This is a genomic window from Actinoplanes sp. NPDC019969 (genome assembly GCF_055562375.1).
In genome coordinates, this window is record NZ_JBVHFK010000012.1 from 115,343 (window position 1) to 173,013 (window position 57,671).

Annotated in this window: 48 protein-coding genes (2 of these 48 running past the window's edge); 27 read left to right on the top strand and 21 right to left on the bottom strand. The window is 71.4% G+C overall.

The annotated features are described in order from the left end of the window. A protein-coding gene (locus ACZ3II_RS31790; protein WP_465522209.1) for a cellulase family glycosylhydrolase crosses the window boundary here: on the top strand, positions 1–1,332 show its 3' portion. The gene continues 249 nt to the left of window position 1, outside the view; 1,332 of the gene's 1,581 nt are visible here — the last part of the coding sequence; its start codon lies beyond the left edge, outside the window; its stop codon occupies positions 1,330–1,332. Positions 1,333–1,453: 121 nt separating this feature from the next. Then, complete coding sequence (locus tag ACZ3II_RS31795; RefSeq protein ID WP_465522211.1) at positions 1,454–2,032, top strand: MmyB family transcriptional regulator; 579 nt, start codon at positions 1,454–1,456, stop codon at positions 2,030–2,032. Here the strand turns inward: ACZ3II_RS31795 and ACZ3II_RS31800 are convergent. Further along, a complete protein-coding gene (locus ACZ3II_RS31800; protein ID WP_465522213.1) occupies positions 2,002–2,244 on the bottom strand; it encodes a hypothetical protein in 243 nt (80 codons plus the stop codon). The genes ACZ3II_RS31795 and ACZ3II_RS31800 overlap by 31 nt on opposite strands. A gap of 162 nt (positions 2,245–2,406) precedes the next feature. Between ACZ3II_RS31800 and ACZ3II_RS31805 the strand changes: the two genes are divergently transcribed. After that, positions 2,407–3,096: a 4'-phosphopantetheinyl transferase family protein gene (locus tag ACZ3II_RS31805; protein WP_465522215.1), complete on the top strand. Its 690-nt coding sequence runs from the start codon at positions 2,407–2,409 to the stop codon at positions 3,094–3,096. Positions 3,097–3,150: 54 nt separating this feature from the next. Here ACZ3II_RS31805 and ACZ3II_RS31810 read toward each other — a convergent pair whose 3' ends face one another. From ACZ3II_RS31810 to ACZ3II_RS31820, 3 genes are all read right to left on the bottom strand, one after another. Next, positions 3,151–5,922, bottom strand: coding sequence for a helix-turn-helix transcriptional regulator (locus tag ACZ3II_RS31810; protein ID WP_465522217.1), 2,772 nt, complete (start codon positions 5,920–5,922; stop codon positions 3,151–3,153). Between the two features lie 126 nt (positions 5,923–6,048). Further along, positions 6,049–7,743, bottom strand: a complete 1,695-nt coding sequence (locus ACZ3II_RS31815) for a 2-isopropylmalate synthase (RefSeq protein WP_465522219.1) — start codon at positions 7,741–7,743, stop codon at positions 6,049–6,051. Positions 7,744–7,775: 32 nt separating this feature from the next. Beyond that, positions 7,776–8,138 (bottom strand): hydroxyisourate hydrolase, encoded by a 363-nt coding sequence (locus ACZ3II_RS31820; RefSeq protein WP_465522221.1) that lies wholly within the window; start codon positions 8,136–8,138, stop codon positions 7,776–7,778. Between the two features lie 223 nt (positions 8,139–8,361). Between ACZ3II_RS31820 and ACZ3II_RS31825 the strand changes: the two genes are divergently transcribed. Continuing rightward, the gene (locus ACZ3II_RS31825; protein WP_465522223.1) at positions 8,362–8,529 is read left to right on the top strand and encodes a hypothetical protein; all 168 of its coding nucleotides are present in this window, start codon (positions 8,362–8,364) and stop codon (positions 8,527–8,529) included. A 63-nt stretch (positions 8,530–8,592) separates the two neighbouring features. Here the strand turns inward: ACZ3II_RS31825 and ACZ3II_RS31830 are convergent, their stop codons facing one another. Beyond that, a complete protein-coding gene (locus ACZ3II_RS31830; RefSeq protein ID WP_465522225.1) occupies positions 8,593–11,661 on the bottom strand; it encodes an AfsR/SARP family transcriptional regulator in 3,069 nt (1,022 codons plus the stop codon). Between the two features lie 492 nt (positions 11,662–12,153). Here ACZ3II_RS31830 and ACZ3II_RS31835 point away from each other — a divergent pair, with 492 nt between their 5' ends. The 6 genes from ACZ3II_RS31835 (at position 12,154) to ACZ3II_RS31860 (ending at position 18,271) form a co-directional block, all read left to right on the top strand. Further along, positions 12,154–13,062, top strand: a complete 909-nt coding sequence (locus ACZ3II_RS31835; protein ID WP_465522227.1) for an ArsR/SmtB family transcription factor — start codon at positions 12,154–12,156, stop codon at positions 13,060–13,062. 28 nt (positions 13,063–13,090) lie between these two features. Then, positions 13,091–14,284: a sensor histidine kinase gene (locus tag ACZ3II_RS31840; protein WP_465522229.1), complete on the top strand. Its 1,194-nt coding sequence runs from the start codon at positions 13,091–13,093 to the stop codon at positions 14,282–14,284. Next, positions 14,281–14,964 carry a response regulator gene (locus tag ACZ3II_RS31845; protein WP_465522231.1) on the top strand — a complete coding sequence of 228 codons (684 nt, stop codon included), beginning with the start codon at positions 14,281–14,283 and terminating at the stop codon, positions 14,962–14,964. The genes ACZ3II_RS31840 and ACZ3II_RS31845 overlap by 4 nt, the downstream gene beginning before the upstream one ends. A 167-nt stretch (positions 14,965–15,131) precedes the next feature. Beyond that, positions 15,132–17,231, top strand: coding sequence for a galactose oxidase-like domain-containing protein (locus ACZ3II_RS31850; RefSeq protein WP_465522233.1), 2,100 nt, complete (start codon positions 15,132–15,134; stop codon positions 17,229–17,231). Between the two features lie 46 nt (positions 17,232–17,277). After that, the gene (locus ACZ3II_RS31855; RefSeq protein ID WP_465522235.1) at positions 17,278–17,640 is read left to right on the top strand and encodes a hypothetical protein; all 363 of its coding nucleotides are present in this window, start codon (positions 17,278–17,280) and stop codon (positions 17,638–17,640) included. A gap of 121 nt (positions 17,641–17,761) precedes the next feature. Beyond that, positions 17,762–18,271, top strand: coding sequence for a GNAT family N-acetyltransferase (locus ACZ3II_RS31860; RefSeq protein ID WP_465522236.1), 510 nt, complete (start codon positions 17,762–17,764; stop codon positions 18,269–18,271). A 140-nt stretch (positions 18,272–18,411) separates the two neighbouring features. Here ACZ3II_RS31860 and ACZ3II_RS31865 read toward each other — a convergent pair whose 3' ends face one another. The 3 genes from ACZ3II_RS31865 to ACZ3II_RS31875 all read right to left on the bottom strand — a co-directional run bounded on the left by ACZ3II_RS31865 (position 18,412) and on the right by ACZ3II_RS31875 (position 21,570). Further along, positions 18,412–19,611 carry a hypothetical protein gene (locus ACZ3II_RS31865; RefSeq protein ID WP_465522237.1) on the bottom strand — a complete coding sequence of 400 codons (1,200 nt, stop codon included), beginning with the start codon at positions 19,609–19,611 and terminating at the stop codon, positions 18,412–18,414. A gap of 59 nt (positions 19,612–19,670) precedes the next feature. Continuing rightward, the gene (locus tag ACZ3II_RS31870; RefSeq protein ID WP_465522238.1) at positions 19,671–21,071 is read right to left on the bottom strand and encodes a M28 family peptidase; all 1,401 of its coding nucleotides are present in this window, start codon (positions 21,069–21,071) and stop codon (positions 19,671–19,673) included. 106 nt (positions 21,072–21,177) lie between these two features. Beyond that, a complete protein-coding gene (locus ACZ3II_RS31875) occupies positions 21,178–21,570 on the bottom strand; it encodes a PPOX class F420-dependent oxidoreductase (protein ID WP_465522240.1) in 393 nt (130 codons plus the stop codon). 63 nt (positions 21,571–21,633) lie between these two features. Between ACZ3II_RS31875 and ACZ3II_RS31880 the strand changes: the two genes are divergently transcribed. The 5 genes from ACZ3II_RS31880 to ACZ3II_RS31900 all read left to right on the top strand — a co-directional run bounded on the left by ACZ3II_RS31880 (position 21,634) and on the right by ACZ3II_RS31900 (position 25,878). Further along, a complete protein-coding gene (locus ACZ3II_RS31880) occupies positions 21,634–22,074 on the top strand; it encodes a MarR family winged helix-turn-helix transcriptional regulator (RefSeq protein WP_465522242.1) in 441 nt (146 codons plus the stop codon). A gap of 151 nt (positions 22,075–22,225) precedes the next feature. Then, positions 22,226–24,541 (top strand): sensor histidine kinase, encoded by a 2,316-nt coding sequence (locus ACZ3II_RS31885; protein ID WP_465522244.1) that lies wholly within the window; start codon positions 22,226–22,228, stop codon positions 24,539–24,541. After that, positions 24,538–24,963, top strand: coding sequence for a roadblock/LC7 domain-containing protein (locus tag ACZ3II_RS31890; RefSeq protein ID WP_465522246.1), 426 nt, complete (start codon positions 24,538–24,540; stop codon positions 24,961–24,963). The genes ACZ3II_RS31885 and ACZ3II_RS31890 overlap by 4 nt, the downstream gene beginning before the upstream one ends. Next, positions 24,960–25,298, top strand: a complete 339-nt coding sequence (locus ACZ3II_RS31895) for a DUF742 domain-containing protein (protein ID WP_465522248.1) — start codon at positions 24,960–24,962, stop codon at positions 25,296–25,298. Before ACZ3II_RS31890 ends, ACZ3II_RS31895 begins: the two co-directional genes overlap by 4 nt. Then, on the top strand, positions 25,282–25,878 hold the full coding sequence (locus ACZ3II_RS31900) for a GTP-binding protein (protein ID WP_465522250.1): 597 nt from the start codon (positions 25,282–25,284) through the stop codon (positions 25,876–25,878). Before ACZ3II_RS31895 ends, ACZ3II_RS31900 begins: the two co-directional genes overlap by 17 nt. A 169-nt stretch (positions 25,879–26,047) precedes the next feature. Here the strand turns inward: ACZ3II_RS31900 and ACZ3II_RS31905 are convergent, their stop codons facing one another. Beyond that, positions 26,048–26,638: an acyltransferase gene (locus tag ACZ3II_RS31905; protein ID WP_465522252.1), complete on the bottom strand. Its 591-nt coding sequence runs from the start codon at positions 26,636–26,638 to the stop codon at positions 26,048–26,050. 252 nt (positions 26,639–26,890) lie between these two features. On the opposite strand from ACZ3II_RS31905, the gene ACZ3II_RS31910 reads away from it, so the two are divergent. From ACZ3II_RS31910 to ACZ3II_RS31920, 3 genes are read left to right on the top strand one after another with little or no spacing between them, the layout of a single operon-like run. Next, positions 26,891–27,955 (top strand): Gfo/Idh/MocA family protein, encoded by a 1,065-nt coding sequence (locus ACZ3II_RS31910; protein WP_465522254.1) that lies wholly within the window; start codon positions 26,891–26,893, stop codon positions 27,953–27,955. Then, positions 27,952–28,917: an NAD-dependent epimerase/dehydratase family protein gene (locus ACZ3II_RS31915; RefSeq protein WP_465522256.1), complete on the top strand. Its 966-nt coding sequence runs from the start codon at positions 27,952–27,954 to the stop codon at positions 28,915–28,917. Before ACZ3II_RS31910 ends, ACZ3II_RS31915 begins: the two co-directional genes overlap by 4 nt. Beyond that, positions 28,899–30,032, top strand: coding sequence for a DegT/DnrJ/EryC1/StrS family aminotransferase (locus ACZ3II_RS31920; RefSeq protein ID WP_465522258.1), 1,134 nt, complete (start codon positions 28,899–28,901; stop codon positions 30,030–30,032). Before ACZ3II_RS31915 ends, ACZ3II_RS31920 begins: the two co-directional genes overlap by 19 nt. Positions 30,033–30,143: 111 nt before the next feature. Here ACZ3II_RS31920 and ACZ3II_RS31925 read toward each other — a convergent pair whose 3' ends face one another. After that, positions 30,144–31,880: a class II glutamine amidotransferase domain-containing protein gene (locus ACZ3II_RS31925; protein WP_465522260.1), complete on the bottom strand. Its 1,737-nt coding sequence runs from the start codon at positions 31,878–31,880 to the stop codon at positions 30,144–30,146. Positions 31,881–32,045: 165 nt separating this feature from the next. Between ACZ3II_RS31925 and ACZ3II_RS31930 the strand changes: the two genes are divergently transcribed. Next, complete coding sequence (locus ACZ3II_RS31930) at positions 32,046–33,281, top strand: acyltransferase family protein (protein ID WP_465522262.1); 1,236 nt, start codon at positions 32,046–32,048, stop codon at positions 33,279–33,281. Positions 33,282–34,173: 892 nt separating this feature from the next. On the opposite strand, the gene ACZ3II_RS31935 is transcribed toward ACZ3II_RS31930, so the two are convergent. Both ACZ3II_RS31935 and ACZ3II_RS31940 read right to left on the bottom strand, forming a co-directional pair. Next, the gene (locus ACZ3II_RS31935) at positions 34,174–35,388 is read right to left on the bottom strand and encodes an MFS transporter (protein ID WP_465522264.1); all 1,215 of its coding nucleotides are present in this window, start codon (positions 35,386–35,388) and stop codon (positions 34,174–34,176) included. A gap of 8 nt (positions 35,389–35,396) precedes the next feature. Beyond that, positions 35,397–36,506, bottom strand: coding sequence for a DegT/DnrJ/EryC1/StrS family aminotransferase (locus ACZ3II_RS31940; RefSeq protein WP_465522266.1), 1,110 nt, complete (start codon positions 36,504–36,506; stop codon positions 35,397–35,399). Positions 36,507–36,735: 229 nt separating this feature from the next. Here ACZ3II_RS31940 and ACZ3II_RS31945 point away from each other — a divergent pair, with 229 nt between their 5' ends. Genes ACZ3II_RS31945 through ACZ3II_RS31955 form a run of 3 tightly spaced genes read left to right on the top strand, consistent with a single transcriptional unit; the run spans position 36,736 to position 39,792 of the window. After that, a complete protein-coding gene (locus ACZ3II_RS31945) occupies positions 36,736–37,674 on the top strand; it encodes a thiamine pyrophosphate-dependent dehydrogenase E1 component subunit alpha (protein WP_465522268.1) in 939 nt (312 codons plus the stop codon). After that, positions 37,671–38,681 carry an alpha-ketoacid dehydrogenase subunit beta gene (locus ACZ3II_RS31950; RefSeq protein WP_465522270.1) on the top strand — a complete coding sequence of 337 codons (1,011 nt, stop codon included), beginning with the start codon at positions 37,671–37,673 and terminating at the stop codon, positions 38,679–38,681. The genes ACZ3II_RS31945 and ACZ3II_RS31950 overlap by 4 nt, the downstream gene beginning before the upstream one ends. A 10-nt stretch (positions 38,682–38,691) precedes the next feature. Then, positions 38,692–39,792: an acetyltransferase gene (locus tag ACZ3II_RS31955; protein ID WP_465522272.1), complete on the top strand. Its 1,101-nt coding sequence runs from the start codon at positions 38,692–38,694 to the stop codon at positions 39,790–39,792. Between the two features lie 71 nt (positions 39,793–39,863). Here ACZ3II_RS31955 and ACZ3II_RS31960 read toward each other — a convergent pair whose 3' ends face one another. The 7 genes from ACZ3II_RS31960 to ACZ3II_RS31990 all read right to left on the bottom strand — a co-directional run bounded on the left by ACZ3II_RS31960 (position 39,864) and on the right by ACZ3II_RS31990 (position 50,073). Further along, on the bottom strand, positions 39,864–40,895 hold the full coding sequence (locus ACZ3II_RS31960; RefSeq protein WP_465522274.1) for a glycosyltransferase family 2 protein: 1,032 nt from the start codon (positions 40,893–40,895) through the stop codon (positions 39,864–39,866). Positions 40,896–40,956: 61 nt separating this feature from the next. Then, the gene (locus tag ACZ3II_RS31965) at positions 40,957–44,151 is read right to left on the bottom strand and encodes a DUF4082 domain-containing protein (protein ID WP_465522276.1); all 3,195 of its coding nucleotides are present in this window, start codon (positions 44,149–44,151) and stop codon (positions 40,957–40,959) included. Positions 44,152–44,236: 85 nt separating this feature from the next. Further along, positions 44,237–45,463 carry a hypothetical protein gene (locus ACZ3II_RS31970; RefSeq protein WP_465522278.1) on the bottom strand — a complete coding sequence of 409 codons (1,227 nt, stop codon included), beginning with the start codon at positions 45,461–45,463 and terminating at the stop codon, positions 44,237–44,239. After that, positions 45,460–46,260, bottom strand: coding sequence for a glycosyltransferase family 2 protein (locus tag ACZ3II_RS31975; RefSeq protein WP_465522280.1), 801 nt, complete (start codon positions 46,258–46,260; stop codon positions 45,460–45,462). The genes ACZ3II_RS31970 and ACZ3II_RS31975 overlap by 4 nt, the downstream gene beginning before the upstream one ends. A gap of 12 nt (positions 46,261–46,272) precedes the next feature. Next, positions 46,273–47,742, bottom strand: coding sequence for an oligosaccharide flippase family protein (locus ACZ3II_RS31980; protein WP_465522282.1), 1,470 nt, complete (start codon positions 47,740–47,742; stop codon positions 46,273–46,275). After that, positions 47,739–49,115 carry an O-antigen ligase family protein gene (locus tag ACZ3II_RS31985; protein ID WP_465522284.1) on the bottom strand — a complete coding sequence of 459 codons (1,377 nt, stop codon included), beginning with the start codon at positions 49,113–49,115 and terminating at the stop codon, positions 47,739–47,741. The genes ACZ3II_RS31980 and ACZ3II_RS31985 overlap by 4 nt, the downstream gene beginning before the upstream one ends. Continuing rightward, complete coding sequence (locus ACZ3II_RS31990) at positions 49,090–50,073, bottom strand: YveK family protein (protein ID WP_465522286.1); 984 nt, start codon at positions 50,071–50,073, stop codon at positions 49,090–49,092. Before ACZ3II_RS31990 ends, ACZ3II_RS31985 begins: the two co-directional genes overlap by 26 nt. 197 nt (positions 50,074–50,270) lie before the next feature. Between ACZ3II_RS31990 and ACZ3II_RS31995 the strand changes: the two genes are divergently transcribed. From ACZ3II_RS31995 to ACZ3II_RS32010, 4 genes are all read left to right on the top strand, one after another. Further along, positions 50,271–50,939 carry a hypothetical protein gene (locus tag ACZ3II_RS31995; RefSeq protein WP_465522288.1) on the top strand — a complete coding sequence of 223 codons (669 nt, stop codon included), beginning with the start codon at positions 50,271–50,273 and terminating at the stop codon, positions 50,937–50,939. An 82-nt stretch (positions 50,940–51,021) separates the two neighbouring features. Further along, positions 51,022–52,284 carry a glycosyltransferase family 4 protein gene (locus ACZ3II_RS32000; protein ID WP_465522290.1) on the top strand — a complete coding sequence of 421 codons (1,263 nt, stop codon included), beginning with the start codon at positions 51,022–51,024 and terminating at the stop codon, positions 52,282–52,284. Then, complete coding sequence (locus ACZ3II_RS32005) at positions 52,281–53,126, top strand: glycosyltransferase family 2 protein (RefSeq protein WP_465522292.1); 846 nt, start codon at positions 52,281–52,283, stop codon at positions 53,124–53,126. The genes ACZ3II_RS32000 and ACZ3II_RS32005 overlap by 4 nt, the downstream gene beginning before the upstream one ends. Further along, the gene (locus ACZ3II_RS32010; RefSeq protein WP_465522294.1) at positions 53,119–53,781 is read left to right on the top strand and encodes a polysaccharide deacetylase family protein; all 663 of its coding nucleotides are present in this window, start codon (positions 53,119–53,121) and stop codon (positions 53,779–53,781) included. The genes ACZ3II_RS32005 and ACZ3II_RS32010 overlap by 8 nt, the downstream gene beginning before the upstream one ends. Here the strand turns inward: ACZ3II_RS32010 and ACZ3II_RS32015 are convergent. After that, positions 53,778–54,746 carry a carboxypeptidase-like regulatory domain-containing protein gene (locus ACZ3II_RS32015; RefSeq protein WP_465522296.1) on the bottom strand — a complete coding sequence of 323 codons (969 nt, stop codon included), beginning with the start codon at positions 54,744–54,746 and terminating at the stop codon, positions 53,778–53,780. The two genes, ACZ3II_RS32010 and ACZ3II_RS32015, sit on opposite strands and share 4 nt — an antisense overlap. A 117-nt stretch (positions 54,747–54,863) precedes the next feature. Further along, positions 54,864–55,925: an SAM-dependent methyltransferase gene (locus ACZ3II_RS32020; RefSeq protein ID WP_465522298.1), complete on the bottom strand. Its 1,062-nt coding sequence runs from the start codon at positions 55,923–55,925 to the stop codon at positions 54,864–54,866. A 184-nt stretch (positions 55,926–56,109) separates the two neighbouring features. Here ACZ3II_RS32020 and ACZ3II_RS32025 point away from each other — a divergent pair, with 184 nt between their 5' ends. Next, positions 56,110–57,671 carry the 5' portion of a gamma-glutamyltransferase family protein gene (locus ACZ3II_RS32025; protein ID WP_465522300.1) on the top strand. It continues 232 nt past the right edge of the window, so only the first 1,562 of its 1,794 coding nucleotides appear in the window; it begins with the start codon at positions 56,110–56,112; its stop codon lies off the right edge, out of view.

A 57,671-nucleotide genomic window follows, 5' to 3' on the forward strand; every position in this document is an offset into this window, starting at 1 on the left:
GTGACCCAGAGCGGGACCGCGGTCACCGCCAAGAACGCCGGTTACAACGGCTCGATCGCCACCAACGGGAGCGCCTCGTTCGGGTTCAACGGCGCCTTCACCGCCGCGAACCCGGTGCCCGCCGCGTTCACCCTGAACGGCACGGCCTGCACGGGCGGGGTGACGACGCCGAGCAGCAGCGCGAGCCCGAGCACCAGCGTCTCCCCCAGTACCAGTGTCAGCCCGAGCACCAGCACCGGGCCGGTCACCGGCGGCGCCGCGCAGCTCGTCGCCGACATGGGCAAGGGCTGGAACCTGGGCAACCAGCTGGAAGCCAACATCAACGGGACGCCGAGCGAGACGGCCTGGGGCAACCCGGTCGTGACGGCGGCCCTCATCGACCGGGTGAAGGCGGCCGGCTTCACCACGATCCGCATCCCGGTGTCCTACCTGAACAAGATCGGCGCCGCGCCGGACTACACCGTCGACGCCGCCTGGCTGACCCGGATCCAGCAGGTCGTCGACCTGGCCCACAACCGCGGGCTGTACGTGCTGATCAACATGCACGGCGACGGGTACAAGAGCGTCGGCGGCGCGTGGCTGATCTGCGACGCGGCGTCGCAGACCGCGATCAAGGAGAAGTACCAGAAGGTCTGGCAGCAGGTGGCGAGCCGGTTCCAGAGCTACAGCGGCCGCCTGATCTTCGAGTCGATGAACGAGAACTTCGACGGGCAGTACGGCGCACCGACCCAGCCGTGCTATTCCAACATCAACGCCTACAACCAGATCTTCGTGGACACCGTACGCAAGTCCGGTGGCAACAACACGTCGCGGTGGCTGCTGGTGCCGGGCTGGAACACGAACATCGACCACACCGTGGGCTCCGGGTTCGTGCTGCCCACCGACCAGTTCCGGTCGGCCGCCATCCCGGCCGCCGAGAAGCGGATCATGATCTCGGTGCACTACTACGACCCGTGGGACTTCGCCGGCGAGGAGAACGGCACCATCACGCAGTGGGGCCCGGCGGCCACCAACCCGGCGAAGAAGTCGTCGTGGGGCCAGCAGGACTTCATGGACGCGCAGCTGAAGAAGGTGCACGACACGTTCGTGACGAAGGGCTACCCGGTGTTCGTCGGTGAGTACGGCTCGATCGACAAGACCTCGGCCGACGCGACGAACAACAGGTACCGCGCGGACTTCGCCCGCACCCTGGTCGCCACCGCCAAGAAGTACGGCGCGGCGACCGCCTACTGGGACAACGGCCACAACGGCCAGTACGGGTTCGCGCTGTTCGACCGCAACTCCGCGACGGTGACCCAGCAGGGCATCATCGACGCCATCATGGGCGCCTGACCCCACGGCGAAGGGCGTCCCGCAACCGGCGGGGCGCCCTCAGCCTGCCGGCAGGTGCCGGGGGCACGGGTGTCGCTGCGGGAGCTGGAGCTGTCGTCGCCGGCGTCGGTGGCGGCGCTCGGTGACGCGGCGAACACATCAGCCCCGGACTGTTCGCATCTTCGACCGGCTCGCCGACACCCCCGCCGAGATCGTCACGGAGCTCGGCGAGTCGCTGCGGCAGAACGCGCTCGGGGTGGCGCTCAACGGGGACCTGACCGGGTTCACCGGGCCGGCGCGCAGCATCGGCTACCGGTGGTTCGCCGACCCCGCCGCCCGCGCCCGGTACCACCCTGACGACCACGGTCGGCACTCCCGGGTCTTCGCCTCGGGGTTACGGCACGTGGTCGCCGTGCGGGGACCGGGCTCGCGGGCCGCGTACCTCCAGAATCTCCTGCTGGAAAGCAGCGCGGAGTTCCGGGCGGTGTGGGACGAACACGAGGTCGGGGTGACCCATCAGCACCTCAAACGGTTCGTCCATCCGGAGGTCGGGGACCTGGAACTCACCTGCCAGGCGCTCCTCGACCCGGATCAGGGGCACTCCCTGCTGGTCTACACCGCCGTCCCGGGCAGCGAGAGCTACCAGAGACGGGAGCTGCTCGCGGTCGTCGGCGGGCAGAGCCTGGGCGGTCAGTCGCGGGAGGCCCGTTCGGCGCGGTAGGTCTTGAACATGAAGACGGCGAGCGCGCCGACCAGGGCCACGATGCCGGCCATCATCAGGGCGAAGATGCCGTCGCCGTGCTCGTCACGGACCATCAGGGCGCCGTTGACCAGGAAGTAGGCGCCGATCAGCCCGCCGCCGGCGGTGAGGATCCAGCTGTTGTTGCTGGTGGGCTTGCGCGGGGGCGGGGGCGGCGTGGGGGAAGACGTCACCCCTGCAGTATCGGCCATCGGGAGTGGCGGATCAGAACTCAGGCCCCCCGGGTGCCCCTTAACCGCGGCGGCGGACCCGGTAAAGGGGCGCACCCGGTTCCCCGGGGACGGGCCGCTCCCTACGCTCGAATCCATGACCATCGTCGAGAAGGGCGGGGGGACATGATGATCGAGAGCATCCTGCCGGCCGGTGTCACCGCGGTCGACACCTTCGAGGACCCACCCCGGGTGACCCTCTTCCCGGAGGAGGAGTTCCTCGTCAGCCGGGCCGGAGCGAAACGGCGGGCCGAGTTCGTCACCGGGCGCTGGTGCGCCCGGCAGGCGATGCAGCGGATGGGCCGGCGGCCGGCCCCGATCCTGATCGGCCCACGCGGGGAGCCGCAGTGGCCGGACGGGCTGGTCGGCAGCATCACCCACTGCGTCGGTTACCGCGCCGCGGTGGCCGCGCCGGCCACGCACGTCAGCACCGTCGGCATCGACGCCGAACCGCACGAGAACCTGCCGAACGGCGTGTTCGACGCGATCTCGCTACCTGAGGAACGCGACCGGATCACGCTGCTGGAGTACGAGCATCCCGGCATCCGCTGGGACCGGGCGCTGTTCAGCGCCAAGGAGTCGGTCTACAAGGCGTGGTACCCGATCGCCGAACGGTGGCTCGACTTCGAGGACGTCTCGGTGACCTTCCATCCGGCCACTGCCACCTTCACCGCCGAGCTGCGGACCACCGGGCCGCGGCTGCACGGCCGCACCCTCACCGGCTTCACCGGACGCTGGCTGGTGAAGAACGACCTGGTGATCACCGCCGTCACGATCCTGGTGCCGGCCCGGCAGCCCACGCCGCTGGTCCGCTGATCCGTCACGCACGCGAGAACGCCCGGTCGAGTCGACCGGGCGTTCTCGCGTGGTTCAGGCGCTGACCGAGTGGTCCAGCAGGTAGTGCGCCGGCAGGTCGGTGCGCCGGGTCACGTTGAGCTTGCGGAAGATCCGGGTCAGGTGCTGCTCCACGGTGCTGATCGTGATGAACAGCTTCTTGGAGATCTCCCGGTTGGTGTACCCGTCGGCGGCCAGGACCGCGACGCGCCGCTCGGCCTCGCTGAGGGTCGCCGTGCCCGGGGCCGGGTTCAGCGACTGCGCCGGCATCTCCGCGTCGTCGCCGGCTTCCGGCTTGAGCGCCTGCAGCAGCGGCCCGGCCTCGATCTTCTCGGCCAGGGCGCGGGCCCGGCGGCCGATCATCCCGGCCCGCCGCTGCTCGCCCAGCGCCTGGTACGCCTCGGTCAGGTCGACCAGGGCACGGGCCTGCTCGTACTCGTCGCCGGTCTGCAGATCCACCGCCTGCCGCAGGAACATCGGCCGGTGCCGCAACTGGCTGGTCCCGGCGAACACCCGCATCGCCATCGCCCAGGCCCGGGGGTTGTTCTTGCCGCACCGGTCGAGCTGGTCCGCGACGAGCGTGTGGCCCTCGTCGACCCGGCCCAGCCGCAGCAGCGCCTCCGCGGCGTCCACCCGCCACGGGACCAGGCCGGGCACGTCCAGCTGCCACCTGCCGGCCAGCTCCCCGCAGCGCTGGAAGTCGCGCAGCGCCAGCGGCAACTGCCCGATCGCCATGCTGTAGCGGCCGCGGGCCTGCAGGTAGTGCAGGCCGTACCGGGTCTGGAACATCTCCTCCGGCACCGGCTGGTCCAGCTGCTCCCGGACCAGGTCGTAGCGGCCCATCGCGGTGGCCGCGATCATCATCGGCGCGACGGCGGCGCCGACCGCGACACCCCAGCTGGACCCCGGCATGGTGGTCAGGGCGAGCTGCGCGTGGCGTACGGCGCCCGGCAGGTCCCCGAGCCGCAACGCGATCTCCGCGCTGATCGCCGACAGGCGGGCCAGCCGGCTCGGGGCGCGCCGGGTGACGGCCTCCTCGACGAACAGGGCACACCAGGACGCCGCCTGGTCGCACCAGCCGCCGTAGGTGAGCGCCAGCAGCGCGCTCTCCACGGTGTCCAGGCTCATCTCGTCGAGCCGGGAGTTGTGCAGGATCCGGCCGACCGCGGTGGCGATCTTCTCGGACGGGCCGTGGGTGAGGACGGCGGCCAGCGCGGACGCCGCCTCCAGCCGGTGCCCGGAGGCGACCGTCGACACCGCCGGCAGGTGTGCGGGCGGCTGGCGCAGCACATCGAAGAACGGCGGGTACGTGACCCGCAGCAGCGGCCGGGCGATCGCCAGTTCGCTGCGGCTCTCCTGGTCGAGGTCGCCGGTCGCTCCGTTGAGGTGCTCGAACACGTATCGCGCGTCGGTGAACTGCCCGTTCCACAGCATCGCCTTGGTCAGCGCCAGGGCGTCGCCGCCGCGCAGATGCCCGCGCCGCAGGGCGGCGGTCAGCTCGGAGAGGTAGGTGGTGGAGCTGCCCGGGTTGATCCGCCACGAGGCCCGCAGCATGGTCGTCATGATCTTCGCGCGGCGCTGCTCGTCGGCACAGTTCTGCCAGGCCAGCCGCAGGTAGTTCATCGCCGGGTCGACCCGCCCGTCGCGCAGCGCCTGCCAGGCCGCGTCCTCCAGCACCGCGACGGCCCAGGGCTCGTCGGCCCGGCCCGCGCCGAGCAGCTGGTCGCCGACCACCCGGCTGGACGCCCCACCGTCGTGGGCCAGCACCGCCGCCCGGCCATGCAGGTCACGGCGCTCGGTGTCGGCGATCTCGGCCAGCACCGCCTCGCGGGCCACCGTGTGCCGGAACTCGCCGTTGCGCAGGATCCCGGCGGCGGTGAGGGCCCGGACCGCCTGGCTGACCTGTGCCGGGTCGGCGCCGATCAGCCGGCCGAGGAAGGCCTGGCCGGGCAGGATCGCCGACCCGCGGGCGACCCGCCGCAGCCGGGGGTCGGCCCGGTGCAGGATGGAGACCACGGCCCGGACGAAGTGGCCACCGACGACCGGCTCGGAGTCCGGGGTGCCACCCTCGGCGACGGTCTGCCGATAATCGTCGATAAGACCGGTCACCAGCAGCGGGTTTCCGCCGCTGAGCTCGTGCCAGCGGACCGCGACGCGCTGCGCGTCGGCGGCCGGCAGGGTGCCGGCGGCCATCGCCGCCACCCCGTCCGGCGACAGCGCGGCGATGGTCAGGTGCGCGCCGAGCGGCGCCCGGCTCAGGCTCTCCAGCTCGTACGTCGCCTCGTCCGGCCAGGCGTGCGCGGAGTGGCTGAACACCGCCAGCATCGGCGCGAACCGGACCCGGCGGGCCAGGTGCGACAGGCACAGGATCGAGGCCGGGTCGGCCTGGTCGATGTCGTCGATGACGAGGACGAGCGGGTAACGCTGCGACAGGTCGAGCAGGATGGTGCACAGCCCGTGGACGATCTGCGGATCCATCCGGGCGGCGCCGTCCGGGCCGGGCGGGACGCTCTGCGCGCCCTCGGACAGCAGGTCCATGGCGCGCCGGCTCTCCTCGGGAACCAGCGGCGCGTCCATCAGCAGCTGGCCGAACACGCCGAGCGGCAGATCCTGTTCGGCGCGGGCGCCGACCGCGGTGATGGCCAGGCCGTTCAGGTCGACGACCCGCTCGGCGAACGCGTTCAGCAGCTCGGTCTTGCCGGTGGCGACCGACCCGGTCACCAGTGCGACCCGGCCCTTCCCGGCCACCGCGGCGGCCAGCAGGCCGTCGAGCATCGCCATCGCGTCGTCTCGTTCCACCAGAGCCATGGTTCTTCCCTCCTTCCCGCGGGTGCCCTGTCAGCGAGCGCACCCCGTGATGGGTTCTGTCACTTTCGAAGCTACGGGTCCGCGTTGTCGTACCCTTATCCCCTGCTTATCGCCGTTGACCTGCGCTTATGCCGCGTCGGCGGCGTGCGGGGCAAGAGCTTTCCCGGGGGTACGGGCATCGGTGCGGCCGATCCGGTACGCCGCCGCCCGGACCGCCGACAGGATCGCCGTCTCGAGGTCGTCGTCGACGCCGACACCCCACACGGTCCGGTCACCGGCCGGCATCTCGGCATAGACGGCGGTGCCGCTGTGCCCGGCCAGCCCGGTGCCGGTGCGGTGCACGGCACGCAGGTCGACCCGCCAGGCGGCCAGGTTCTGCCGCACCCGGTCGAGGGTCTCGGTGCGGGCGGCGCCGACCTCGAAGGCGGCGCCGTCGATGTGCAGGACGACCGGCACGGCGGCCCGCAGCCGCAGCGGCACCCGCAGCAGCGGCCGGGTGGCGTACGCGGCCTCGAAAAGCTCGACGACCCGGTCGCCGGTGATCTGTCCACCCTCGGCGTCGGCCCGGGCCTGCACCAGCGCGGCGAACTCGATCTGCAGGTCACGGGGCATGTTCAGGCCGAGCCGGGAGCTGATCACGTACGCCACCCCGCCTTTGCCGCTCTGGCTGTTGATCCGCACGACCGACTCGTAGGTGCGGCCGACGTCCCGCGGGTCGATCGGCAGATAGGGGACCTCCCAGCGCGGGTCGCCGGTGCTCTTGCGCTCGTCGAAGCCCTTCTTGATGGCGTCCTGGTGGGAGCCGGAGAAGGCGGTGTAGACGAGGTCGCCGGCGTACGGGTGCCGGGGGTGCACGGGGATGCCGGTGCAGTGCTCGGTCACCCGGCGGACCTCGTTGAGGTCGGAGAAGTCGATGCCCGGGTCGATCCCCTGGCTGAAGAGATTGAGCCCGAGGGTGACCAGGTCGACGTTGCCGGCCCGTTCGCCGTTGCCGAGCAGGCAGCCCTCGATCCGTTCGGCGCCGGCCAGCAGCGCCATCTCGGCGGTGGCGACCCCGGTGCCCCGGTCGTTGTGCGGATGCACCGACAGGCAGACGTGCCGCCGCCGGGTCAGGCTCCGGTCCATGTACTCGATCTGGTCGGCGAAGACGTTCGGCGTCGTCCGCTCCACCGTGGTCGGGAAGTTCAGCGTGATGGGGCGGCCGGCCTCCGGCTGCCACACGTCCATCACCGCCTCGCAGACCTCCAGGGAGAAGTCCAGCTCGGTGTCGTTGAACAGCTCCGGCGAGTACTGGAAGCCCAGGTCGCAGCCGGCCAGGGTACGGTCGGCGTACTTGAGCATCAGGCGGGTCCCCTGGACGGCCAGTTCCTTGCACTCGGCCCGGTCCATGCCGAAGACCACCCGGCGGAACAGCGGCGACGTGGCGTTGTAGAGGTGGATGGTCGCCTGCCGCGCGCCGGCCAGGCTCTCCACGGTCCGCCGGATCAGCTCGTCGCGGGCCTGCACCAGCACCGAGATCCGGACGTCGTCGGGGATCAGGTCCTGCTCGATCAGCATCCGCAGGAAGTCGTGGTCGTCCTGGCTCGCGACCGGGAACCCGACCTCGATCTCCCGGTAGCCCATGCCGGTCAGCAGCCGGAACATGGTCAGCTTGCGTTCCGGGCCCATCGGCTCGACCAGGGACTGGTTGCCGTCGCGCAGGTCGGTGGAGAGCCACCGTGGCGCCGTGGTGACGGTCCGGGACGGCCACAAGCGGTCCGGGAACGCCTCCGCGGCCGGACGACGGTACCGCTCCACCGCCTGGCGGAACTGTGTCGACATGTCTTCCCCCTGGTGGTGGAGTGCGGGGCCGATCAGCCCCGGAGACCGAAGAACATCGAGTAGGAGTACGGCGCGAGCTGCACCTCGACCTGACAACCGCCGGAGTCGCCGGTCAGCCGGACCTCGACCGAGACCTCCTTGTACGCGGCGCTCAGCCCGAGCGTGGCGAAGTAGGTGTCGCTGTCGAAGACGAGCCGGTACGGGCCCGGCCCGAGCCGGTCCACCGTCCAGTCCTGCAGATCGATGCCGCCGCCGGCGTCCGTCTCGGCCTGGGCGACGGTGAGCCACTCGTCGCCCTTCCCGCAGACGTCGGTGACCTTGCGATCGATGCGGACACGTACTCCTGCCGCCGGCCGTCCGTAGACGACGTCGACGGCCTGTGCAGAGATTCTCATGGCGTCGGCCTTGCTGTCCGGTTGGTGCGGAACTCCATTGGCGCAATGGTCCACCGGCGCGTTATCACGGGGCTTCCATGGCGTTATCGCCTGGTGATATCGCCGATGGCGGTCCGACCAAAGGGCGGTGATAACAGTGCGATAGGCGACGTCCATAACGTCATCGGTGTCGAAGCGGAAAGCACCGCTTCAAGCGAAAACAAACCGAGAGGCAGTCATCCTCATGCGTATCTTCGCCCGCTGGACCGCTCGTTTCGTCCTCGCCGCCGTGACCGCTCTCAGCATCACCGCCGCCGGCTCGGTCGCGGCGAACGCCGATGAGGGTGGCGCCACCAAGAACATTCCCGTGGTCGCCAACCCCGCCCCGATGGAGCACAACCCGTGGGGCTGATCCGTGAACGAACGAAAAGGCGGCCGCACCGATTTCAAGAATGCAGTGCGGCGGCCCTCTCGATTATGAACGGCTGACACTCCGCGACATCGCGCCGTATGCCCCGCTGAGCATCGCCAGCACCCGTTCCTCCAGCACCGGGGCGTTGATTCCGCGGAACTTGTCGAGTGCCCGCTGTAGGTGAGCAACCGCCGTGCGCGGTTCGCCGCCGACCAGGGCCAGCTCGCCCTTGCTGAACTCGGCACGCGCGTCGACGAGCAACTCGCCGTTGTCGGTGGCGATCCGCTGCGCGCTGGACAGCGCCTCGTCGGCCTTGTCCCAGTCGCCGCCACGGGTGTACGCCATGCCCAGCCCCAGACGGGCGTACGCCTCGCCGATCGGATCGCCCAGGTCGCGGACCACCGACAACGCCTCGTCGAAGACGTCCACCGCCCGGTCCGCCTCGCCTGCCTGCAGGTGCGCGTCGCCGAGACGGTGCAGCGCCTGGGCCTCGATCCGCCGGCTGCCCACCCGGCGGCTGAGTTCCAGGGCCTCGACGAGCATCACCTTGGCGCCCTCGGCGTTCTCCCGCTCCAGTTCGACCTGCGCCATGCTGTGCAGCACGTACGCCGACGTGGACAGGTCACCGACCCGGCGCAGCACCGGGAGGATCTGCTCGTACCGCCGGGCGGCCTCGGCCAGGTCGCCACCCATCCGATCCAGGTAGGCGATGTTGCGGCTGGCCAGGGCCTCGCCGTAGTCCTCACCGGCGACGTGGAACAGCTCGGTGGCCTCCTCCAGGCGCTGGCGCGCGTCGGAGAACCGTTTCTCCACGATGTGCAGCGAACCGAGCGAGTACAGGACCACGGCCTGGCCGAGCCGGTCGCCGGACTGCCGGACCGCGCCGAGCGCCACCTCGTGCGTCTCCCGCCAGTCGTTGAGATAGGCCCGCGATTCGAACAGCGCGACCGCGGTGACCGCCAGGTCCCAGCAGAACTCGACCGCGCCGACCGTGGCGGCCTGGCGCACCGCCGCGCTGATCAGCTGACGTTCCCGTTCGAACCAGGCGAGCGGCTCCAGCAGCATCCGGTCGGTGGCCCGGGCGGGGAACTCCCAGCGGGTGGCCGGGCCGTGCAGATGTCCGTTGCCCTGGCCGTACAGCCTGCGCTTCCCCTCTTCGGCGAGGAAGAGGAGCCCGCCGAAGACGCGGTGCAGGGCCGCGTTGCGTTCGCCCAGCGGCTCCTCCGCGGCCAGCCGTTCCCGGGCGAAGACCCGGATCAGGTCGTGGAAACGGTATTGCCGGTGCGGGCCGTGCTCGGTGCCGGCCGGCTCCACCAGTTGCGCCTCCACCAGTTCGTCCAGCAGGTCGTGGGCGTCCGGCAGCGGCTGGTCGAGCAGCGCCGCGCAGACCCAGACCGAGAAGGCGGTGCAGTCCAGGACGGCGAGGAGCCGGAACAACCGGCGGGCCGGGTCGCTGATGTTGTCGTAGGTGATCGAGATGCTGACCCGGATGCCCATCGCGCCGTGGTTCAGCTCGTCGAGCCGGCGCGACTCGTTCTCCAGGCGTTCGACCAGCTGGTCGACGGTCCAGTGCGGGCGCGCCGACAGCCGGGCCCCGGCGATCCGCAGCGCCAGCGGCAGCCGGCCGCACAGCTCGATCAGCGTCGCGGTCGCCTCCGGCTCGGCCCGGAACCGGTCCGGCCCGGCGATCCGGGACAGCAGCTCGACGCACTGCCGCGGGTCGAGCACGTCGATGTCGACGTGCACGGCGCCGGGCAGCGCCCCGAGCCGGCTGCGGGTGGTGACCAGGACCGCTGTCGCCGGGTTGCCCGGCAGCAGCGGCAGCACCTGGGACTCCGAGCCGACGTTGTCGAGCACCACCAGCATCCGGCGGTTCGACAGCAGGCCGCGGTACATCTCCGCGCGTTCCTCCAGGCCGTCCGGGATCGACGTGCCGGGGATCCCGAGGGTGCGCAGGAACCGTTCCAGGATCTGCATCGGGCTGACCCGGCTGGAGGCCCGGCCGTGCAGGTCGGCGAAGAGCTGGCCGTCGGGATAACGCGGCGCCAGCCGGTGCGAGACGTGCACGCCGAGCGCGGTCTTGCCGATACCCGGCTTGCCCGCCACCACGATGATCGGCACGGCCAGCTGCCCCGGATCGTCCGCGGCCATCGCGAGCTGCACCTGGATCGCGTCGATCTGCTTGCTGCGCCCGGTGAAGTCGGCGATGTCGGTGGGCAGCATGCTCGGGACCTGCGGATCGTTGCGCGGCGCCGGCGCGGCGGCCGGCTCCGGGTCCGGTTCCGCTTCCGCCGTCACGGCCGCCGGCGTCTCGATGCCCAGCGGCGGCAGGATCTCCTCCGGTATCGCCACCGGCGGAATCGCGACGACCACCGCCTCCGGCGCGCTCAGCGCGGAGTCGGAGGTGAGGATCGAGCGTTCCAGCCGCTGCAGCCACTCGCTGGGTTCCAGGCCCAGCTCGTCGATCAGCGCGGAGCGGGCCGCGCGATAGGCGTCCAGCGCCTCGGCCTGCCGCCCGGAGCGGTACAGCGCCAGCATCAGCTGGCCCCGAAGGCGTTCGCGCAGCGGGTGGCCGGCCACCAGGCCGCCCAGTTCGGCGATCACCTCACGGTGCCGGCCGAGTTCCAGCTCGAACTCGATGCAGTCCTCGTTGACGGTGAGCCGGCGTTCGGTCAGCCGGTCGGCGACCATCCGCAGCGGCTCGCTGTCGAGGCCTTCCAGGGCCGGGCCCCGCCACAGGTTCAGCGCCTCGCGATACCGGGCGGTCGCCTCCTCCTTGCGGCCGACGGCGCCGGCCGCGCGGGCCTCGAGGATCAGGCTCTCGTACCGCTTCAGGTCGATGGTGGCGCCGGCGGGCACGAGAACGTACCCCTGGTTACGGGTGGCGATCAGCTTGGGATGGCCGTGCTGCCCGAACAGGCGGCGCAGGGCGGACACGCAGATCTGGACCTGCACCCTGGCACTGGACGGGAGATTCTCCCCGTAGACCGCCTTCATCAGGCGATCGATCGAGATCACCGAGCCGGCCTCGAGGACGAGGCTGGCCAGGACGATCTGCTGGCGGTTGCCGCCGAGGTCGATCCGCTGGCCGTCGACGAGCATTTCCAACGGCCCGAGAACACGGAAGTCCATAGGCACCACCGCCCTATCCCGAGGCGTGTGGGACGCGGCCTGTCCTAGCCCGGCGCATCCCACAGCCGTTGTCGAGTAGTGGCGCATTCGCCGGGCCGATGACAGCACCCCGGTGAGTTCGTCTCCACAAACGTCTGTCCCCCATGTGTCGAACCGAGGGTACGAAGTCACCGAGGGGGTGGCTACCGCTTTGCGCACACTCGGGCTCAACTGTCTACTGAAGACTGGACGAACCGCCGATTGCCCCCACGACAGGGCGCATGCATCGAACTCGGTGATCTTCGTAGCGGGCACGGGCACACCCTGCCGACCCGGAATTGATATCACATCCGCAATCCGCGCATCGATGTACGCCGTTGCGAGAAATGCCACCGGGTGGGGTACCCCGGGACCGGGTGAGGGGTCGGGGCCGGCGCGAGTGGGGTACGAACCCGCAGCGGGCCTCGGTAACGTCCGTCGGCAGACATCAGGGCATCGACGGGGGTGGACCCAATGAGGATCGTCTTCTCGGCCGAGGGACTGGCACGCATCCGGCTGCTCAGCACACGCGACCCCGTCTCGGAGACCGTGCTCGCCGCGCGCCTGTTCAGCCGCAGCACCGGCGCCGCCCTCTTCGACCGGTGGCGGCGTTCGGTACGGATCCGGATGGGTCATCCCGCGCAACAGATCGGGCCGATGGCACAGCAGCTGCGCCCGGCGGCCGAGCTGTTCCGGACCCCGTTCGGCGACGGCACGGCCGGCACACCGGGGAACACGCTGCTGCGGCACTTCCACGACACGGCGGTGGCCCCGTACCGGCAGGCGATGTGGGCCTTCCTGGAGGGGGACCGGACCACCCGCGGGGACGTCATCCTCACCGCCGGGGTGGACGGCTTCCTGTGCAGCCTGCACCCCCTCACCACGTGGCAGTTCCCGGTGCTGGAGATCCCGAACGGCTCGGACCGGGTCGTCCGGATCGACGAACGCGGCCTGCAGGTCACCTCGTCGCTGTTCCACTTCGACCGGCCCGAGGTGTTCGGCGCCAACGCCGGCCCGGACGCCGGCCCGCCGGTGCTGGTCTACACCCCGCCGGTGAGCAGCGAGACGGCGGCCCGGCTGTGGGACGCCGAGGTGCACACCCAGCGCGCGCTGGGCGCCCTGGTCGGGCGGACCCGCAGCCGGCTGCTGGCGGCGCTGGGCGGCGGATCCTCCACCACCGAGCTCGGCCGGCGGCTCGGCGTCTCCGCGGCGTCGATCAGCCAGCACACCGGCGTGCTGCGGGAAGCGGGACTGATCACCACGCAGCGCCGGCAGAACACCGTGCACCACAGCCTGACCCCGCTCGGCGCGGCTCTGGTCGACCGCGCGGTGGCCCGCGGCCCCGCCGCCGTCGCCGGGCCCGCCCTGCTGCGGGCGTCCTGACCGGGCCGGCCCGGGATAGCGTGGCCGCGTGAGCCGGCTCCATGGATTCGAGGTACGCGGCACCGGAATCGACGCCGCTGCCGCCGTCCTGCTGACGTACCTCGCCGCCACCGCCACCCTCGACCCGCCCGGCCCGGAGTCCACCGGCCCGGCGTGGCTCGCCTGGGCGGCCGCCGCCGCGGTGTCCCTGCCGATGGTGGCGCGCCGCCGGTGGCCGCTGCCGGCGCTGGCCGTCGCGGTCACCGCCGCCGCGGTCGCCACCGCGGCCGGCGTGGCCGGGATCGGCGTCCTGTTCACGACCTGGGCGCCGGTCGCGCCGCTGCTGTACTCGGCGGCCGCCGCGAGCCGCCGGGTGACGTCGGTGGCCGCGCTGGCCGGGGCCCTGGCCGCCGCGGCCGTCACCGTCCCGTGGCTCTACCTGCGCAGCGGCACCACCCCCGGCGACGCCCCGGACAGCGAGGCGCCACTGTGGTGGCAGGTCGAGCTGGGCGTGATCGTGGTCGGCCTGGCCGCGGCCTGGGCCGCCGGCCGGCTGATCCGGTGGCGGCGCGCGATCCGCGCCGAGTACGCGAGCCGGGCCGCCCGGGACGCGGTCGCCGGCGAGCGGCTGCGGATCGCGCGGGAGCTGCACGACATCGTGGGCCACAGCCTGAGCCTGATCGCGGTCAAGGCGACGGTCGCCAACCACATCGCCGAGGAGCGGCCGGCCGAGAGCCGGGCCGCCCTGCGGACCATCGAGCGGACCAGCCGGTCGGCGCTCACCGAGATCCGGCGGCTGCTCGACGTGCTGCGCGCCGACGACGACCCGGCGGCCGAGCTGGCGCCCTCCCCCGGCCCCGCCGATCTGGCCGATCTGGTGGAGCGGCTGCGGTCACCGGCGTTCCGGGCCGACCTGACCGTGACCGGCGCGGAGGAGCTGCCGGCGGCGGTCGGGCTGACCGTCTACCGGATCGTCCAGGAGTCGCTGACCAACGTGCTGAAACACGCGGAGGCCCGCCGGTGCGCGGTGACCGTGCGGGCCGCGGACGGCGTGGTGCGCATCGAGGTCACCGACGACGGCCGGGGCCGCAGGGCGCGGGACCGGCGCCGCGCCGGGCAGGGACTCATCGGCATGCGCGAACGTGTGAGCATGTACGGCGGCACGCTGTCCACCGAGAACCGTCCCGAGGGCGGCTTCCGCGTGACCGCCGACATCCCGTACACCACCGAGGAGACCGCATGACCGAGGCCGCGCCGGACATCGCCGTGCTCCTCGCCGACGACCACGCGCTGATGCGGGAGAGCTTCCGGGCGCTGCTGGAGGTCTCCCCCGGTTACGCCCCGGTGGGCGAGGCGGGCAACGGCGCCGAGGCGGTACGGATGGCCCGGGACCTGCGGCCGGACGTGGTGCTGATGGACGTCCGGATGCCGGAGATGGACGGCATCGAGGCGACCCGGCGGATCTGCTCGGCCCCGGAGACCGCCGACGTGAAGGTGCTCATCCTGACCACCTTCGACCTCGACGAGTACGTGTATGCCGCGCTCCAGGCCGGGGCCAGCGGCTTCCTGGTCAAGGACGCCACGGCGGCCGAGCTGCTAAGCGGGATCCGGCTGGTCGCGGCCGGCGAGGCGCTGCTGGCTCCGCGGGTGACCCGGCGGCTGATCGCCACCTTCACCGGCCGGGACGGCGGGCCGGATGGCGTGCCGCGCGGACTGGAGGCGATCACCGAGCGCGAGCGGGAGGTGCTCGGCCTGATCGCCCGCGGCCTGTCGAACACCGAGATCGCCGAGCACCTGCACCTCGGCGTCGGCACGGTGAAGACGCACATCACCCGGCTGCTGAGCAAGCTCGGCGCCCGGGACCGCGCGCAACTGGTGATCACGGCGTACGAGTCGGGTCTGGTGCGCCCGAACGCCCGCTGATCAACGCGTTCCGCCGTTCGTCCGATGGCAGCGCGATGATCGGCTATCCGGAACCGCCCTATATCAAGCGTTGACAATATTGATGAGTACCTTAGTGAGCGTTATGGTGGCCGAATCGTGAACCGGAAACGGGCGGTGCGTGAATAACTGATCACGGGGGAACCACCATGCGCCTACGCCGCAGTGTCGTCGCTTTCCTATTTTTTCTGGCATCGGCTTTGTCGGTCAGCGTCCCGGGCGCTGGCGCGGCGGCCGCGCACGAACACGCTGACCATTCCGGTCACCGGCACACCGCGGTGGCGGCCCACCAGCACGAGCACGCCGAGGACGACGCGGACCACCGGGCCCAGGACCTCGTCGGCACCCCGATGCGGGTGATCGAGGAGCAGACCACCGCCAACGCCGACCGGATCCAGCGCGCCACCGGCCTGCGTCCCGGCGTGTCGCCCCGCCGCGCGGCCGCCGTCGATCCCGGCGCCGGCGGGGCGTGGAGCCCGGTGGTGAACACGCCGGTGGTGCCGGTCTTCACCGCGATGCTGCCCAACGGCAAGCTGCTGATCTGGGACTCCGTCGGCGACAACCCGGTCGAGACGTACCCCACCCACAACTTCACCCGGGCCATGGTCTTCAACCCGGCCAACAACACGTCCAAGCGCGTGGACCTGCAGGGCACCAACATCTTCTGCGCCGGGTTCGCGCATCTGGCCAACGGCAACATCCTGGTCGCCGGCGGCAACGCCAACCCGCAGATGGCCGGGACCGTGCAGACCCACGTCTTCAACTGGCAGACCGAGACGTGGACCCGGGGCGCGAACATGGCGGCCGCCCGGTGGTACCCGTCGGTGGCCGAGACGGCGAACGGCGAAGAAGTGATCATCGGCGGCGGGCCGTCGCTGGCCGAGGTCTACCAGACCAACGGCGCCATTCGGAAACTGACCAATTTCACCAGATACAACCAGCGGATGTATCCGTTCATGGGCTCCCGGCCGGATACCCAACTGGGCTTCTTCGGTCCCTGGCTGACCGGTTTCACGATCACCACTTCCGGCGACGGGATCATCACCGGGACATCGGTACGCGATTCGGTGGCGCGGATCTACGGGAGCTTCTCCCCGTACGACGTCGGAAAGACCATCGTGGTCGGCGGCGGCGACGTCACCGAGGGTGGCGTGGCGCGCGTGCCCACCCGGACCGCCGTCCTGCTGGACGCCAACAACACCATCAACCCGGTGGTGAGCGCGACCGGCTCGCTGAACACCGGGCGCCGCCAGCTCAACGCCACCGTCCTCGCCGACGGCTCGGTGCTCGCCACCGGCGGCATGACCAGCACCGCCACCGACGGCCTGGTCGACCTCCAGCACGCCGTCACCGAGGCCGAACGCTGGGACCCGGCGACCGGGCAGTGGACGGTCCTGGCCGCCGCCGCACGGATCCGGCAGTACCACTCGACGGCCGCGCTGCTGCCGGACGGGCGGGTCATCACCGGCGGCGGCGGGATCTGCGCGCGCTGCCTGGGCATCGGCTACCTGGAGAAGAACGTCGAATACTTCAGCCCGCCGTACCTGTACAAGAAGGACGGCAGCGGCCAGCTCGCCGACCGGCCGGTCATCTCCAGCGCGCCGGCCACCGTCAGCGCCAGTTTCACCGTGACCAGCCCGCACGCGGGCGCCGTCCGCAAGGTCGCGCTGGTCGGGCTCGCCGATGTCACGCACGGCGTCGACCAGGGCCAGCGGTACGTGCCGCTGAACTTCACCGCCTCCGGCACCACGCTCACCGTCACCGGGCCGCCGTCCGGCGGCGCGGCGCCGCCCGGCTACTACATGCTGTTCATCGTCGACGAGGCCGGCGTGCCGTCGGTCGCGAAGATGGTGCAGGTCGGCCCCGGGCCGAAACCGCTGATGAGCCCGGTCAAGAACGGCGGCGGCCGCTGCCTCGACGTGCCCGGATCCGCCCTCGCCGCCGGCACCTGGCTGCAGAGCTACGACTGCAACGGCACCAAGGCGCAGGCGTGGAGCCGGGTCGGGCTGTCGCTCCGGAGCGTCGGCAACTGCCTCGACGTACCCAACCAGAACTTCGTGACCGGCCAGCGGATCTGGGCCTGGACGTGCAACAACGGGCCCGCGCAGCAATGGCGGGGCTTCGCCGACGGCACGATCCGGCCGGCCCGCAACACCGCGTTGTGCCTGAGCGCCATCGGATCGGCGAACAGCGCCCAGGTCCTCGTCTACACCTGCAACGGCAGCTACCTGCAGAAGTGGACGCTGTGACCGGACGGGGCCGACGGCGGGCGCCGTCCTGACGGACAGTGGCCGGGTGAAGAGGGCCATGGCCGCGCTGACCGTCGCGGCGTTCGCCACGCTCGCCATCGACGTGTTCTCCGACGGCCACTCCCGCTGGGCGGTGGTCTGCGGGGCGGCGTTCGCGCTGCTGGCCACCCGCGGGTACGCGACCGTCGCCGCCCGCCCGCAGCGGTGGCCGCGGTACGCGTACGTCCTGGCCCTGTTCCTGCTGGGTCTGGGGTCGTTCGCGTTCTCCGCCGCGTCGGTCGGCGCCACCCTGCTGCTGCCGTTGCGCGCCGTCGCCTGCGTGGTCCTGCCGCTGCCGTTGCTCCACGCCGGCATGGAACTCGACGAGCGGATCGCCGAGAGGTGCGGCGCGATGACCGGCTGGGCGTGATCTCCGGTGACGTGCTGATGACCGCCGGTCACGTCCTGATGTTCCCGGCGATGGCCGTCCCGATGATCTGGCGGCAGCGCCGGGAGCAGCGGTTAGTCTTGCCCGCGTGCCAGGATCATCGTTGACCGCCGTTGTCCGCCAGGCCGTCGTGGCCGACGTGAGCAGCATCGCCGAGATCTGTTCCACGTCCTACCGCGACGCCTACCGGGATCTCCTCCCGCCCGGTTACATCGAGCGCAGTGTCGTCGCCTTCTACGACGAGGCGCGCGTCGCCCGGGACCTGGCGGCCGCGCCGCCGGAGTGGTTCGGCTACCAGGTCGTCGAGGAGGACGGCAGGGTGCTCGGCGCCGCCGGTGGTGGGATGACCGGCCTGCGCACCGGCGAGCTGTCGCTGATCTACCTGGCGTCCGCCGAGCGGGGCCGCGGTCTCGGCACCCGGCTGCTGGACCGGGTGACCGCGCAGATCCGGGCGGCCGGCGGCACCGAGATGTGGGTGTCGGTGTTCCTCGGCGACCAGCGCGGCATCGGGTTCTACCGGGCGCGCGGCTTCGAGCCGGTCGACACGGTCCGCGCCGCCCTGTCCCGCGTCGACGACCACATCCGCAGCCTGCGGATGCGCCGCCTCTTCTAGCGTGTGGATTTCGGGCGCGTAGGACGGCCGAACTCAACACACCCGAGAGCGTGTGGTTTTCGGGCGCGTAGGACGGCCGAACTCAACACAACCAAGAGCGTGTGGATTTCGGGCGCGTGGGACGGCCGAACTCGACACGCTCAGCTCAGCTTGGCACCGCTCAGGGCCGGGTCGCCCTGACCCAGGTAGAAGATGCCGGGCAGCCCTGTCGTCTCGAACGTCGCGCTCACGTTGCGGCGCAGCGTCGAGTTGCGGATCGCCAGGGTGCCGGTGCGGTCGTTGCTGACGTAGAACACCGCCCCGCCGCCCTCCACGGCCCGGTTCTTCTCGATCAGCGTGCCGTCGAGCTTCAGGTCGTAGTCGTCGCCGTCGGTGTAGATCGCGCCGCCGCTCCCACCGCCGGGCGTGCCGTCCCGGGCCGGATTCGCGCCCTTGCCGATCGCCGCGTTCCCGGAGAACACGCTGTTCAGGACGGTCCAGGAGACGTGCAGGCCGCTGAGCGCGCCGCCGTTGGAGCACTCCCCGCCGGTGAAGGTGCTGCCCACCACGTACACCGGCTGGTTTCCGCCCTGCAACCGCACCCGGATCGCACCGCCACCGACGTCCGGGCCGGTCCGCTCGCACCGGTTGCCGGTGAACCGGGAGTTGATCACCTTGAGGCCGCCACCGATCACGAAGATCGCGCCCCCGCCGCCGGTCCCGTCGCCGCCCCCGGTGGCGTTGCCGCGGGTGAACGCCAGGTTCTGCACGGTCAGCCGGGGCGTCACCTTGTCGTGGCAGTGCCCGCTCGCCGTACTCGTGCCCTGCGCGGTGTCGCAGACGTTCATGTAGAGGATGCGGCGGCTGCCGGCGCCGCTGAGGGTGACCCGGCCGCCGCCGTCCAGGACCACCTTCGCCACGTTGTTGCGCACCTTCGCGGTGGCGGTCATGGTGATCGTGACGGGCGACGGGCCGCAGTCGAAGGTGATCACGCCGCCGGCGGCGACGGCCTTCACGACGGCGGCGGAGGTGCAGCTCGCGGGGGTGCCGTTGCCGATCGTACGGTCGGGTCTGCTGCTGTCCACCGCCCGCGCCGCCGCCGGGACGACCGCCTTGCCCGAGGAGTTGCCGGGTTTCGGCAGAGTCTTGACGGCAGGCGGCTTCTTCGGAGTGGCCGAGACGGACGGCTTCGCCGGCGCGACCGGCTTGGCGGGCGCAGCCGACGGTAACGGCGGCGTGGCGGACGACGTCACTGGCGTGGCGGGTGACGGCGCCGCGACCGGCGTGCTGGGCGGGGCGGACCGGCAGGCGGCCAGGGCGCCGGCGAGCAGCAGGGTCAGGGCGATCCGTCGAATCCGCACCGGCCGATATTAAGCGCGGTCCGGGACCCCGCGGGGCCCCGGACCGCCCGGGTGATGTGTCAGCGTGCGGTCGCGTACGCCGCGGATCCGATCAATTCGAGCGAAACCTGCAGCCGCTCCAGGCTGATGTTCTTGGCGATGGTGTCCTCCGGGCTGTGGTACGGCGGCTCCAGCAGCGCCGGCGACTCCTCACCACGCCAGGAGAAGTTCGCCGACGCGATCCCGACCTCCTGGAACGACTGGTGGTCGCTGGAGCCGCGCAGGGTGACCGGGGAGATCCGCGGGGCGTACCCGAGCCGGTTCGCCGCCGCCGTCACCTCGTCGGTCGCCCGGTTCGGCTGCCCGGTGAACGACAGCAGCCAGTACCGCGTCGCCGGGTCCCAGCTGGTCGCCACCATGTCGTTCTGGAAGACCGCGACGTGCCGGTCCCGCTCGGCCTGCGACAGCTGGGCCACGTGGTAGCGGGAGCCGATCAGGCCGCCCTCCTCGGAGCCCCACAGCGAGAACCGCAGCGTCGCCGTCGTCGGCAGGTGCCGCAGCACCCGGGCCAGTTCCAGGGTGAGCACGGTGCCGGAGCCGTCGTCGTTGGCGCCGGGCGCGCCGATCACGGTGTCGTAGTGGGCGCTCACCGCCACCAGCGGTCCGGTCGCCGGGCCGCGACGGCGGCGCTCGGCGATCACGTTGTGCGAGGTCAGGCCGCGGTGCGCGACCGTCGACACGGTGAGCTTGAGCCGGCCCTTCGCCAGCAGGGCACGCAGCCGGTGCTTCTGCGCCTGGGCGACGCCGACGACCGGGATCGCCACCGGGTTCTCCGCGGAGGCCGGCAGGGTCGGGCTGAACGCCGAGGCCCGGCGCGGCTCGACCAGGTCGGCGGGCAGGAAGATCACGGCGGCGGCGCCACGGGCCACGGCGGTCGCGACCAGGGCCTCCCGGGTGGCGGCCACGTAGTCGATCAGCAGGATCTTGCCCTTGACGTCGGCCGGGTAGGCGTCGTCGGCGCCGGAGCCGGCGTCCAGCACGTCGCCGCGCACCTTGACGTCCAGGGCGGCGTGCGGCGACGCCCCGGCCTGCCAGTTGAGGTCACGCGGCAGTCCGCGCGGCGCGTCGAGCTGGGCCAGGAACTTGTCGGCGACCGGGAACGGCTGCAGCGTCACGTCGTAGCCCAGCTTGTCGAGCACGCCGGAGATGTAACCGGCGGCCTTGTGCTCGGAGCGGGTGCCGCCGATGCGCGGGCCGATGCCCTCGGACAGCACCCGCAGGTGCTGCAGGGCGCGCTCGGCCGAGACCCGGTTGACGACCAGCAGGTCGTTCTTGGTCAGGGTCGGTGGGCGGACCGCTCCCGGCCGCTGGTCGCCGGCCGCCCAGGCGGGCGCGGGCAAGGCGACTGTCGCCGCGCCGCCGAGCGCGATCGTGAGCATCCGGCGGCGGGACAGTGAAGACTTCTCGGCAGGTGTTTCCAAGATTCCCCCTCGCTGAGGAAGATCGCCGATCCCGGTGAGGATGACGACCCACGTGCGAGAGAGACTATGGTCCATATAGGTGCCGGGCAATGGTTGAGATCGACGGCTATCCCTGGTAGCTGACGCCGGTGGGCCGGACGACGTAGACGACCCGGTGCGCCACGTCGCCGGGCGGGCCGTCCATGCGCAGGCCGTACCGGTCGGCCAGCGACGCGAAGAACACGCCCTCGGTGTCCGGCTCGATCCGCTCCACCAGGCCGCGCACCTCCAGGTAGCGGTAGGGCCGCTCGGGATCGTTGATCGACAGGCTGATCCGCGGCTCGCCGGTCACGTTGCGGTACTTGCGGCGGGTGGTCGTGTTGGTGAACCGCAGGAACTCGCCGTCGTAGCTGAACCACATCGGGTTCACCTGCGGCTCGCCGTCGGCACGCACGGTGCCCAGGTGACCGAAGAGCGGCCGTTCCAGCAGATCGGTGTAACTGTCCGGGATGATGCTCATGTGACAGAACCCTGTCATACAACAGGGTACGAATTCAACCCGGCCCCATGGCAGAATGCGGACATGAGCGCGACGGACGGCCGGCTGGGCTTCGTGATCAAACGGGCCGAGCAGGCGCTGATCGCCCGCAAAACCGCCGCGCTGCGCGAGTTCGGCCTGACCGTCCCGCAGTACGCGGCCCTGCTGCTGCTCGCCGAGGCCGGCGACACCGGGATGTCCGCCGCCCAGCTCGCCCGCGAGTCCCTGGTCACCCCGCAGACGATGGCCACCGTGCTGACCAACCTGGAGGCCAAGGCGCTGATCGGCCGCGGCCCGTCCCCGCTGCACCAGAAGGTCGTCGTGAACCGGCTGACCACCGCCGGGGCCACCCTGCTGGCCGGCGCCGACGCCGCCGCGCTCGATGTCGAACGGCAACTCGCCGCCGCCTTCACCGGCCCCGAGCTGGCCGCCTTCACCGCACTCCTGGAACGCGCCGTCACCGTGCTCTCGACCACCCGTTCGTAGGACCGCGCCCGGTTCCGGTCCCTCGCGAACACGCAGGCCGGAGGGGGTGCGACCGGCCCTGTCGCTCGTTCGGGGTGTTGACCCCATGTAGGCGTACGTCAATTCTGTGCCGCGTTGTGAAAACGATCCAACGCCGCGCGGAGGAGAGCCGATGACCCGGAGCGCACGCTCGATCCGGGGGCGCATCGTCCGCATGCTCGCGCTTCCTGTCGCGGCCATGATGCTGCTGCTGGCGGTCGTGGTGGCCGAGGAGTTCGGCACCTACCGGCTGGCCTCCCGGACCGACCAGGCGATCGCCCTCGACCTGGCCGTGCAGGCGATCGCCCAGGAGGTCCAGAGCGAGCGCGGCGTCACCCTCGGCATGCTGGCCGGCAACGCCGCCTTCCGCGACCGGATCCCGCCCGCCCGGCAGCGGGTCGACGCCCGGCGCGCCGCCGCCGAGCAGCTGATCGCCGAACGCGGCGACCTGGACGGCCAGGTCACCGAGGCGCTCGAGCAGGCCGGCGCGCTGACCGAGATCCGCGCCCAGGTGGACCGTGGCGGCGCCGACCGGACCGACGTCTTCGAGGACTACAACGAGATCGTCGAGGAACTCGGCGAGGTGTACTTCGCGCTGGACAACGCGGCCGACGCGGCCATGCGGCTCGGCTCCGAGTCTCTCGCCATGCTCAACCTGGCCAAGGAGGCCACTGCCCGGCAGACCGCGTTCCTCAACGCGGTGCTCTCCTCCGGAGGCTTCGCCGAGGGCGAGTTCCTGCGGTTCGTGCAGCTGGGAGCCGAACTCGACGCGGCCCTCGCCGAGTTCGAGGAGTACGCCACCCCGCAGGCGCTCGCCACCAAGGACCGGCTCTACACCACCGCCGCCGCGAAACGGGCCGAGCAACTGCTGGACCGGGCGCTGCGCTCCGGCGACGGGCAGCCGCTCCGCGCCGACCCGCAACTGTGGTGGGCGTCGGCGAACGTCGTGCTCGACGACATGGCGCGGCTGGCCGGCGAGATCGGCGCGTCGCTGCGGGACCGCGCCGAGGAGCTGCTCACCCAGGCCAACCTGCGGCTGGCCGGCCTCGGCGCGGTGGTCCTGGCATGCGTCGGCATCGCGATCTATCTGGGTACGGTCGCCGCACGCTCGGTGGCCGGCCCGCTGGCCGCGCTGGCCGCCGAGGCGCACCGGCTCGCCGCGGTCCGGCTGCCGGAGGCGGTGCGCCACGCGGTGGACGGGGACGCGACCGGGCCGCCGGGGCCGGTTCCGGTCGCCGAGCACGCCAGCGCCGAGGTACGGCTGGTGGCGGACGCCTTCGAACGGGTGCAGGAGACCGCGTACGAGCTGGCCACCGAACAGGCCGCCCTGCGCCGGGCCAGCGCCGAGTCACTGGCCAACCTGGGCCGCCGCAACCAGAACCTGCTGCGCCGCCAGCTCGGCTTCATCACCCGCCTGGAACAGGAGGAGTCCAGCCCCGCCGGGCTGGCCAATCTGTTCGAACTCGACCACCTGGCCACCCGGATGCGGCGCAACGCGGAGAGCCTGCTGGTGCTCGTCGGCGCGGCCAGCCCCCGGCAGTGGTCCCGGCCGCTGCCGCTCACCGACGTGATCCGGGCCGCGGTCAGTGAGGTCGAGGAGTACCGGCGGGTGTCCCTGCGCCGCCTCGACGAGGCGCTGGTCTCCGGAGCGATCGTCAGCGGCCTCGCCCACATGCTCGCCGAGCTGATCGAGAACGGTCTCGCCTTCTCCCCGCCGGACCTGGACGTGGAGATCCACGGGCGGGCGGTCGACGAGGGCTACCTGATCGCCGTCTGCGACCAGGGCGTCGGGATGAGCGAGGAGGAACTGGAAGGGGCCAACCGGCGGCTGCGGGGCGAGGGCGACTTCATCACGGCGCCGGCCCGGTTCCTCGGGCACTACGTGGTCGGCCGGCTCGCCGCCGAGATGGGCCTCGAGGTGCACCTGGCCCGGTCCGCGGTGACCGGGGTGACCGCGCGGGTCACCCTGCCACCGGCGCTGCTCGGTGAGAACCAGGCGATCGACGCCCCGCCCGCCGCCGTCCCGCCCACCGCCTCCGTCGAGTTGCCCTCCCTCAAACCGCCGGAGGGGAGCGGCCCGCTGGCGGTGGAGGTCGACTACGTGGTCCTGGAGGAACAGCGCCCGGCCGTGCCCGCCCAGCGCCGGCCCTCGTCCGGCCCGGAGACCACACTCGGACAGCGCTTCGCCGAGAGCCAGGCCACCTGGACCGAGCCGGCGAGCCGGGCCGGGCCGGCCGACGGCGGGCACACCGTCAACGGGCTGCGGAAACGCGTCCCGCGGGCGCAACGGGCGGCCCGGCCCGAGCCCACGCCGCCGACGCGGCCCGAACCGTCGGCGCCGGTCGCCGGTTCCCCCGACGCGGTCCGCACCCGGCTGACCGCCCTGCGCGACGGCATCCAGCGTGGCGCCGCCCGTGACCGGCACGCGATGAGTGAGGAGACCCTGTGAGCGTCGAGGCCCCTGCCGACCGCCATCAGTTCAACTGGCTGCTGGGCAACTTCGTCCATCAGACCGACGGGGTACGGGACGCCGTGGCCGTCTCCTCCGACGGCCTGCTGATCGCCGCGTCCGACGGCCTGGCCCGTGCGGAGGCGGACCAGCTGGGCGCGATCGTCTCCAGCATGGCGAGCCTGGCCCGCAGCGCGTCCCGCCGCTACGACTTCGCCGGACTGAAACTGATCATGATCGAGATGCACCGGGGGTTCCTGGTGATCTCGGTGATCCCGGGCGGCAGCTGCCTGGGCGTGGTCGCCGCCGGCGACAGCGACCTCGGCCTGGTCGGCTACGAGATCTCGCTGCTCGCCGAACGCTTCGGCGACCTGCTCACCCCGGCCCTGATCGCCGAATCACGCCAGCACCTCCCCCGATGAGCGATTCAGGGGAGGATCCGGTGGTCCGGCCGTTCATGCTGACCGGCGGGCGGACCACGCCACTGCACGACGGGCTCCGGATCGAGACGCAGTTGTCCGCCGTACCCGCCGCCCTGTCCGCACCCCTGCGTTTCGAGTCCCGGCGCATCGTCGAACTGTGCCAGCGGCCGATGTCCGTCGCCGATCTGGCCGCCGTCCTGCGGGCGCCGCTCGGCGTGGTCCGGGTGATCGTCGCGGACCTGGTCACCCAGGGGTTCCTGCGCGCCGGCGACGCACCCGGCGAACTGACCACCAGCTTGATCGAAAGGATCCGGGATCGTGTTCGGGCGCTCTAGCACGGTGGCGGCGCCGTCGCCGGTCGCCGTCAAAATCGTCGTCAGCGGCGGCTTCGGGGTCGGCAAGACCACCTTCGTCGGCGCCATCTCGGAGATCGAGCCGCTGGTCACCGAGGCCGAACTGACCGAACGGTCGATCGGGGTGGACGACACGTCAGCGGTCGCCGGCAAGACCACCACGACGGTGGCGCTGGACTTCGGCCGGATCACCCTGGACGAGACGCTGCTGCTGTACCTGTTCGGCACGCCCGGGCAGGACCGGTTCGCGTTCCTCTGGGACGACCTGGTGAACGGGGCGCTCGGCGCGATCGTGCTGGTCGACACCCGCCGGATCGAGGACTGCTTCCCGGCGATCGACTACTTCGAGGAGCACGACATCCCGTTCATCATCGGGGTGAACGCCTTCGACGGGGCCCGCCGGTTCGAGCTGCCCGAGGTCCGGGACGCGCTCGGCGTCCCGGACGGCATGCCGATGCTGGAGTGCGACGCCCGCTGCCGCGACTCCGTCAAGTCGGTGCTGGTCGCCCTGACGGAACGGGTCCTGGCCCGCCGCCTCGACCGCCAACTCGGCCTGTCCTGAAAACCCCAGCCGTCGCCCAGCCCGCCAACCCGCACCCCAGAACCCGCCTGAACGACGGCTCGCGAACTCGGCCGCAACCACCGCATAAGCCCGCAGCGGGTGGGTCGGTTGTGACCGGCCGCCCACCTGCCTCCGGACTGTCACGGTTCGCTGCGTGGCCCGTACCAGATCAGGGTTTTTCGGAGAGGACGCCATCCGTTTCGGCGAACGCCGCACCTGTCGCCGGGCAGACCCACTCGCCGTCCTTGGCGACCAGCGGCTGCCCGGCGCGCCCGACCCAGCCGACGCGCCGCGCCGGGACGCCGACCACCAGCGCGAAGTCGGGGACGTCCTTGGTGACGACGGCGCCGGCGGCGACCAGGGCCCAGCGGCCGACGGTGACCGGCGCGACGCAGACCGCGCGTGCGCCGATCGCGGCGCCCTCGCCGATGGTGACGCCGACAGCGGTCCAGTCGTCGCCGGTCTTGAGGCGGCCGCCGGGGGTGACGGCGCGCGGGTACTCGTCGTTGGTGAGGACCGCGGCCGGGCCGATGAAGACACCGTCACCGAGGCGGGCCGGCTCGTAGACGAGGGCGTGGTTCTGCAGCTTGCAGTTGTCGCCGAGGACGACGCCGGGGCCGACGTACGCGCCGCGGCCGATGGTGCAGTTCCGGCCGATCGCGGCGTCTTCACGGATCTGGGCGAGATGCCAGATCCGGGTGCCGTCGCCGAGGCTGGCACGCTCGTCGACGTCGGCGGTCGGGGCGACGGTCACTGGCATGCGGAGGCCTTCCCTGGGCGGCATCGGAGATCCGGCACAGGGTAGTGGCCGGAAACGTGAGAAGTTGTCGGCAAGCCGACCGACAAAGTCCATTCTGTCCGTGCGGTGTAGTCCGGGTTGGCCGAAGGTATCGCCCTTCCCCCCGGCTCCGTCGGAAATCCATTCACGATCTGGCGTCGGGCCACAGGGGATCGATAGTTTTCCGGACGGACCGCGTCCGGGGTCCGTCCACTTCCGACGAAACGGATCGCTGTGAATTCTCAGCCTCCCGCGCCCATCGGCGTGGCCGTCGTCGGGGCCGGTTACTGGGGCCCCAACCTCGTCCGCAACTTCCAGGGCAGCTCCGCCTTCCACCTGCGCTGGCTCTGCGACCTCGACGTCGACCGGGCCCGGCGGGTGCTCGGCAACTACTCGACCGTGCAGGTCTCGGCGGACCTCGACGAGGTGCTCGCCGACCCGTCGGTCGACGCGGTCGCGATCGCCACCCCGGCCGGCACCCACCTGCCGGTCGCCATGGCCGCGCTGCGGGCCGGCAAGCACGTGCTGGTGGAGAAGCCACTCGCGGCCACCTTCGAGGAGGGCCTGCAACTGGTCGAGGAGGCCGACCGGCGCGGGCTGACCCTGATGTGCGACCACACCTACTGCTACACCCCCGCGGTGCTGCGCATCCGCCAGCTGCTGGCCGACGGTGAGCTGGGCGAGCTGCACTTCCTCGATTCGGTACGGATCAACCTGGGCCTGGTCCAGCGGGACATCGACGTGATCTGGGACCTGGCCCCGCACGACCTGTCGATCCTGGACTTCGTGCTGCCGCCGGCGGTCCGCCCGATCGCTGTCGCCGCGCACGGGGCCGACGGGATCGGCGCCGGCCGCGCCTGCGTGGCCTATCTGACGTTGCAGCTCAGCAACGGCGCGATCGCGCACATCCACGTGAACTGGCTGTCCCCGGTGAAGGTCCGCACCGCGATCATCGGCGGCTCGAAGCGCACCCTCGTCTGGGACGACCTCAACCCCAGTCAACGGCTTTCGCTGTACGACCGGGGCGTGGACGTGGCATCGCCGGAGGAGCTCGGGGACGAGCAGCGGCGGGACATCCTCGTGTCGTACCGGTCCGGCGACATGGTCGCCCCGGCGCTGACCGAGCGCGAGGCGCTGCGGACGATGGTCGACGAGTACGCACGGGCCATCACCACCGGAACTCCCGCACTGACCGACGGCCGGTCCGGGCTGCGGGTGCTGGAGATCCTCCAGGCGGCCTCGCGCAGCCTGGCGGAAGGCGGAATCATGATCAAGCTTGACGAAGGGCACATGGCGTGACTGGGGTACAGATCGAGGGCGCGCGCGCTCTCGTCACCGGCGGAGCGGGCACGATCGGTTCGCACGTCGTCGACGAGCTGGTGCGCGGGGGCGCGTCGGAGATCGTCGTTCTCGACAATTTCGTCCGGGGCCGCCGCGACAACCTCGCCTGGGCTTTGGAGAGCGGCCCGGTTCAGCTCGCCGAGGGGGACATTCGGGATGTCTCGACGGTCCGCTCGCTGACCGAGGGCAAGGACCTGGTCTTCCACCTGGCGGCGATCCGCATCACGCAGTGCGCCGAGGAGCCGCGGCTCGCCAACGAGGTGCTGGTCGACGGCACGTTCAACGTGATCGAGGCGGCCGCCGACGCCGGGGTCAAGAAGGTCATCGCGTCGTCGTCGGCGTCGGTCTACGGGCTCGCCGAGGAGTTCCCGACCACCGAGCGGCACCACCCGTACAACAACGACACGTTCTACGGCGCGGCCAAGGCGTTCAACGAGGCCACGCTGCGCAGCTTCAAGGCGATGAAGGACCTGGACTACGTCGCCCTGCGCTACTTCAACGTGTACGGCCCGCGGATGGACATCCACGGCCTCTACACCGAGGTGCTGATCCGCTGGATGGAGCGGATCGAGGCGGGCACTCCCCCGCTGATCCTCGGCGACGGCCTGGCCACCATGGACTTCGTGCACGTGGCCGACATCGCCCGCGCCAACATCCTGGCCGCCCGCGCCGATGTCACCGACGAGGTGTTCAACATCGCCAGCCACCAGGAGACCAGCCTCAAGGACCTGGCCGCCGCCCTCAGCGCGGTGATGAAATCCGACCTGGCCCCCGAGCACGGCCCGGCCCGCGCGGTCAACGGCGTCACCCGGCGCCTGGCCGACATCTCCCTGGCCGAGCGGAAGCTGGGCTGGAAGCCGCAGCTCACCCTCGAAGAGGGACTGCAGGGCCTGGTCGACTGGTGGCGGTCGTCCCAGTGATCCCGGTGATGATCCCCGACCTCGGGGAAGAGGAAGCGCAGGCCGCGGCCGAGGCGATCCGGTCCGGCTGGGTCGCCCAGGGGCCGCGTGTCGCCCGGTTCGAGAGCGAGTTCGCGGCCACCGTCGGCGCCGGGCACGGTGTCGCGGTGTCGTCCTGCACGACCGGCCTGCACCTGGCGCTGGTGCTGCTCGGCATCAGGCCCGGCGACGAGGTGATCGTGCCGTCGCTGTCGTTCATCGCCACCGCCAACGCGGTCCGCTACGTGGGCGCCACGCCGGTGTTCGCGGACGTCGACCTGGCCACCGGGAACGTGACGGTGGAGACGGTGGACGCCGTGCGTACCGGACGGACCCGGGCGGTGATCGCCGTGCACCAGGGCGGCGTGCCGTTCGACACCGTCGCGCTGCGCAAGGCGGCCGAGAGCTGGGACGTCGGCCTGGTCGAGGACGCAGCGTGCGCGGCGGGCTCGACGGCGTACGGGCAGCCGGCCGGCACCGGAGCGCGGGTCGCGGCGTGGTCGTTCCACCCGCGCAAGCTGCTCACCACCGGTGAGGGCGGCATGGTGACCGTCGACGACGCCGACTCGGCTGCCCGGCTGCGGCGGCTGCGGGAGCACGGCATGAACGTGTCGGCGGCCGCCCGGCACGCGTCGAAGCAGCCGGTGCTGGAGGCGTACCTGGAAACGGCCTTCAACTACCGGATGACCGACATCCAGGCGGCGGTCGGGCTCGTGCAGCTCGGCAAGCTGGCCGGTCTGGTGGCGCAGCGGCGTGCCCTGGCCGCCCGGTACCAGTCGCTGCTCGCCGGCATCGACGGCCTGGTGCCGGTGCGCGATCCGGCCTACGGGACGACGAACTACCAGTCGTTCTGGGTGCTGCTGGACGGTTTCCGGGCGAGCCGCGACGACGTGCTCACGGAGCTGGCGGCGCAGGGCGTGTCAGCGCGGCGGGGCATCATGGCCGCGCACCTGGAGCCGGCGTACGCGGACGTCACGCCGGGCCCGCTCCCGGTGACCGAGCGGATCACCCGCGAGTCGCTGATCCTGCCGCTGCATCACAAGCTCACCGAGGCCGACCAGGACCACATCGTCGGCGTGCTCCGCAGTCTCGCCTGACCCCCTCAGCGTGTGTAGTTCGGCCGTCCATGACGCCCCAACTACACACGCTGAGTTCACCGTTCCAGCGTGTTGAGTTCGGGCGTCATGGACGGCCGAACTCAACACGCTTCAGGGGTTGATCGCCAGCAGGTTGACCAGGAAGGCGACCGTTGCCGGCTCGGGCTGGGTGCGGCCGGCCAGCACCTCGTCCAGCCAGCTCCCGTTGACCAGGCCGGTGTCGCGGAGCGGGGCGGCCACCGACGGCTCGGCACGCCAGTGGGCGACCACCAGCGCGGCCATCTCCGCGGCGCCGAGCTGCGGACGGCCCTGACCACGGAGCTTCTGCCGGATCTTGCGGGCGGCCTTCCGGGCGGTGACCCGGTACGCCGCGGTCCGTGCCGCCAGGCCGGGCCGGCCCAGCCGGTTCGGGATCAGGCCGGAGTCCAGCGGCACCGCGGCGAGCTCGGCGTCGAGCAGGCTGATCAGCCGCCCGGTGAGCAGGCCGCCGCGTTTCTCCTCGGGCCGGACGGCGTGCGCGAGCTGGATGAACCGACGGTCGAACATCGGGTTGACGAAGTGCCGGTTGACCGCGGCCACCGATCCGTGCGCGCCGGACCAGCGTTGCATCCGCTGGTACAGGTAGAAGTGGTCGGTCGCGGCGAGCCACTCCGACGGGTACCCGTCGAACGACTCGGTGATCAGCCGCAGTGATGTGGCCCGTGCGGACGCCGCGAAGCCGGGTTCGAGCGCCGCGGTCTGCACGGCCTCGTTGGCGTACAGCCGCCAGGCCGCCAGTTTCTCGATCAGTTTCGGTCCGGTGACGGCGCCGCCGGGCTGTCCGAAGTAGTAGAAGCCGCGGCACGTCTCGCCGCCCAGCCCGGACAGCCGGTGGCCCTGCTCGAGCTGTCCCTCGGCGCGCAGCAGCGGGGCGAGCGCGAGCGGGCTGGCCATGCCGTCGAGCTGCCGCGCGGCGGTGACGGCGAGCGCGTGGGCCTCGGCGGGGGTGACGGCGGGCCCGTCGTCCATCCAGTGGATGTGCAGATCCATCCCGGTCAGGCCGGCCAGCCGGGTGGCGAACCGGGAGTCGGTGCCGCCGTGCACGTCGAGGGTCAGCGCGGCCAGGCCCTTGCGCAGGTCCGGCGGGATCGCGGCGAGCAGCACCCGGGTGTCCTGCCCGCCGGTGAGCTGCAGCACCGAGTCCGGGTGGTCACGCAGGTAGGCCCGGTGGAACTCGACCATGATCTCGGCCTGCTCGGCGGCGGCCTCCTCGACCGACGGCGGCGGGCCGCCGGTGGCGAGCGACTCCTCCACGTAGCGGTGCAGGGTGACCTTGCCGTCGTCGAGGATCGCCAGGTTGCCGGCCGGGATCTTGCCGACGCCGGCGAAGAGCGTGCGCAGGCCGACCTGCCAGCCGACCAGGCTCTGCACGGCGAGCGCGGCCCGGTCGGGTTCGGCGCCGGCCAGCGCGGCGAGCGCGAGGGCGCTGGTGGAGACCGCGGCGACGCCGTCGCCCTGCCACCAGTAGAGCTGCTGGAAGCCGAGCCAGTCGGTGGCCACCACGATCGGCGCGTCCGGCCCGTCCCGGTGGGCGGCGGCGAACGGCGGGACGATGGCGGCGAGCTGCGCGCCGTCCACCTTGACCCCATCACGCAGCAGGGCGGCGAGCGCGGCGTCGGAGACGTCGGCGGTCCGGGTGCGGGCGGTTTTCCCGAGGCGTACGGTGAACGCCTCACCGAGCCCGCCGGGACCGTCCGCGGCGACCCAGCCGGCGCCGGTGCGGGAGACGGCAGGGGCGCCCAGATGCGCCAAAACGGCTGCTGACGGGGCCACCGCGGAGGCCCCGGAAACCGCGAGGAACGACCTCACCGCAGAATTCCAATCATATGCTCACCCTAGTCGCCGGGACGGCCCTGGAGAAAGCGCCGGCGGCACGGGCGAAACCGACATTTACCGAGTCATCGGTGTCATTCTTCCGACCGTGCGAAAAGACGCGGTGGAAACGCGATTCCGGGCCGTGGTTGACTACGTGTCATGCTCGCTCGGATCTGGTCGCGGCGAACCGTCGACACGGCGTTCTCCACCCCGGACAACAGTTTCGGCTTCCTTCGCCTGTTGTTCGCCTTCGCCGTCCTCGTCTCGCATTCGCTGCCGATCGGTTACGGGGACGACGACCCCGGCGTCGGGTTCAGCCACGGCCAGACCGGGCTGGGTGAGATCGGCATCATCGGCTTCTTCACGATCTCCGGGTTCCTGATCACCCGCAGTGGCGGCCGGCTGCCGCTGCCCCGCTACCTGTGGCACCGCTGCCTGCGGATCCTGCCGGGTTTCTGGGTGTGCCTGCTGGTGACCGCGTTCGTGATCGCCCCGCTGGTCGCGCTGGTCGAGGGCAAGGGCCTGGCCGGGCAGTTCGGCTACGTGCTGAACAACGCGTTCGTGAAGATCCGGCAGTACGGGATCGGTGAGCTGTTCCTGGACACGCCGTACGGGGAGCGCACCGGCACGTCGGTCATGAACGGCTCGCTGTGGAGCCTGTTCTACGAGTTCCTCTGCTACCTGCTGGTCGCCGGGCTGGCCGTGATCGGGGTGCTGCGCCGGGCCCGCTGGGCGGTCGCCGTGCTGGCCGCCGGCCTGCTCGCCCTGATCGTCCGGGACTTCGCGCGGGCGCCGGAGATCCCCGGCCCGCAGGGCGCGCACGAGCCGTTCCTGGGCATCGCCGCGCTGGACGCGTACTCCCTGATCTACCTGACCTACATCTTCCTTCTCGGCGCTCTCCTCGAGTTGTACCGGCGGCGAATCGTGCTGAACGACGTGGGTGCGATCATCGCCCTGCTGGCCGTGGCCGGGACGTTGCAATTCGGTGCGTTCGCCGTTATCGGCTACCCCGCGTTCGCCTATCTGGTGTTGTGGCTGGCGGTTCGGTTGCCGGCCCCGTTCCGCCGGATCGGCCGTCATTCCGACTACTCGTACGGTTTCTATATCTACGCGTTTCCGGTACAGCAGTTGCTGGCGCTCGTGGGCGTACCGAAGCTGGGTCTGATCGTCTATGTCCTGCTCGCCACCATAGGCACCTTCGCCCTGGCGATCCCGTCCTGGCATTTCATCGAACGCCCGGCGATGGCCTGGAAGAACTGGTCGCCCCGGCGTCAGCGGATCACGGCGGGCGACCAGGCGTCCGGGATGAACAGTCGCGGCGAGCCACTGCCGTCCGCCGGGACCGTCCACACGTCACTGGCCGACGGCCCGGTGCCGGAGCGCGGCAATCCGTAGAGGACGTTGCGGTCGTCGAGCCATTCGATCTGGTCGTCGACGCTGTGTTTCTCGGCGAGCAGGGTGGTCCGGCCGCTCGCCAGGTCGTACACCGCGATCAGCCACTGGCCCTTCGCCTGCCCGTTGCGGGTCTTGAAGGCGACCCGGGTGCCGTCCGGCGACAGCGACGGGCATTCGGCGTCCTCCCGCAGCGCCACCAGCCGCCGGTCCTTGATGCTGCCCTTGACCAGCCACGTCGTCGCGCCGGACGCGGCGGTGGCGTAGAAGTGGTCGTCGTCGCCGGTGAACGTCACGCCCCACATGTTGCGGTCCTGGCTGCTGTTGCGCTTGCCGTCGACGAGCAGCGTGAAGTCGGACTCGAGGTTCAGACTCGCGCCGCCGGCCAGCGGCGTCACCAGGGTCTCGGTGGAGAACTCGCCCGGCGACGTGTAGTCGTGGCCGGCGACGAACGTGGTGGTGGCCGCCCAGTCGCCGTCCGGCGACAGGCGGGTCCGGCTGGGCACCCCGGACAGCGGGAGCTCCCGGGTCACGGCCCAGCCCGCGTCGAGGACCTGAGCGCGGTACGTGGTGACGAAGCCGGACTTCGCGTACAGGCAGACCGCCTCGCCGTCCCGGGAGTACACCCGGTCGCAGCGGACGTCGGTGAACGCGCGCGCGCCGCCCGGATCGGCGAGCGGGACCACGGCGACCCGTCCGTACCGGTCGCCGATGGCGGTGCTGCGGAAGACGATCCGCGGCTGCCGGGACACCGCGGCCAGGCCGGTGACCGGCACCGGTGGCGCCGCCGCGACCAGATCGGCCTGCTCGCGACGGGTGTGCAGGACGAACCAGACAGTGCCCGTCACCGCCAGGACCAGCACGGCCGCGAAGATCGCCAGCCGGTTGCGCAGACTCACTCGATGCCTTTCAGCAGCCGCCAGGCCGCCACCATACCCACCACGAGCAGCCCGGCCGCCAGGCACAGCGCCGCCGACGGGCCCAGGAACTGCCACAGCACCGCGAACGCCAGCGACATCGCGAACCGGGCCAGCACCACCACGGTCTGCGCGGCGGCGATCCCGCTCCCCCGCGCCTCGGCCGGCACCCGCGGGCTGATCAGCGCCGGCAGCACCCCGTCGGTGGCGGCGTAGTACGCCCCGAGCAGGCCCAGCGCCAGCAGCGTGACCGCCAGCCCGCCGCTCGGCGCGGCCGCGACCAGGTAGACCGCGAGCAGCGCCACGTGACCGCCGAGGAACACCTTCGCCCGGCCGATCCGGTCCGCCAGCCGGCCCACCGGCATCGCCAGCAGCAGGTAGACGAGGTTGGTGCCGACGTACATCAGCGGGAACCAGCGGGCCGCGAAGTCGTCGCGGTGCTGCAGCGACAGGTAGAGGAAGCCGTCGCCGACGGTCAGCAGGCCGAGCATCCCGACGGCGAGCAGCGGCCGGCGCAGCCGCGGGCTCGCCAGCTCGGTGAACAGCCGGCGCAGCGGCAGCCCCGCGCCCCCGCCACCGGTGCGCCGGTCCGGCACGAACAGCACCAGCACGGCGACGCCGAGGACGCCGAACGCGAACGAGGCCACGAACACCGAGGTGTAGCCGCCGGGCACGGCCAGCAGCAGCGCGAACGCGGCGAGCGGGCCGAGGGCGGCGCCGATGGTGTCCAGGGTGCGGTGCACACCGAACGCCCGGCCCAGCACCGCCGGGTCGGAGACGTCGGCGATCAGCGCGTCCCGGGGCGCGGTCCGGAAACCCTTGCCGAGCCGGTCGGCGGTCACCACGGCGGTGATCGCCGCGAAACCCTGCGCCGGGATCAGCGCGATCCGGCTCAGCGCGGACACGCCGTACCCGGCGGCGGCGATCCACTTGGGGCGGTTCGACCGGTCGTTGAGATAGCCGCCGAAGATCCGGACGAGCGCGCTGACGCCCTGGTAGAGGCCGTCGACGACGCCGTACGCGATCAGGCTGAGCCCGAGTTCGGCGGTCAGGTACAGCGGCAGGACCGCGGCCACCATCTCCGACGACACGTCGGTGAGCAGGCTGACCACGCCGAGCAGGAAGACCGTTCCCGCCACCCGGGTCCGCCGGTCACGAGGTCCGGCGGGCCGGTCGCGGATCGAGATGTACACGGTGGTGCTCAGTCCTCCAGGGCGGCAGCCAGGGCGCGCACAGTCGTCTCCTGCTGGTCCACGGTGATCTGCGGGTACAGCGGCAGGGAGAGGATCTCGCCGGCCGCCTTCTCGGCGTGCGGGAAGCTGCCGGCCGGGAACGCGGGGTCGGCGAACGCGGGCGTCAGGTGGAGCGGGTACGGGTAGTGGATGCCGGCGCCGACCCCGGCCTCGTGCAGCCGGGCCAGCACGGCGTCGCGGCGCTCCGGGCCGCCGGGGACGCGGACCACGTACAGGTGCCAGACGTGCTCGTTGCCGTCCAGGGTGGCCGGGCGCACCACGTCCAGGCCGTCCAGCAGCTCGTGGTAGCGGGCGGCGGCGGCGCGGCGGGCGTCGTTCCACACGGCGAGGCGGGCCAGTTTGGCGCGCAGCACCACGGCCTGCAAGGCGTCCAGGCGGCTGTTCACGCCGACCAGGTCGTGCACGTACTTCTGCAGGCCGCCGTGGCTGCCCAGGGTCCGCACGACGGTGGCCTGCTCCGGGTCCGGGGTGAGGACGGCGCCGGCGTCCCCGTACGCCCCCAGGTTCTTACCGGGGTAGAAGCTCGTCGCCGCGATGCCGTCCGCGCCCGCCGCCCGGCCGTGGCGCAGCGCCCCCTGGCTCTGCGCGGCGTCCTCGACCACCGCGACACCGCTGCCGGCCAGCGCGGCCCGCAGGTCGTCGGCGGCGGCGAGCTGACCGTACAGGTGCACCGGCACGACGGCGGTGGTCTTCGGGCCGACCGCGGCCAGCATCTTCGGGACGTCGACCAGGTAGGTGTCCGGGTCGATGTCGGCGAGCACCACGCGGGCGCCGATCCGGGCGACCGGCTCGGCCGTGCCGACGAACGTGTTGGCCGGGACGACCACCTCGTCGCCCGCCTGCACCCCGGCGGCCCGCAGCGCCAGCTCGACGGCGTCGGTGCCGTTCGCCACACCGACGCAGTGTGCCGCGCCGGAGAACTCGGCGAACTCGCGCTCGAACGCCGCCACCTCGGGGCCGCCGACGAAGCCTGTGGTCGACAGGACCCGCTTGAAGCCGGCGTCCACCTCCTCGGCGACCTCGGCGTGGGCAGCTTGAAGATCGACGAGCGGAATCATCGTGTGTGGTCTCCCCCGGAATCCGAACGCCCGCGAAGGGGCGGAAGCCTCGTCTACTGTAGTCAGCGCGGAACCGTGCGCAGCCACCCGAAGGGTGGGGCGGACCGTCCGTTCGGCTCGTTCTCGTCGATCCCCGGCGCATCCACGATGGCTGAAGGTGTCTCCATCGGACTCGCGTTACGTCGGTAGGGTCGGGCGCGATGGGATCTGGCTCAGGGGGAGGCCAATTTTGACTTCGACGGCGCTCGCGCCGGCACCGGCCGGGACCGACGAGCGGCTCACCGGGGTCCCCGGCGAACCGCTCGCCCACCGGCGGTACCGGCGCATGCGGTTCATCCGGCGCTTCGAGGAGACGCTGCTCCAACTGTTCGAGGAGGGCGCGCTCAACGGCACCACGCACGCCTGCATCGGGCAGGAGGCCGACGCGGTGGCGGTGACCGAGCACCTCGCCGACGGCGACCACATCTTCAGCAACCACCGGTGTCACGGCCACTACCTCGCGCACTCCGGTGACGCGCTCGGCCTGATGGCCGAGATCATGGGCAAGGAGGCCGGTGTCTGCCGCGGCATGGGCGGCAGCCAGCACATCTGCGCGCCGGGCTTCAAGTCCAACGGCGTGCAGGGCGGCATCGTGCCGAACGCGGCCGGCATCGCCCTGGCCAATCAGCTCGACGGCAACGGCGCGGTGAGCGTGGTGTTCATCGGCGACGGCACCCTGGGCGAGGGCGTGGTCTACGAGACACTGAACATGGCGGCGCTGTGGAAGCTGCCGCTGCTGGTGGTCTGCGAGGACAACCGGTGGGCGCAGAGCACGCCGATCGCCGCGAACCTGGCCGGTGACATGGCCGGACGGTTCAGCGCCTTCGGGGTTCCGGTCCGGGAGATCGACAGCACCGATGTGGCGGAGCTGAGCACGGTCGCCGGCGAGGAGATCGCGGCGGTGCGGGCCGGGGACGGGCCGCGGGTGCTGCTGATCCACACCTACCGGCTGTGCCACCACTCGAAGAGCGACGACGAGCGGCCGCAGGACGAGATCGACGCGCATTGGCTGGTGGAGCCGCTGGTCGTGCACGGGCGGCGGCTCGACGGCGCGGACCGGACACGGATCGACGACGAGGTGGAGGCCGCGCTGGCCGAGGTCGTGGCGACGGCGAGGGCCCTGCCGTGATCTTCGCGAAGGAACTCAACGACACGCTGCGTGGCGCCCTCACCGACGACCGGCGGGTGGTGCTGCTCGGCGAGGACATCGCCGACCCGTACGGCGGCGCCTTCAAGGTGACCCGCGGCCTGTCCACCGCGTTCCCGCAGCGGGTGCGGACCACCCCGATCAGCGAGGGCGCCATCGCCGGGATCTCGGCCGGGCTGGCGCTGGCCGGGTACCGCCCGATCGCCGAGGTGATGTTCGGCGACTTCCTGACGCTGATGTTCGACCAGGTCGTCAACCACATGGCCAAATACCAGGCGATGTACGCGGACCAGGCGACCTGCCCGGTGGTGATCCGCGCGGCCACCGGCGGGCACCGCGGTTACGGGCCGACGCACAGCCAGAGCCTGGAGAAGCACTTCCTCGGCGTCCCGCACCTGCGCGTGGTCGCCGCCTCGCTCTACCACGACCCGCGGACCGTCTTCGCCGACTTCCTGGGCCGTGACGAGCCGGTGCTGTACGTGGAACACAAACTGCTCTACCCGCAGCACCTGACGCCGCCGGTGAACGGGATGGTCGGCGACCTGATCGCCACCAGCGACGCCTCGCCCGGCGCGCTGCCCACGATCCGGCTCTCCGCGGTGCCCGCCGAGGACTGCGCGGTGAGCGTTCTGGCGTACGGCTACCAGGCCCACCTCGCCGCGCAGGTGATCGAGCGTCTCGCCATCGAGGAGGAGATCTTCGCCGAGCTGATCGTCCCGGCCCAGATCGCCCCGATGGACTGGGCGCCGGTCGAGCGCTCGGTCGCCGCCACCCGCCGTCTCGTCACCGTCGAGGAGGGCGCCGACGGCTGGTCGTGGGGCGCCGAGGCCGCGTCGGTGATCTCCCGGCGGCTGTTCGGCCGCCTCGACCGGCCGGTCGACGTCGTGGCCAGCGACGCCACGGTCATCCCCTCGTCGAAGACGAAGGAGGCCGCGGTGTTGGTCGGCACTGCCCGCATCGAGGCGGCCATCCGTGCCGCCGCCAACTGAGGAGACTGGCGTGAATCCCGTCCTGGTGCCCACCAACGACGTCAACAGCGAGCACGGCATCCTGGTGATGTGGTTCGCCGACGACGGCGCCGAGGTGGAGAAGGATGAGCTGCTCGCCGAGGTGGAGACGAGCAAGGCGGTCCTCGAGGTGGTCGCCCCGGTCGCCGGGGTGCTGCTGCACAAGGCGCCCAAGGGCGCCGAGGTGCCGTTGAAGGAGCCGATCGCGCTGCTCTTCGAGGATGCCGCGGCGCGTGAAAGGCATCAGCGGGAGCCGGCCGTGGAAAAGCCGGCCGTGGGCCCACGCGCCACGGTCAAGGCGATCCAGCGAGCCAAGGAACTCGGTGTCGACCTGGCCACGCTGCAGCTGGACCGGTTGATCACCGTCAAGGATGTCGAATCGGTCCAGCCCGTTGCCGACAAACCGGACGATGTGCCGGGGCCGCTGATCGGCGCGCCCGGCCGGCAACGGATCCTGATCATCGGGGCGGCGCTCGGGGCGACCCAGGTCCTCGACATCCTCGCCGGCAGCACGACGCAGCAGGCGGTGGCGATCGTCGACGACGACACCGCCCGCTGGGGCGCCGAGGTGCACGGGGTTCCGGTCGTCGGCGGCAGCGGCAGGCTCACCGAACTGTTCGCGGCGGGCGCCTTCGACGCGGCGATCATCGCGATCGGGAAGTCCCCGGCGGTCCGGGCCAGGTTCCGGAAGGCGTGCGAGGAGGCCGGTGTCCCCCTCGCCAACGCGATCGACCCGACCGCGAAGATCGCCACCGACGTGACGCTCGGGCAGGGCAACATCATCTGCGCGTTCTGCCACGTCGCCACCGGGGTGAAGGTCGGTGACAACAACTTCTTCTCGGCGTACAACTCGTTCGACCACCACAGCGTGATCGGCGACGACAACGCCACCGGCCCGTCGGTCTACACCTCCGGCAAGGTCACCATCGGCAACCGGACCCGCTTCGGCACCGGCATCGTGATCGAGCCGGACGTGGTGATCGGCGACGACGTGGCGGTGGCGTCCGGCGCCGTGATCGTCAGCTCGGTCCCGGCCGAGCACGTCGTCAAGACGAAGATCGTCACCACCACCGTCGTGCCGCTCCGCCGCTAGAAGATCACGTGTGTTGAGTTCGGACGCCTATCGCGCCCGAACTCAACACACCGGTTTGCTACGTGGGCGGGTCAGATGCCGCGGCGCTGCCAGGACTGCCACCACAGCCACTCGCGGCCCTTCGCGGCGACAGCCGAGAGGACCAGAGGCTGCAGGTACGGCATGGCCTGCGCACCGACCTTGCGGCGTACGGACAGCGCCCGGTACTCCGGCAGCTTCCGGTAGTCCGGCCACACCTCCGCGGCGAACGCCTCCAGCTCGCCGACCGGCACGATCGCCGTCTTGCCGCGGTCGTAGGCGCGGAACGCCCGGCGCAGCGCGAACCGGGCCAGCCGCTGGTGCACCATCGCGTCCAGGCGGTCGGCGTCCGGCAGCAGGTGCCGGCACTTGGTCAGCACCGACTCGTACGCGATCTTCCGCTCCCGCAGGTCGTCGATCGCGCCCGCGTCGGCGTGCATGTTCTTCGCGTGCAGCCGGTAGTACGCCTGATCGGCCTTCACGTAGCCGACGTCGGCGTGCGAGGCCAGCCGCATCCACATCTCGATGTCGGCGGCGTGCGGCAGGTTCGGGTCGTACCCGCCGACCTGCTGCTGCAGCTTGGTCCGCACCACCACCTCGGGCGAGGTGATGCAGCCGGTGCCCTCCCGGAACCGGCGCTCCAGCCACCAGTGCCCGTGGTAGACCGTGCTGCGCCCGGTGTCGCGGGCGGGCGGCGGCGGGCCGGGATGCTGGAAGTGCACCGGGTGGCCGTACGCGAAACCGACGTTCGGGTTGGCGTCCAGCAGCGCCACCGCCCGGGTCAGCGCCCCGGGCGTGAGCAGGTCGTCGGCGGAGAGCAGCACGGTGTAGTCACCGTCGGCCCACTCCAGGAGACCTTCGTTGTACGTGGCGATGTGCCGCTTGTTCTCGGTGTGCACGAGGACCTCGACACGTGGGTCGGCCTCGGCGATGGCCCGCGCCTTGTCCGCCGAGTCGTCCGGCGACGCGTCATCGATGATCAGCACCCGGACGTCGACGCCCGGGTTGTCGAGCACGCTGTCCACGCACGCGCGCAGGTAATCGCCGTACTTGTAGCACGGGATCACGACGCTGACCGAACTCACTGTGTTCTCCCCCAGGTTGGAAGGTGGCGGGCCCGGCGCACGTGGCGCCGGGCCCGCCGGTTCACGAAGCGGTCGTCGAGAAGATCGCGTCGACCCAGTAGTTGGCAGAGTTGTAGCTCGACGTCGGGAACACCCGGCTGGTGCTCGCCTTGAAGAGCCCGTTGCCGGCGCCGACCGCGCTGGCGGGCGCGGTCAGCGGGTACGACGACCGGGCTTGGTTGAAGTAGGCGCCGCTGTACGAGTAGAAGCCCACCTCGGTGTGGTACGAGACCACGTACGCCACGTTCGCGTCGATCGGCACCGGGGTGGCGAACTGCAGCGTCTGCCACCCGCTCGCGGTCTCGTTGACGAACGTCCCGGTGGCCAGCTCCTGGCCGGTGGCCGTCCACAGCGTGCCGGTGTGCGTGCCGGTGTTGCGGTCGCCCTTGTAGAAGCGGACACCCGTCACGTAACCGTCGATCGCCGAGACGAACCGCATGCCGAGCTCCAGCGAGGCGGCCTCACTGGCGCTCTCCACCGCCGGGGTGGCGGCCGGGCTGAACACCGTGCACGGGCAGCTGACCCCGGAGCCGGTGGTGAACTGCCAGGTCAGCGCGTTCGGCATGGTGTTGCCCCACAGGTCGGCGGCCTTCACCGACGCGGTGAACTGGGTGTTCGCCGGCAGCGCGGTGTCCGGCCGCAGGGTGGCCTTGCGGGTGGTGTCGTCGTAGGAGACCTTCGCGTCGACCGCGTTCCCGCCGGCGCTGAGCGTGAACGCCAGCGTCTCCGGGTCGATGTCGTGGTCGAAGGTCGCGGTCACCGCGGTGTTCCGGGCGACACCCGCGTCACCGGCGGCCGGGGCGCGCACGGTGACCACCGGGGGCGTGGTGCCGGCGGTCGCGGTCTCCACCACCGCGTCCACCCAGTAGTTGGTGTTGCCCCAGCTCAGGTTCGGGAACCCGCCGCCGGTGCCGTACTTGTAGACGCCGTTCGGCCCGGACACCCCGGACTGCAGCTGCTTCACGATGCCGTCGCCGGCGCCCTTGTTGTTGAAGTAGCCGCTGCTGTACGAGTAGTGCCCGCTCGGCGTGTAGTACGACACGATGTACGTGGTGTTCGCGGCGATCGACACCGGGTTGGCGAAGCTCATCTTCTGCCAGCCGCTGGCCGTCTCGTTGCTGAACGTCCCGGTCGCCAGCAGCTTGCCGCTGGTGGTCCACAGCTTGCCGAGGTGCGTGCCGGTGTTCGCGGCCGACTTGTAGAACCGCACACCGGTCACCTGCGCCGGCACCCCGACCTGGAACTTCGCGCCCAGCTCGTTGGCGTTGCCGTCGAAGGAGTCCACCTTCTCCGGCACGTCCGACGGTTTGTACGTGGTGCACGGGCACTGCTGCGGCCCGACCGTCACGTCGACCGTGCGGAGCGCCCCGAAGTTCAGGCTGTCGTCGATGCCGCGGACCCGGATCTGAGCCGGGCCCTCGACGATGGGCGTCCAGGTGTACGTCCAGTTCGCCAGCCCGTCCGCGGCCCGCCAGGTGGCGCCGCCGTCGGTGGAGACCTCCACCCGGGCGAGCTGCCCGGACGCGTCGGACGCGGTGCCGGTCACGGTGATCGGCGACAGCTTCGGCACCGTCGCGCCGGCCGCCGGGGCGGTGACGGCGCTGACCGGGCCCACCGTGTCGGTGGACTTGGTGGGCGTCTTCAGGAGGGTCTGCAGCGTCTTCGGCTGCACGCCCATGTCGGCGAACAGGTTGGCGGTGGCCTGCTGCATCCGCAGGTCCTCGGAGGTGGCCGGCCCGGTGTGCTGGGCGCTCAGGCCCCACGACCACTGGACCGTGCCGGAACCGAAGACCAGCGCGTTCGAGCTCTGGTCGCGGTACATCACCACGCTGTGGGTGGAGACGCCGTTGCCGTAGTTGTTGCCCTCGTCGAGCAGCAGGGTGCCGTCGGTGATCTGCAGGGTGGTGGAGGAGAACCGGACCATGCCCGGCGGCCGGGCCGCGTTCTCGATGTCGGAGTCCCACTCGTAACCGAGGGTGCCGGTCGGGAAGGTCGCCACCTCGCCGTTGTTCAGGTCCTTGATCGAGGTGTCCCGCCACAGCCGCAGGTTCTTGAACTCCGGCGTGACGGTCATCGCGTCGAACCGGTAGCCGTTGACCGTGAAGAGCGTGCCGGTGATCTTGTTCTGCGGCTGGTTGCCACCGGTGCCGGCGCCCGCCGGGTCCATCCAGGTGCCGGTCCACTGCCCGCTCGGGTCGGCGATGCCGTTCGGCGGATTCATCTTCATCTTGGTCATCTTGTAGCAGACCAGGGTGCGGTTGGCGCCGCCGCCGGTGGAGATGGACGGCTCCAGCCGGGTCCGCCAGAACGCCTCGTTGCCGCTGAAGAACGCCAGGTTGGTCCCGGACTCGCGGGCCGCCTCGACGTTGTTCCAGAGGTTCTGGTCCCAGTACTCGTCGTGACCCGACGACAGGTAGACCTTGTGCTTGGGCAGCAGCGACGGCTTGGTCGACACGTCGATGTTGGAGGCGTAGCTGACGTCGTACCCGTTGCGCTCCAGCCACGAGATCATCGGGTACTCGCTGGACAGGATCGCGTTGTCACCGGCGATGCGCATCGGCCGGTTGTAGCTGACCTTGTACGCGCGCCCGTCCGGAGCCGGGCCGCCGCCCTCGTACATGTTCTGGCCGCCCCACTTGTTGTAGGCCTGCCAGGTCTGGTCCGAGGTCTGCACCAGGATGTCGGAGTCGCTGCTGTCGTCGGCCACGACGAACGGGTACGGCATGTAGCCCTCGCCGTTGCCCTGGTCGAGCAGCGCCAGGTAGACGCCGGAGACCGCGGTCGACGGCACCTGCCAGGTGACGTTGGTGACCCAGTTGCCGCAGTCGACCAGGCCGGTGGCCGGGTCCCGGTCGCACTCGTCCTGGACCTTCTCGGGGAACGTGGCCGTCGGCGAGGTCGGCATCCGCCGCGCCCCGGCGCCGTTGTAGTAGCCGAGCCGCAGGAAGCTGACCGTGAAATCGGTCGGCGAGTTGACCTTCATCTGCAGCGTCTCGCCGGGCTGCACGCTCATCTTGGTGGTGAAGCCCTCGATGTCACCCCAGGAGCTGTCACCCCACCAGTCCTCGAGCGGCGTGCCCTGCTTGGAGTTCTCGCAGACGATCGGATTGGAGTTCGCGCCGCACGGGTCCTCGGCCGCGAGGACCGCCGCCGGCGTCAGGATCGCGGCTGCGATGACCAGCGCGGAGACCGCGCCTGATGCGAGCCTGTGTATCACTCGACTTCTCTTTTCATGGGAACGGTGATATCGGCCGGCAGGGCTCTGCGGGCCTGCCGGCCGTGCGGGGTCAGGTGAACCGGCGTTACTTCGCCGGTTGCGGCACCTGCTTCGTGGTTGGTACGCCGTCGATCGTTCCGACGACATTGTTCGACCACTCCCCATAAGTGGTGGAACAGTTGTTGTCGCAGCCGCCGGCCGCGTCCCAGTGGGTCGGGCCGAAGACGTTGTCGGTGATCTTCAGGTCGACGCCGGTCTGGGCGTACAGCCCGTAGGCGCCGAGGGAGATGAAGCTGTTGCGCACCTCGTAACCGCGCAACTGTGATCCGTCGACCTGCTGTGTGAACAGGACGGCGGTGATCGCCTTCCAGTAGTTCGCCACCGGCTTGCCGGTGTACGCGTCGATGCCCGGTTCGAGACGGCTGTTCTCGATGGTGACCGGGCCGCTTCCGCCGTACGGGAACACGCCTCCGGTGTGCGCCTGGCCGGGGTCGCTCAGGTTGGCGATGTAGTTGTCGTGCAGCCAGCTGTTGCGAATGGTGGTACGCGCCCCGCACAGGCACATCCCGCCGGTGTTCGCCACGTCCACCCGGTTGAGCGTGATGGTGCAGGTGGCGCAGTCGTTGATGGCGTGGTCGTTGAGCGGGACGCTCTTCTCACCGAGTCCGACCGGTTCCGGCCGGATGGTGACGTTGGTGAGGTTCAGCTCCAGGCTGCCCTTGGCGTCGGAGTTCACCAGGATCGCGCGGTTCTGCGCGCCGGGCGGCGGCGCGATGATCGAGTTGGTGATGTTGACCTTGCCGTGGCAGCTGGTGCCGATGTAGAGGAAGGCCCGGAAGTACATCCGGTCCAGGTTCACCGTGCCCTTGCAGTCGTAGAGATCCCATTCCAGGCTCTCCTTGTTGTGCGCCTGGACCAGCTTGTACCCCTTGGGCACCGGCAGCCGGGCGTCGGACTGCTGGTAACGCTTCACGCCCGGCGCGCCGACCGAGAACCGGGCCGGGTACCGCCCGCCGCCGGTCGCGGTGACCGGCAGCGCCTTGGCCTTGACCGGGGCGCCGGTGGGCTCGGCCGCGGGCCCGGGCGCCGACGGCACGGCGGAGCCGGGCACCGACGACGGCGGGGTCCGGCCCGGTGTCCCGCTGGGCGCGGCCGGGATCGGCGTGCCCTGCGGTGTGGTGACGGTGCCCGTCCCGGCGACCGGGGCGGTGTCCCGGTCGCGGAGCAGGACCACGGCCGCCAGCACGGCGGCCAGCAGCACGGCCAGACCGGCCGGGAGGAGGAACCTGCGCTTGCTGCGGTCCGTCGTCACGACAACTCCCACGGGGTCCAGTAGCTGTCCGGGTTGATGGTGTAGTTCACTGTCGGCTCCGGGATGTGTTCGACCCGGTGCCGGCGGCTGAACCGGTAGACGAGCTCCCAGTCCTCCTTCGGCGCCACCGAGGTGGTGCGCCGCAGCCGGCTGAACCGGGTGCTCGGCAGCCGTCGCAGCACGAGCGGGTTGTTGTCCAGGTAGCAGCGCTCCCAGGCGAGCTTGCGGTCGAACGGCACGGACAGCACGTCCCGGACGGTGCCGTCCGGCATCAGCCGCCGCATCGCCGTGTAGACCGCGTCCGGCCGGTCCGCGGCGGCCGCGGAGTCCAGTCGCGCCAGGGCCGTCTCCAGATGGTGCGGATCCCAGGTGTTGTCGTCGTCCAGGAACGCCACGAAGTCCGAGTCGGTCAGGCCGATCCCCACGTTGCGGCCGACCCCCGGCACGTTGATGTTGTGCCGCAGGCTCACCACGTGCAGCCGCGGGTCGCCCGGGAACGCCGGCAGCCCGCCGCCGCCGTCGTCGACCACCACCAGCACCAGGTCCCGCACGGTCTGGGCCAGCACCGACTCGACCGCTCGCAGCACGCCGTCCGGGCGCTTGTAGGTCAGCACGACGACGGCGACCCGGGCCCGCGGGCGCGTCCCGCCGGGCAGGCCGGCCACCAGGCGGCGCACCTCGGAGCGCTCGAACCGGCCCAGGCCGACCGCGGTGTGCCCGAGCACCACCTTGTTGCGCAGCTCCTCGAGCGGCATCCAGCCGTACTTCGCGCGTAGTCGCTGCTTCAGCGAACGCATGTCTGGGATCTCCTAAGCGGGGTCGGCGGCCAGCGCGGGCTCGGCGGCGGCCGGCTCCTCGGCGCCGGCGTCGCCGGACCGAAGACGTCTGACGAGCGGGAGGACGAACGGGACGTACGTGACCAGCGCGGCCAGGCCGGCCACGGTCAGGCCGAGGAAGCCGCCGCCCAGCCAGCGGTGCGCGAGCCAGGCGACCACGCCCATCGCGACACCGCCGAGCACCGGGCGGACACAGCTCGCCAGGATCGCCCGGGCCGGGATGCCCAGCTTGACCAGCGCGACCAGGAAGACCGGGACGACCAGTAGACCGGCCACCACCACGTGCCCGGCAGCGACCCCGGGGACGCCCCACTGGTGGGCGAAAAGCACCAGCACCGGGACGAGCGAGAACAGCCACCAGGCCTGCATCAGCATGAGCGTCTTGCGGACCCGGGTGGCGAGGCAGTCGTACGCCAGCTCCACCGCGACCCGCAGCAGCCCGAGCGCCACCAGGAACTGCAGCGGCCGGCCGGCGGCCTCCCACTGGTCGCCGTAGACGAACGTGATGATCGGTGTGGCGAGCACGCCGAGGACCACGCAGATCGGCACCGCGGCCGCGATGACCAGACTGAACGCGCGGACGAAACCGGCCGCGAACCGTTCCGGCGACTCGTCGGCGAGCCGGGAGAACCCGGCGAACGACACCCGCCGGGCGGTCTCCGACACCATCCGCACCGGCCAGCTCGACATGTTGAACGCCATCGCGTAGACGCCGACCGCGACCGGGCCGAGGATCGAGCCGACGACCACGGTGTCCACGTTGACGATGCCGAGGGTGAGCAGGCTCGCGGACGCCAGCGGGAACCCGTACCGGATCAAGCTCTTCGCCTGGTCGGAGTCCCAGCCGAACCGGAGCATGCCGGGCGCGCAGAGGCCGAAACCGACCAGGGCGACCAGGTTGCCGATCAGCGAGCCCCAGGCGAAACTCATCGCGCCGACCCCGGCCGCCGCGAAACCGATCATCGCGGCGGTGCTGACGGCGAAGTTCAGGATGTCCACGACGGTGCGCTTGAACTGCTGGAACTCGCGGTTCAGCTTCCCCAGCGGGACGCACGCGATGCCGTCGATGATCACGCTGATGCAGAGCACCCGCAGCATCGTGGTGGCTTCCGGCGAGCCGAGCGCCGAGGCCACGGCCGGTGCGGAGACGTAGAGGGCCACGTACAGCACGCTGCTGCTGAGCGTGGAGATGGTCAGCACGGTCGGCGCGAACCGCCGGATGTCGCCCTCCCAGCGGACCAGCGCGAGGCTGACGCCCATCTCGTTGAGCGACAGCAGCATGGCCAGCACCAGCAGGCCGACCGCGTAGAGACCCCACTCGTACGGCCCGAAGAACAGGCGGGCCAGGATCACGCCGGAGGCGAACGTGCCGACCCGGCGGACGATGGTGTTGATCAGGCTCCAGCGGGCAGCGGTCGCCACGCGCCTGTTCAAATCCGTCACTGTGGGTGTTCTCCGATTCTCGCCTCTTCACGGCGCGCCACGCTCAGGTATGCACCCGACAGGCCCAACATCAGGAAAGTGGATCCGGCCACGATCGGGAAGCTCAGCGTGTCGAATGTGGCCGTTACGACGAGCATCACGAACCCGACGGCCACAAAGGCCTGACCGGTCTCCCGGCGTTCCTCCGAGACGAACCGGCGGCGGCCCGCGCCACCACAGTGGATCATCGTGACGTAGAGGGCGACGATGGCGATCATCCCGACGATGCCGATCTCCAGCCGGGCGAGCAGGTACTGGTTGTCGGTGAAGCGGTACAGGTCGGGCAGGAAGGTGCCGGGACCGCGGCCGAACCACTCGTGCCCGGCGATGAAACCGTCCACGTCCTCGCTGGTGGCGGTCCGCGAGTTGGTGCTGTCGTCACCGCCGTTGAGCATCGCGCTGAACAGGCCGATCAGCGTGCCGATCAGGCCCGGCACGACGACCCGGGTGGCGCCCAGCGCCGGGATCAGCACCAGCAGGGTCTTGCCCACCCGGTCGGACTTCCAGGTGACCATCAGCGCGATCATGACGATGCCCAGGCCGATCACCGAGGTCCGCGACACCGTCATCACCGAGGCCAGCGCGATCAGGCCGACCGGCACCCACTTGCGCCAGACGCTCCGGTCCCCGCCGTGGAAGGCCTGCGCGATGGCGAACGGCAGCGCCGTCACCATGGTGGTGGCCAACTCCAGGGTGTTCGACGCGGTGGAGGTGGGCCGGACGAAGTCGCCGCGGCTGATCAGCTCGACCGCCGCGTTGGACTGGAAACCGGGGATCACGATCCAGGACGTCAGGCTCTGCTTGAGCAGGAACTCCGCCATGCCGACGGCGGCCATCACCGCGCTGCAGCGGACGAACAGCCGCAACAGCCGGTCGATCTGCCGGTACTCGGTGAGCGAGGTGGTCAGCAGGATCAGCGGCAGCCAGATCATCAGCTGCAGCAGGGCCCGGTCGGCGGCGCTGTACTCCATCACGTCGGCGTCGCGCCGGCCGACGGCCACGTACGCCAGCAGCACCGCCACGCAGTAGCCGAGCAGCGCGAGCCGGGGCAGCCGGGTGCCCTCGGCCGTCCGGACCCGGCGCATCAGCCAGCTCACCCCGTACCACAGCAGGGCGGTGAGCAGGAACAGGTTGGCCACCGTGCCGGTCGCGCCGATGCTCGGCACCACCAGCCGGGCCGGGATGATCAGGAGCAGGACGATGTAGACGGCCAGCAGCGAGTCCGGGCCCAGCGTGCGCAGGCGCTGCTGGGAGCGGTAGAGACGGCCCTGCTTTCCGGGAGCGGCCGGGTGGCGGGTGGCGCGGGCCTCAGCTGCCGTTGACCCGGTTGGCATCCTGGCCCCTGCGGTCCACCCCGGACTGGTAGGTCCGGGAGAGCGGCGGATTCGCCCCCTGCCGTGGCGGCACCACCAGCCGTTGCGTCTTCTCGGCTTCGGACGGGCTCGCCTGCGGCGGGGATGCCTGGAACGGCTGCCTCGGGGGTGGCAGCGGCTGTGACGGGGGAAGCTGCGGGGGCACCGGCGGCTGCGCCGGCGCGGGCCGGGCGGCCGGGGCCTTCGGCGGCGCCTTGGGCGGCACCGGGATCACCATGGTGCCCTCGATGTCGGCGGGCGCGGCGGCCGTGGCGGTCGCCGGGGCGGTCTCCGGCGCGCTGCCGGCGGCGGCCTGCGCCCGGCGGCGCTTCCGGGCACGGCTGATGCTCTCCACCACGAAGGCGATGATCAGGCCGAGCGCCGCCACGCCACCGCCGACCACGATGACCGGCTGGAGTTTCTCCTTGGTCAGCGCCTCCGGCTTCTGCGGCGGGATGACCTGGGTCAGCTTGATCCGGTCCCGCTCGTGCACGCCGTTCTCCACCTGGATGTCCAGGAGCGTGCTGTCGGCGTACTCCGCGAGCTTGGCGGCCGAGTCGAGCAGGTGCGCGCGGTCGTCGCCGGTCAGCGTCAGGGTCAGGAACGGGCCCTGGGCGTTCTCCGCGAGGGCGACCGTGTACTCCTCGGTGATGCCCCGGCCCTTCAGCGCCAGCACCGTGTCGGTCGACTGCAGCCGGCGGCCGAGGAAGTCGGCGGTGGCGACGAGCGAGCCGTTGAAGTTCAGGAACGGGTTGTCCTGGCCCTGGGTCGCGGCGGTGGTGGCCGCGGGCGCGCTGAGCAGACTGACCATGGTGTACGTCGAGTAGGTCGTGGGCACCATGGACCAGGTGGCGCCGCCCAGGCCCACCGCCAGCGCCAGCATCGGCACGACGATGTACCAGCGCGAGCGCAGAATGCTCAGGATCTCGCCGAGGTCCACGGACGCCTCTCCAAATTCCCGCCAGGACGTCTTCTGTCGCCACGGATTCCACAGCGGAGCGCCACCGATGTGGCCCCCCGACACACGATCGCCAAGCTATACGACGAATGCGAAGCTGGCTATCGGCAGTCGGGCCGGTATAGAGGTTGACAAGATTCGGCCTTACCGGCTAAAGCGGAGCGATGTTTCTGTCCGACATGGCTCGCGTCCTCTGGCGCCGCTGGTACGTGATCCTCGCCGGGGCGGCGATCACTGCCGCCTCGGTGCTGCCCGCGGCCCGTACCCAGGACCGTTTCCTCGCCTCCGAGGTCCTGATGATCCAGCCGCCGGTCTCGCACTACGCGCCGAACCCGGTCACCGGCCTCTACCCGTCGATCGCGATCACCGCGGCCGCCGTGGCGAACCGCCTGAACACCGCGGACTCCCAGGAGATGTTCCGGGCCAAGGGCGTCATCGGCACCTACCGGTTCGAGCCCCGCAACACCGGGACCCGGCAGCAGCCGCGGTACGTGATCGGGTCGATGTCGATCACCAACATCAGCACCGACGAGGAGGGCGGCCTGCGCTCGGTCAAGGTCCTGCGCAGCACCTTCGAGCAGGAGCTGGACGCCATGCAGGATGAGTGGCGGGTCAAGAAGGACCTGCGGATCACGGTGGCGCCGCTGGTTCCGCCGTCGTCGACGCTGCTGACCCACTCGCCGATCCGGTCGGTGATGGGCGTGGGGCTGCTCGGCGTGCTCGGCACCTCGGCTGTCGCATTCTGGACAGACGCGTTCGCCCGCCGTCGGCGAAGGACTGTCGACGAGCCACTGTCCTCGGCAGATTCATCGCAATGGACCGAACCGCTGGTCCGTTCAGCCGTCTAGCTCTGCCCGACGCGGCATGTCTACATGAGCCCTTCTCTGAAATGTTGTTCGCGTCGACAGTGCCGAACCGGGGGTAACAGTTGTGAAGGACCGGCGACCCAGTGTCGCGATTCTGGTGGCCAACCTGCCCGCCGAGAAGGATCGCCGGGTCATCCGTGAATGCCTCAGCCTCGAAGCGGCCGGATTCGACGTGACGGTGATCGCCCCACGCGGCGATCGCAGCCTCACCGTCCTGCCCGGCAGCGACCGCACCCGGCTGCGGCCCTACCCGGTCATCGTGTACGGCAGCGGCGTCCTGTCGTTCGCCCTCGAGTTCCTCTGGTCGTTCCTGTGGATCGCCGTCCGGCTGGCCGGCGAGATCGTCCGCGGCCGTGCCCAGGCGGTCCAGGTGTGCAACCCGCCCGACGTGTACTTCCCGCTCGCACTCGTGCTGCGGGCGCTCGGCCGGCCGTGGGTGTTCGACCACCACGACCTGTCGCCGGAGGTCTACGTCTCCCGCGGCGGCGAACCGAACCCGCTGGTCTCCAAGCTGCTGGTGGCGTTCGAGTGGCTCACGCTGCGCTCCGCCACCGAGGTGTTCGCCACCAACGAGTCGTTCAAGGACAACGCCGTACGCCGCGGGGTCCGCCCGGAGAAGGTGACGGTGGTCCGCAACGGGCCCGCCCACGCCGAGATCGCCGCGTCGTCTCCCCCCGCCGAAGACTTCCACCGCGTGGTCTATCTGGGCGTCTTCGGTCCGCAGGACAACGTCGAGGGCGCCGTCCTGGCCGCCGAGGAACTGGCCCGGCTGCGCGGCCGCTCCGGCTGGCGGATGATCCTCGCCGGGGACGGCGAGACCGCCTCCGCGCTGCGCAAGCTGACCGCCGAGCGGGGCCTCACCGACGTCGTCGAGTTCACCGGCTGGCTCAACGGCCCGGAGGTGGACGCGCTGCTGCGCGAGGCGACCGTGGCGATCCAGCCGGACCTGCCGACCCGGATGAACCAGCTCTCCACCATGGCCAAGACCGTGGAATACCTGGGCCGCGGCGTGCCGGTGGTGGCCGCCGACCTGATCGAGACCCGGGCCACCGTCGGCGAGGCCGGCGTCTACGTGCCCAGCGGGACGCCTCTCGAGTTCGCCGAGGCGATCGACAAGCTGCTCGACGACCCGGGCCTGCGGGCCCGGATGCACGAGATCGGCCGGGAACGGTTCCGCGACTTCCTGTCCTGGGAGCACCAGGCCGCGAAGTACGTCGCGGTGTGGCGGCGCCTGCTCGCCAAACACCTGCCGCCTGTCTCCGGTGCCCGGATCCCGTCGCAGCGCAAGCCCGCCTCCTCCGCCGACACCACCCGGGTCGAGCCGTGACCAGTGTCGTCATCGCCGCCCACAACGAGGCCGCGGTGATCGGCCGCTGCCTGGACACGCTGCTGGCGGACGCCGCGCCGGGCGAGTTCGACGTGACGGTCGCCGCCAACGGATGCACCGACGGCACCGTGCGGGTGGCCGCTGATCGCGGCGTACGCGTGCTGGATCTCCCGGAACCCGGCAAGGCCGGCGCCCTCAACGCCGGTGACGCCGCCGCCGTGGGTTTCCCCCGGGTGTACCTGGATGCCGACATCGTGCTGACCACCGCCGGCCTGCGCGAGCTGGCCACCGCGGTGACCGGGCCGGCGCTCGCCGCCACCGCCCGCCGCGAACTCGACCTGACCGGGCGGCCGCTGCCGGTCCGCGCCTACTTCAGCGTGCACCGGCACCTGCCGGCCCTGCGCACCGGCCTGTTCGGCCGCGGCGTGATCGTGCTCTCGGAGGCCGGCCGGGCCCGGTTCGACCGCTTCCCGGACCTGGTCGCCGACGACCTCTTCGTCGACTCGCTCTTCACCGCGGACGAGAAACGCCAGGTGGAGACGGTCCCGTCGGTGGTGGCGACACCCCGGAAGACCGGGGATCTGATCCGCCGGCTGATCCGGGTCCGGGCCGGCAACGCGGCGATGCGCGCGGCAGCCGAGCGAGGTGAGATCTCCGCTTCGGTACGCCCGTCGAGCGGCTCCTCCTGGCTCAAGGACGTGGTGCTGCGCCGCCCGTGGCTCGCGCCCGCCGCCGTCGGGTACGCCGGCATCACCGTCTACGCGGCGGTGCAGGCCAAGCGGCGCCCGGACACCGGCTGGGGACGCGACGAATCGACCCGCCAGGAAGAAGCGAATGCCTGAGCACGTCAACATCCTGTTCCACGGCATCGGCACGCCGCAGCGCGAGCTGGAACCCGGCGAGGACGCGTACTGGATCACCGAGGACTCCTTCACCGCGATCCTGGACGAGGTCACCTCCTGGCCGGACGTGTCCCTGAGCTTCGACGACAGCAACTCCTCGGACGTCGAGGTCGCCCTGCCCGCCCTGCTCGAACGCGGCCTGACCGCCGAGTTCTTCGTGCTCGCCGGCCGTCTCGGGCAGCCCGGCAGCCTCGGCGAGAAGGACCTGCGCGAGCTGGTCGACAACGGGATGCCGGTGGGCAACCACGGCATGTGGCACCACCCGTGGCGCGCCATGTCCCCGGCCACCACCCACGAGGAGCTGGCCGAGGCCCGCGACCGGATCGCGGCGGCGATCGGCCGCCCGGTGACCCGGGCGGCCTGCCCGCTGGGCCGCTACGACCGGACGACCCTGTCGTCGCTGCGCCGCCTGGGTTACACGGCGGTCTTCACCAGCGACCGCCGTCCCGCCGTGCCGGGCCGCTGGCTCCAGCCCCGCTTCAGCGTCTACCGCGACGACACCCCGGACTCGGTCCGCCTCGCGGTCCAGCGCTCCCGCCGGATCCCGGTCCGGCTGCGCAACGCGGCAGCCGGACTGGTGAAGCGCCTGCGTTAGCTGCCGGCCGGGGTGAACAGGAGCTGGTCGTCGACGACGGCGGTCTGGCCCGAGGTGACGGTGAAGGTGGCCGCCGACTCGAAGTCGGGCTGCTGCGGCGCGTACTGGCTGCCGTCCGCGGTGGAGAACCGCACCTTGTAGCGGCCCGGGGTGAGGGTGCCGGTGAGGTCGTAGGCGCCGTTCTCGTCGGTGGTCCGCGAGTGGCTGGCGATGGTGTCCACGTTGATGACATCGACGTACACGCCGGCGGCCGGCGCCCCCGCGGCGTCGGTCACCCGCCCGGTGATGCCCGCGGCCGCGATGGCCCGGTCGTTGACGCGCAGGGTCTGGCCGGAGCGCACGTGGAACCGGGTGGCGGCGGCCGGGTCGAAGGTGTGCGGCACGTACTGGTTGACGACGCCGACGCTGTAGTCGACGGTGAACGTCGCGTTCGGCTTGACCTTGATCCGGTAGGTGCCGTCGGCGGCGGTGACGGTGGCGCGCGGGTTGATGGTCTCCACGTTGGTCGCGGTGACCGCCGCGTTCGCCAGCGGCGCGCCGTCCGGGCCGAGGATCCGGCCGGCGATGTAACCGGCGGTGGTGACGGTGCTGGAGGCGTTGGTGTCGCGGTTGGCCCGCACCCGGTAGACCTTGGCCTGGGTGGCGTCGGCGATGCGGCCCGGCGCCCACTCCGACCAGCCGCCCAGACCGAACTGCACGCGGTAGGCGCCCGGCTCCAGGCCGGTCAGCCGGAAACTGCCGTCGGCCTCGACCGACTGCTCCTGGGACGGGTCGATGCGGCCGTCGGCGAAGACGGAGACGACGGCGTCGGTGACGACGGCGCCGCGGCTGTCCCGGACCACACCGGACAGGCTGCCCGCCGGGTCGGCGGCGAACGCCGGGCCGGCGACGGCGGTGGTGGCGGCGGTCATCCCGGCCAGGGCGGTGGCCAGGACGATCCGGCGGGTCATACGGTTCGGCTGCATGGTGGTTCCTCTCGGTGCGGCGGCGCCGTCTCCGGCCCGCCTCTTCGTTCGTCGCTTGGTGCGATGCGCGACCGGATCACCGAGTTCGGGGATTTTGGTAACGGAAAGATAACGGTGCTACTGCTGCGGCGTACGGGGATCCAGATCGTAGAAACACAGCCGCGGACCCGCACCCGGCCGCATGTAGATGTGCTCGCACCGCAGGCCCGCCTTCGCGAAAACCGGCAGCCAGGCGGCCCGGTCCCGGGGCAGCCCCTGCCCGGTCAGGACGTGCACGAGCAGGAAGTCGTCGTGGTTCTCCCGGTCCTCGTACAGCAGCTCCGGCTCCCCGACCAGCAGCATCTTCAGGGCCGGCAGGGCCGCGACGTACCGGCGCAGCAGGTCGGCCACCGCGTCCTCGCCGTGCCGGAAGTGCTCGTGCAGGGCGCTGACGATGCTCATGGCGTCGGCGTCGCGGCACTCCTCCGGCCACGTCTCGGGCTCGAACGCGTCGGCGGTGAAGAACCGGATGCGGTCGGCGACGCCGTGCTCGCGGGCCATCTTCTCGGCGACCGCGATGGCCTCGGGTGAGTTGTCGAGACCGATCCCGGTGAGGTTCTCGTCGCGCCGGCACGCGTCGATGAGCAGCTGGCCGGCACCGCAGCCGGCGTCCAGCATCGTCCGGATGCCGCGCTTCTCCGTGGCGGTTCTGATCGTCTCGCTGTGGAACACCTCGAACAGGGTGGCGCAGTGCCTGCCGAGCGCGCCGCCGTCGCGGTGGACGTCCACGCCGTACCGCGCCCTGCCGGTGAGCAGATCGCCCATCCGGGAGGTCACGGCGCCGTACGCCCCGGCGTACACCCCGAGACGGGCCAGGGTCACCTCGGTGGTCAGCAGTTCGCCGCGGCGGCTCAGCCGGTAACCGTCCGGCAGGTCGTCGACCACGCCGCGGACCACCAGATAGGTCAGCACGCCGCGGACCAGGTCCGGGTCGAGGCCGGGCAGCGCGCCGATCTCCTCGCGGCGCAGCCCGGCCCGCAGTTCGGTCAGCAGGCCCGTCTCGGCCAGCGCGTGCACGGCCTGGCACAGGTGCATCGCACTGATCAGCTGCGGCATCCCGGACAGCTGGAAGTCCTGCCATTCCCGCAGCTGAGGCTGGGTCTTGAGTTCGACGAGCCGGTCTACCCCATCGGTACGCACGATGCTCCTCCTCTTCGGCGGTCCCTTCCGGTGAGTCTGCGGCCCGGCGCCCGTCCGGGCCTCCGGTCCGGCCGGACACTGTGGCCGTCACCAATACCGTTGTGGCGCGGCACCGCGTTCGGCCGGCCCGGTCCACTGCCGTGCGACGCTCGGCGGGCAGCGTCCGCCGAACGGAGGGAAGATCATGCTGTCGCGTCCCGAACTGCATGGCACGTATGGAGCGGTGTCGTCCACGCACTGGCTGGCCTCCGCGGCGGGCGCGGCGATGTTCGACCGGGGCGGCAACGCCTTCGACGCCGCCGCGGCCGCGGCCTTCGTGATCCAGGTGGTGGAGCCGCACGTCAACGGCCCGGCGGCGGAAGCGCCGATCATGGTGCACGACGCCGCCTCGGGCGAGGTGACGGTGGTGGCCGGGCAGGGACCGATGCCGCGGCGGGCCTCCATCGAGACCTTCCGGCGCCTCGGCCTCGACTACGTGCCGGGGTCCGGCCTGCTGGCGGCGTGCGTGCCCGGCGCCTTCGGCGCGTGGATGACGGTGCTGCTGCGCCACGGCCGGCTGCGGTTGGCCGACGTGCTGGAACCCGCCATCGGGTACGCCGAGCGCGGATACCCGCTGCTGGCCCCGGCGGCCGCGATCATCGGCGCTCTCGCGCCCCTGTTCCAGCAGGAGTGGACCGAGACGGGCCGGATCTACCTGGACCGTGGCGCCGCGCCCCGCGCCGGATCGCTGATCCGCAATCCCGACCTCGCCGCGACGTTCCGCCGGATCGTGCGGGAGGCGTCCGCCCCGGGCCGGTCCCGCGAGGCCGAGATCGCGGCGGCGGTGGACGTCTTCCACGAGGGTTTCGTCGCCGAGGCCATCGACGTGTTCATGTCCTCGGCGGAGATGCTCGACGCCACCGGCAAACGGCACGGCGGCCTGCTGCGCGGCGAGGACCTGGCGGCGTGGCGCCCGGCCGTCGAGGCGCCGGTCACCGCCGGCTACCGGGGCCGGCTGATCCACAAGCCCGGCCCGTGGACGCAGGGACCGGTGTTCCTGCAGCAGCTCGCCCTGCTGGAGGGCTTCGATCTGGCCTCGATGCCGCACCTCGGCCCGGACCACGTGCACACCGTCGTCGAAGCCGCGAAACTCGCCTTCGGCGACCGCGAGGCCTGGTACGGCGACCCCGGCCACGCCGACGTGCCGCTGCCGGAGCTGCTGTCCCCTCGTTACACCGAGCAGCGGCGGGCCCTGATCACCGGCCGAGCCGCGGCCGGCCTGCGTCCCGGGTCCCCGCTCGGGCGCGAGCCGTGGCTGCCGTCGCTGCCCGGCGAGCACGTGCCGCTGGAGCCGGAGTGGATGGAGCAGCTCGCCCACGGCATTCCGGCGGTCGTCCGGCGTACCTCGCAGAACCGAGACACCACCTGCATCAGCGCCACCGACCGGGACGGCAACATGGTGGTGGCCACGCAGAGCGGCGGCTGGTTCAGCAGCTCCCCGATCGTCCCCGGACTGGGGTTCGCGCTGAGCACCCGCGGGCAGATGGCCTGGCTGGCGGAGGGCCACCCGAACGCGCTGGCGCCCGGCAAGCGGCCGCGGACGACGCTGAGCCCCACCATCGTGCGGGACGGCTCGGGCGCGCCGCTGCTGGCGTTCGGCACCCCCGGCGGCGACCAGCAGGACCAGTGGACGCTCAACTTCCTGCTCAACCACCTCGATTTCGCGATGACGCCGCAGGCCGCGGTCGAGGCGACGACCTTCCACAC

Bases quoted from the DNA above. Each gene is read 5' to 3' on its own strand.
- ACZ3II_RS31805 (WP_465522215.1), top strand. From the start codon at position 2,407: ATGATGATCGAGAGCATCCTGCCGGCCGGTGTCACCGCGGTCGACACC.
- ACZ3II_RS31810 (WP_465522217.1), bottom strand. From the start codon at position 5,922: ATGGCTCTGGTGGAACGAGACGACGCGATGGCGATGCTCGACGGCCTG.
- ACZ3II_RS31815 (WP_465522219.1), bottom strand. From the start codon at position 7,743: ATGTCGACACAGTTCCGCCAGGCGGTGGAGCGGTACCGTCGTCCGGCC.
- ACZ3II_RS31820 (WP_465522221.1), bottom strand. From the start codon at position 8,138: ATGAGAATCTCTGCACAGGCCGTCGACGTCGTCTACGGACGGCCGGCG.
- ACZ3II_RS31825 (WP_465522223.1), top strand. From the start codon at position 8,362: ATGCGTATCTTCGCCCGCTGGACCGCTCGTTTCGTCCTCGCCGCCGTG.
- ACZ3II_RS31830 (WP_465522225.1), bottom strand. From the start codon at position 11,661: ATGGACTTCCGTGTTCTCGGGCCGTTGGAAATGCTCGTCGACGGCCAG.
- ACZ3II_RS31835 (WP_465522227.1), top strand. From the start codon at position 12,154: ATGAGGATCGTCTTCTCGGCCGAGGGACTGGCACGCATCCGGCTGCTC.
- ACZ3II_RS31845 (WP_465522231.1), top strand. From the start codon at position 14,281: ATGACCGAGGCCGCGCCGGACATCGCCGTGCTCCTCGCCGACGACCAC.
- ACZ3II_RS31850 (WP_465522233.1), top strand. From the start codon at position 15,132: ATGCGCCTACGCCGCAGTGTCGTCGCTTTCCTATTTTTTCTGGCATCG.
- ACZ3II_RS31875 (WP_465522240.1), bottom strand. From the start codon at position 21,570: ATGAGCATCATCCCGGACAGTTACACCGATCTGCTGGAACGGCCGCTC.
- ACZ3II_RS31880 (WP_465522242.1), top strand. From the start codon at position 21,634: ATGAGCGCGACGGACGGCCGGCTGGGCTTCGTGATCAAACGGGCCGAG.
- ACZ3II_RS31885 (WP_465522244.1), top strand. From the start codon at position 22,226: ATGACCCGGAGCGCACGCTCGATCCGGGGGCGCATCGTCCGCATGCTC.
- ACZ3II_RS31895 (WP_465522248.1), top strand. From the start codon at position 24,960: ATGAGCGATTCAGGGGAGGATCCGGTGGTCCGGCCGTTCATGCTGACC.
- ACZ3II_RS31905 (WP_465522252.1), bottom strand. From the start codon at position 26,638: ATGCCAGTGACCGTCGCCCCGACCGCCGACGTCGACGAGCGTGCCAGC.
- ACZ3II_RS31930 (WP_465522262.1), top strand. From the start codon at position 32,046: ATGCTCGCTCGGATCTGGTCGCGGCGAACCGTCGACACGGCGTTCTCC.
- ACZ3II_RS31940 (WP_465522266.1), bottom strand. From the start codon at position 36,506: ATGATTCCGCTCGTCGATCTTCAAGCTGCCCACGCCGAGGTCGCCGAG.
- ACZ3II_RS31975 (WP_465522280.1), bottom strand. From the start codon at position 46,260: ATGCGTTCGCTGAAGCAGCGACTACGCGCGAAGTACGGCTGGATGCCG.
- ACZ3II_RS31985 (WP_465522284.1), bottom strand. From the start codon at position 49,115: ATGCCAACCGGGTCAACGGCAGCTGAGGCCCGCGCCACCCGCCACCCG.
- ACZ3II_RS31995 (WP_465522288.1), top strand. From the start codon at position 50,271: ATGGCTCGCGTCCTCTGGCGCCGCTGGTACGTGATCCTCGCCGGGGCG.
- ACZ3II_RS32010 (WP_465522294.1), top strand. From the start codon at position 53,119: ATGCCTGAGCACGTCAACATCCTGTTCCACGGCATCGGCACGCCGCAG.
- ACZ3II_RS32015 (WP_465522296.1), bottom strand. From the start codon at position 54,746: ATGCAGCCGAACCGTATGACCCGCCGGATCGTCCTGGCCACCGCCCTG.